Annotated in this window: 50 protein-coding genes, 3 tRNA genes and 3 pseudogenes (2 of these 56 running past the window's edge); 25 read left to right on the top strand and 31 right to left on the bottom strand. The window is 71.6% G+C overall.

From position 1 onward, the window contains the following. Positions 1-352: the 5' portion of a VOC family protein gene (locus GSY65_RS13740; protein ID WP_159767849.1), read on the bottom strand. The gene continues 41 nt to the left of window position 1, outside the view; the window shows 352 of its 393 coding nt (coding positions 1-352); it begins with the start codon at positions 350-352; its stop codon lies beyond the left edge, outside the window. Between the two features lie 180 nt (positions 353-532). On the opposite strand from GSY65_RS13740, the gene GSY65_RS13735 reads away from it, so the two are divergent. Further along, complete coding sequence (locus tag GSY65_RS13735) at positions 533-1,195, top strand: lysophospholipid acyltransferase family protein (protein WP_159767846.1); 663 nt, start codon at positions 533-535, stop codon at positions 1,193-1,195. Between the two features lie 21 nt (positions 1,196-1,216). Here GSY65_RS13735 and GSY65_RS13730 read toward each other — a convergent pair whose 3' ends face one another. The 4 genes from GSY65_RS13730 to GSY65_RS13715 form a co-directional block, all read right to left on the bottom strand. Beyond that, the gene (locus GSY65_RS13730; RefSeq protein ID WP_159767843.1) at positions 1,217-1,762 is read right to left on the bottom strand and encodes a class IV adenylate cyclase; all 546 of its coding nucleotides are present in this window, start codon (positions 1,760-1,762) and stop codon (positions 1,217-1,219) included. A 9-nt stretch (positions 1,763-1,771) separates the two neighbouring features. Next, entirely contained in the window at positions 1,772-2,014 is a 243-nt protein-coding gene (locus GSY65_RS13725) for a hypothetical protein (protein WP_201452532.1), read from the bottom strand. Between the two features lie 132 nt (positions 2,015-2,146). Then, entirely contained in the window at positions 2,147-2,341 is a 195-nt protein-coding gene (locus GSY65_RS13720) for a DUF397 domain-containing protein (protein ID WP_159767840.1), read from the bottom strand. Further along, complete coding sequence (locus tag GSY65_RS13715; RefSeq protein ID WP_159767837.1) at positions 2,341-3,186, bottom strand: helix-turn-helix domain-containing protein; 846 nt, start codon at positions 3,184-3,186, stop codon at positions 2,341-2,343. Before GSY65_RS13715 ends, GSY65_RS13720 begins: the two co-directional genes overlap by 1 nt. 203 nt (positions 3,187-3,389) lie before the next feature. On the opposite strand from GSY65_RS13715, the gene GSY65_RS13710 reads away from it, so the two are divergent. Beyond that, positions 3,390-4,046, top strand: a complete 657-nt coding sequence (locus tag GSY65_RS13710; RefSeq protein WP_159767834.1) for an ATP-binding protein — start codon at positions 3,390-3,392, stop codon at positions 4,044-4,046. A gap of 84 nt (positions 4,047-4,130) precedes the next feature. Here the strand turns inward: GSY65_RS13710 and GSY65_RS13705 are convergent, their stop codons facing one another. From GSY65_RS13705 to GSY65_RS13695, 3 genes are all read right to left on the bottom strand, one after another. After that, positions 4,131-7,211 (bottom strand): DUF3427 domain-containing protein, encoded by a 3,081-nt coding sequence (locus tag GSY65_RS13705; RefSeq protein ID WP_201452789.1) that lies wholly within the window; start codon positions 7,209-7,211, stop codon positions 4,131-4,133. Between the two features lie 290 nt (positions 7,212-7,501). Continuing rightward, positions 7,502-8,518 carry an SEC-C domain-containing protein gene (locus GSY65_RS13700; RefSeq protein WP_159767831.1) on the bottom strand — a complete coding sequence of 339 codons (1,017 nt, stop codon included), beginning with the start codon at positions 8,516-8,518 and terminating at the stop codon, positions 7,502-7,504. Between the two features lie 131 nt (positions 8,519-8,649). After that, a complete protein-coding gene (locus GSY65_RS13695; protein ID WP_159775918.1) occupies positions 8,650-10,125 on the bottom strand; it encodes a beta-1,6-galactanase in 1,476 nt (491 codons plus the stop codon). Between the two features lie 400 nt (positions 10,126-10,525). Here GSY65_RS13695 and GSY65_RS13690 point away from each other — a divergent pair, with 400 nt between their 5' ends. The 4 genes from GSY65_RS13690 to GSY65_RS13675 all read left to right on the top strand — a co-directional run bounded on the left by GSY65_RS13690 (position 10,526) and on the right by GSY65_RS13675 (position 13,709). Further along, entirely contained in the window at positions 10,526-11,314 is a 789-nt protein-coding gene (locus GSY65_RS13690; protein ID WP_159767828.1) for a class E sortase, read from the top strand. A 109-nt stretch (positions 11,315-11,423) separates the two neighbouring features. Further along, the gene (locus GSY65_RS13685) at positions 11,424-11,735 is read left to right on the top strand and encodes a DUF6412 domain-containing protein (RefSeq protein WP_159767825.1); all 312 of its coding nucleotides are present in this window, start codon (positions 11,424-11,426) and stop codon (positions 11,733-11,735) included. Positions 11,736-11,873: 138 nt separating this feature from the next. Further along, positions 11,874-12,638, top strand: coding sequence for a YidC/Oxa1 family membrane protein insertase (locus GSY65_RS13680; RefSeq protein WP_159767822.1), 765 nt, complete (start codon positions 11,874-11,876; stop codon positions 12,636-12,638). 213 nt (positions 12,639-12,851) lie between these two features. Beyond that, positions 12,852-13,709 carry a fumarylacetoacetate hydrolase family protein gene (locus tag GSY65_RS13675; protein ID WP_159767819.1) on the top strand — a complete coding sequence of 286 codons (858 nt, stop codon included), beginning with the start codon at positions 12,852-12,854 and terminating at the stop codon, positions 13,707-13,709. A 79-nt stretch (positions 13,710-13,788) separates the two neighbouring features. Here GSY65_RS13675 and GSY65_RS13670 read toward each other — a convergent pair whose 3' ends face one another. Further along, positions 13,789-14,934, bottom strand: coding sequence for a Gfo/Idh/MocA family protein (locus tag GSY65_RS13670; RefSeq protein WP_236579780.1), 1,146 nt, complete (start codon positions 14,932-14,934; stop codon positions 13,789-13,791). A gap of 55 nt (positions 14,935-14,989) precedes the next feature. Between GSY65_RS13670 and GSY65_RS13665 the strand changes: the two genes are divergently transcribed. From GSY65_RS13665 to GSY65_RS13640, 6 genes are all read left to right on the top strand, one after another. Next, positions 14,990-16,120: an ROK family transcriptional regulator gene (locus GSY65_RS13665; protein WP_236579779.1), complete on the top strand. Its 1,131-nt coding sequence runs from the start codon at positions 14,990-14,992 to the stop codon at positions 16,118-16,120. A gap of 226 nt (positions 16,121-16,346) precedes the next feature. Continuing rightward, positions 16,347-17,279: a cell wall protein gene (locus tag GSY65_RS13660; RefSeq protein WP_159767816.1), complete on the top strand. Its 933-nt coding sequence runs from the start codon at positions 16,347-16,349 to the stop codon at positions 17,277-17,279. 99 nt (positions 17,280-17,378) lie between these two features. Beyond that, positions 17,379-18,158: an HAD-IIA family hydrolase gene (locus tag GSY65_RS13655; RefSeq protein WP_099964759.1), complete on the top strand. Its 780-nt coding sequence runs from the start codon at positions 17,379-17,381 to the stop codon at positions 18,156-18,158. A gap of 132 nt (positions 18,159-18,290) precedes the next feature. After that, positions 18,291-18,974 carry a hypothetical protein gene (locus tag GSY65_RS13650; RefSeq protein WP_159767813.1) on the top strand — a complete coding sequence of 228 codons (684 nt, stop codon included), beginning with the start codon at positions 18,291-18,293 and terminating at the stop codon, positions 18,972-18,974. 10 nt (positions 18,975-18,984) lie between these two features. After that, complete coding sequence (locus tag GSY65_RS13645) at positions 18,985-19,674, top strand: class F sortase (RefSeq protein WP_159767810.1); 690 nt, start codon at positions 18,985-18,987, stop codon at positions 19,672-19,674. A gap of 193 nt (positions 19,675-19,867) precedes the next feature. Continuing rightward, entirely contained in the window at positions 19,868-20,887 is a 1,020-nt protein-coding gene (locus GSY65_RS13640; RefSeq protein WP_201452531.1) for a glycoside hydrolase family 6 protein, read from the top strand. 245 nt (positions 20,888-21,132) lie between these two features. On the opposite strand, the gene GSY65_RS13635 is transcribed toward GSY65_RS13640, so the two are convergent. The 3 genes from GSY65_RS13635 to GSY65_RS13625 form a co-directional block, all read right to left on the bottom strand. Further along, entirely contained in the window at positions 21,133-23,070 is a 1,938-nt protein-coding gene (locus GSY65_RS13635; RefSeq protein ID WP_159767807.1) for a kelch motif-containing protein, read from the bottom strand. Then, the gene (locus GSY65_RS13630) at positions 23,067-25,046 is read right to left on the bottom strand and encodes a glycosyltransferase family 2 protein (protein ID WP_159767804.1); all 1,980 of its coding nucleotides are present in this window, start codon (positions 25,044-25,046) and stop codon (positions 23,067-23,069) included. Before GSY65_RS13630 ends, GSY65_RS13635 begins: the two co-directional genes overlap by 4 nt. Positions 25,047-25,499: 453 nt before the next feature. Continuing rightward, a tRNA-Lys gene (locus GSY65_RS13625) sits at positions 25,500-25,576 on the bottom strand. A 388-nt stretch (positions 25,577-25,964) separates the two neighbouring features. Between GSY65_RS13625 and GSY65_RS13620 the strand changes: the two genes are divergently transcribed. The 6 genes and pseudogenes from GSY65_RS13620 to GSY65_RS34705 form a co-directional block, all read left to right on the top strand. After that, a complete protein-coding gene (locus tag GSY65_RS13620; protein ID WP_159767801.1) occupies positions 25,965-27,434 on the top strand; it encodes a peptidoglycan-binding protein in 1,470 nt (489 codons plus the stop codon). Positions 27,435-27,715: 281 nt separating this feature from the next. Continuing rightward, positions 27,716-28,858 carry an SPFH domain-containing protein gene (locus tag GSY65_RS13615; RefSeq protein ID WP_159767798.1) on the top strand — a complete coding sequence of 381 codons (1,143 nt, stop codon included), beginning with the start codon at positions 27,716-27,718 and terminating at the stop codon, positions 28,856-28,858. 112 nt (positions 28,859-28,970) lie between these two features. Next, positions 28,971-29,594 (top strand): lytic polysaccharide monooxygenase auxiliary activity family 9 protein, encoded by a 624-nt coding sequence (locus GSY65_RS13610; protein ID WP_159767795.1) that lies wholly within the window; start codon positions 28,971-28,973, stop codon positions 29,592-29,594. Between the two features lie 119 nt (positions 29,595-29,713). Beyond that, positions 29,714-30,181, top strand: a complete 468-nt coding sequence (locus tag GSY65_RS13605) for a DUF3592 domain-containing protein (RefSeq protein WP_159767792.1) — start codon at positions 29,714-29,716, stop codon at positions 30,179-30,181. A 49-nt stretch (positions 30,182-30,230) separates the two neighbouring features. Further along, positions 30,231-31,237 (top strand): annotated as a pseudogene (locus GSY65_RS13600) (AMP-binding protein); the annotation flags it as partial. After that, positions 31,227-31,427, top strand: a pseudogene (locus GSY65_RS34705) (sensor histidine kinase); the annotation flags it as partial. The pseudogenes GSY65_RS13600 and GSY65_RS34705, both read left to right, overlap by 11 nt. A 134-nt stretch (positions 31,428-31,561) precedes the next feature. Here the strand turns inward: GSY65_RS34705 and GSY65_RS13590 are convergent. The 8 genes and pseudogenes from GSY65_RS13590 to GSY65_RS33750 form a co-directional block, all read right to left on the bottom strand. Then, a tRNA-Lys gene (locus GSY65_RS13590) sits at positions 31,562-31,638 on the bottom strand. Positions 31,639-31,751: 113 nt separating this feature from the next. Beyond that, the gene (locus tag GSY65_RS13585) at positions 31,752-32,510 is read right to left on the bottom strand and encodes an IclR family transcriptional regulator (RefSeq protein WP_159767789.1); all 759 of its coding nucleotides are present in this window, start codon (positions 32,508-32,510) and stop codon (positions 31,752-31,754) included. 214 nt (positions 32,511-32,724) lie between these two features. Continuing rightward, positions 32,725-33,528 (bottom strand): ectoine/hydroxyectoine ABC transporter ATP-binding protein EhuA, encoded by an 804-nt coding sequence (ehuA, locus tag GSY65_RS13580; RefSeq protein WP_443043218.1) that lies wholly within the window; start codon positions 33,526-33,528, stop codon positions 32,725-32,727. After that, on the bottom strand, positions 33,518-34,168 hold the full coding sequence (gene ehuD / locus GSY65_RS13575) for an ectoine/hydroxyectoine ABC transporter permease subunit EhuD (RefSeq protein WP_159767786.1): 651 nt from the start codon (positions 34,166-34,168) through the stop codon (positions 33,518-33,520). The genes ehuA and ehuD overlap by 11 nt, the downstream gene beginning before the upstream one ends. Next, on the bottom strand, positions 34,168-34,881 hold the full coding sequence (gene ehuC / locus GSY65_RS13570; RefSeq protein ID WP_159767783.1) for an ectoine/hydroxyectoine ABC transporter permease subunit EhuC: 714 nt from the start codon (positions 34,879-34,881) through the stop codon (positions 34,168-34,170). Before ehuC ends, ehuD begins: the two co-directional genes overlap by 1 nt. Next, positions 34,878-35,801 (bottom strand): ectoine/hydroxyectoine ABC transporter substrate-binding protein EhuB, encoded by a 924-nt coding sequence (gene ehuB, locus GSY65_RS13565; protein ID WP_236579777.1) that lies wholly within the window; start codon positions 35,799-35,801, stop codon positions 34,878-34,880. The genes ehuC and ehuB overlap by 4 nt, the downstream gene beginning before the upstream one ends. Positions 35,802-35,937: 136 nt before the next feature. After that, positions 35,938-36,669, bottom strand: coding sequence for a maleate cis-trans isomerase family protein (locus tag GSY65_RS13560; RefSeq protein WP_159767777.1), 732 nt, complete (start codon positions 36,667-36,669; stop codon positions 35,938-35,940). After that, a pseudogene (locus GSY65_RS33750) lies at positions 36,666-36,839 on the bottom strand (decarboxylase); the annotation flags it as partial. The gene GSY65_RS13560 and the pseudogene GSY65_RS33750, both read right to left, overlap by 4 nt. A 224-nt stretch (positions 36,840-37,063) precedes the next feature. On the opposite strand from GSY65_RS33750, the gene GSY65_RS13550 reads away from it, so the two are divergent. Beyond that, complete coding sequence (locus GSY65_RS13550) at positions 37,064-38,149, top strand: LLM class flavin-dependent oxidoreductase (protein ID WP_201452788.1); 1,086 nt, start codon at positions 37,064-37,066, stop codon at positions 38,147-38,149. Between the two features lie 6 nt (positions 38,150-38,155). Here GSY65_RS13550 and GSY65_RS13545 read toward each other — a convergent pair whose 3' ends face one another. Then, complete coding sequence (locus GSY65_RS13545) at positions 38,156-39,874, bottom strand: putative bifunctional diguanylate cyclase/phosphodiesterase (RefSeq protein ID WP_443043290.1); 1,719 nt, start codon at positions 39,872-39,874, stop codon at positions 38,156-38,158. Positions 39,875-40,420: 546 nt separating this feature from the next. Between GSY65_RS13545 and GSY65_RS13540 the strand changes: the two genes are divergently transcribed. After that, the gene (locus GSY65_RS13540) at positions 40,421-41,893 is read left to right on the top strand and encodes a M6 family metalloprotease domain-containing protein (protein ID WP_443043217.1); all 1,473 of its coding nucleotides are present in this window, start codon (positions 40,421-40,423) and stop codon (positions 41,891-41,893) included. 68 nt (positions 41,894-41,961) lie between these two features. Here the strand turns inward: GSY65_RS13540 and GSY65_RS13535 are convergent. The 3 genes from GSY65_RS13535 to GSY65_RS13525 form a co-directional block, all read right to left on the bottom strand. Beyond that, a tRNA-Lys gene (locus tag GSY65_RS13535) sits at positions 41,962-42,035 on the bottom strand. Continuing rightward, the gene (locus tag GSY65_RS13530; RefSeq protein ID WP_159767768.1) at positions 42,026-42,793 is read right to left on the bottom strand and encodes a hypothetical protein; all 768 of its coding nucleotides are present in this window, start codon (positions 42,791-42,793) and stop codon (positions 42,026-42,028) included. The genes GSY65_RS13535 and GSY65_RS13530 overlap by 10 nt, the downstream gene beginning before the upstream one ends. Positions 42,794-42,938: 145 nt before the next feature. Continuing rightward, positions 42,939-43,301 (bottom strand): hypothetical protein, encoded by a 363-nt coding sequence (locus GSY65_RS13525; RefSeq protein ID WP_159767765.1) that lies wholly within the window; start codon positions 43,299-43,301, stop codon positions 42,939-42,941. Between the two features lie 366 nt (positions 43,302-43,667). On the opposite strand from GSY65_RS13525, the gene GSY65_RS13520 reads away from it, so the two are divergent. Then, positions 43,668-44,192: a universal stress protein gene (locus GSY65_RS13520; RefSeq protein WP_236579776.1), complete on the top strand. Its 525-nt coding sequence runs from the start codon at positions 43,668-43,670 to the stop codon at positions 44,190-44,192. Between the two features lie 38 nt (positions 44,193-44,230). On the opposite strand, the gene heR is transcribed toward GSY65_RS13520, so the two are convergent. Together heR and GSY65_RS13510 are read right to left on the bottom strand one after the other, a co-directional pair. Beyond that, positions 44,231-45,013 (bottom strand): heliorhodopsin HeR, encoded by a 783-nt coding sequence (heR, locus tag GSY65_RS13515; RefSeq protein WP_236579775.1) that lies wholly within the window; start codon positions 45,011-45,013, stop codon positions 44,231-44,233. A gap of 150 nt (positions 45,014-45,163) precedes the next feature. Further along, on the bottom strand, positions 45,164-45,502 hold the full coding sequence (locus tag GSY65_RS13510) for a helix-turn-helix transcriptional regulator (protein WP_159767762.1): 339 nt from the start codon (positions 45,500-45,502) through the stop codon (positions 45,164-45,166). A gap of 161 nt (positions 45,503-45,663) precedes the next feature. On the opposite strand from GSY65_RS13510, the gene GSY65_RS13505 reads away from it, so the two are divergent. After that, the gene (locus tag GSY65_RS13505; RefSeq protein ID WP_159767759.1) at positions 45,664-46,713 is read left to right on the top strand and encodes a TerC family protein; all 1,050 of its coding nucleotides are present in this window, start codon (positions 45,664-45,666) and stop codon (positions 46,711-46,713) included. Positions 46,714-47,029: 316 nt separating this feature from the next. Here the strand turns inward: GSY65_RS13505 and GSY65_RS13500 are convergent, their stop codons facing one another. From GSY65_RS13500 to GSY65_RS13485, 4 genes are read right to left on the bottom strand one after another with little or no spacing between them, the layout of a single operon-like run. Beyond that, the gene (locus GSY65_RS13500) at positions 47,030-48,373 is read right to left on the bottom strand and encodes an AAA domain-containing protein (RefSeq protein ID WP_159767756.1); all 1,344 of its coding nucleotides are present in this window, start codon (positions 48,371-48,373) and stop codon (positions 47,030-47,032) included. After that, positions 48,370-49,986 carry a hypothetical protein gene (locus GSY65_RS13495; RefSeq protein WP_159767753.1) on the bottom strand — a complete coding sequence of 539 codons (1,617 nt, stop codon included), beginning with the start codon at positions 49,984-49,986 and terminating at the stop codon, positions 48,370-48,372. Before GSY65_RS13495 ends, GSY65_RS13500 begins: the two co-directional genes overlap by 4 nt. Further along, entirely contained in the window at positions 49,977-51,128 is a 1,152-nt protein-coding gene (locus GSY65_RS13490; RefSeq protein ID WP_159775903.1) for a hypothetical protein, read from the bottom strand. The genes GSY65_RS13495 and GSY65_RS13490 overlap by 10 nt, the downstream gene beginning before the upstream one ends. After that, positions 51,079-52,152: a phosphatase PAP2 family protein gene (locus GSY65_RS13485; protein WP_159767750.1), complete on the bottom strand. Its 1,074-nt coding sequence runs from the start codon at positions 52,150-52,152 to the stop codon at positions 51,079-51,081. The genes GSY65_RS13490 and GSY65_RS13485 overlap by 50 nt, the downstream gene beginning before the upstream one ends. Before the next feature lie 190 nt (positions 52,153-52,342). Between GSY65_RS13485 and GSY65_RS13480 the strand changes: the two genes are divergently transcribed. Beyond that, positions 52,343-52,945: a histidine phosphatase family protein gene (locus tag GSY65_RS13480; RefSeq protein WP_159767747.1), complete on the top strand. Its 603-nt coding sequence runs from the start codon at positions 52,343-52,345 to the stop codon at positions 52,943-52,945. Between the two features lie 43 nt (positions 52,946-52,988). Here GSY65_RS13480 and GSY65_RS13475 read toward each other — a convergent pair whose 3' ends face one another. After that, on the bottom strand, positions 52,989-54,500 hold the full coding sequence (locus GSY65_RS13475; RefSeq protein WP_159767744.1) for a hypothetical protein: 1,512 nt from the start codon (positions 54,498-54,500) through the stop codon (positions 52,989-52,991). 317 nt (positions 54,501-54,817) lie between these two features. Here GSY65_RS13475 and GSY65_RS13470 point away from each other — a divergent pair, with 317 nt between their 5' ends. Both GSY65_RS13470 and GSY65_RS13465 read left to right on the top strand, forming a co-directional pair. Next, positions 54,818-55,267, top strand: a complete 450-nt coding sequence (locus tag GSY65_RS13470) for a hypothetical protein (RefSeq protein WP_236579774.1) — start codon at positions 54,818-54,820, stop codon at positions 55,265-55,267. A 112-nt stretch (positions 55,268-55,379) separates the two neighbouring features. Beyond that, positions 55,380-56,071 carry the 5' portion of a spermidine synthase gene (locus GSY65_RS13465; RefSeq protein WP_159767741.1) on the top strand. 172 nt of this gene lie beyond the right edge of the window, so only the first 692 of its 864 coding nucleotides appear in the window; its start codon is at positions 55,380-55,382; its stop codon lies off the right edge, out of view.

Here is a 56,071-nt window from a genome sequence, read left to right as displayed (position 1 = left end):
TGCGAAGGACGCAGAACTCATTGCCCTCGGGGTCCGCGAGGACCGCCCAGCCGGCACCGTCCGGCTTCCGGTGATCGGCGACGAACGTCGCTCCGAGACCCAGCAGCCGCTCGACCTCCGCCTCGCGCGACGTCGTCGGGCGCAGGCAGAGATGGAGCCGGTTCTTGACGGTCTTGGGCTCCGGCACCTGGTTGAAGTACAGGACCGGGCCCTCCGACAGCATCACCATCGTCTCGTGGTCACCCGGCCGCACTTCGGGATGGACGGGGCAACCCGTCACCGCGCTCCAGAACCGAGCCAACTCGTAGGCGTCCGCACAGTCGATCGCCACGTTCTCCAGTACCGAGGTCATGCCGGTGAGCCTGGCGCAGCCCGGACGAGGCACGCCACTCGATTCAGGTGGGCCCCGCCGCGGTCGACCGGATGGGTACCGCACCCCCGCCGACTGAGTAGGAACACTCAGGCCCGCGGACGGTGACCGCAGCGAAGATGAGGATCACCTTTCATCGCAGCGCAAGTCCGGGAGACCCGCATGCTCAGCCGCCTCGCCGACGTCCTCGTGCCGACCGTAGGACGTCTGACGGTCACCGCCGACGCCGACGCCGTGCTCGCACCGGGCAGCATCATCGCCGCGAACCACACGTCGCTCGCGGACCCGGCCATCGTCCTGGCCGCGCTGCACCGCCTGGGCGTGCACCCGGTGGTGATGGCGGCGGCGGGCCTGTGGCGCATCCCGGTGCTGGGCCGCGCCCTGGCCCGCGAGGGCCACATCCCCGTCCACCGCAACGACCCCCGCGCCGCCCAGGCCCTGGACGCGGCGGTAGCCGCGCTGCGGGAGGGCCGCCTGATCCTCATCTACGCCGAGGGCGGCATCCCCACCCGCAAGGACGCGGCCGAAGCGCCCCCGGCCCCGTTCCGCACGGGCTTGTCCCGCCTGGCCCGGCGCACCGGCGCCCCGGTCATCCCGGTGGGCCAGGCAGGCGCCCGCCGCGTCACCTCGGGCAACCCGGCCAAGCAACTGGCCGGCCTCGCCACGGCCCCACTCCGCCGCCCGAACCTCCACGTCCACGTGGGCGCCCCACTGACGCTGACCGGCGAACACGCCACGAACACGAAGCAGGCACACGGCGCGGTCACGGCTGCCTGGCGGACAGCAGCGGGGCAGCTGGGGGAGGCGGCGGCGCCTGTGGCATAGCTTCGCCGGACCCGCCCGCCGTCACGAGAAGAGGAGGGTCGGCTCAGCGAGGATGTCACGCCCCAGTTCGCTCCTGTAGATCAGATCGATGCTGCCGAAGCGGGCGTGGGCGTAGTGCAGGCCAAGGGCTGCCACCGCGTCCCGCACTGCAGCCTCGGAAGAGCTCTCGATCTCCAGGAAGGTGTCCAGCTCCGGCCAGGTGTCGAAGTCGTAGGTGACCCCGTTCAGCCTCCACTCTTCGCGGTAGTTCTGCTGGTAGCGGACCTGCCGCAGACCGAGCGCCGTGAGCAGCTCCGCTGTCTTGGCCAGGTCGTCGACCTCGATCTCGATCTCGGTGGTCCCGTTGATGTGTGTGGAGTCGGTGACCTGCTTCAAGGTGAGCGTGGTCTTGCCGCCCTCGTCCCGCAGCCGCAGCCACTGTTCGCCTTTCACGGCGTCGTTCTCGAAGATCAGGCGGGTGAACATGGTCTTGGGGAAGACCTGTTCGGCCCCGGCGGTTCGCAGCGCGCCGACAGCGGCCTGCACGTCGATCTTCAGGAACTTTGCCTCGTACTCGTTCTCCGCCACGCTTCTCCTTCACAAATGACGACCTCTACGCGTCAGGATGTGGAACTCCTGCTCACGCACCTTGTTGATCTCGCCGCACACGGCGCTCTCCAGGAACTGGTCCAAGGGCAGACACAGGTCCGTGCGCTGAATGCAGACACCCACGTGGAAGGTCCCCTTGGGGTCGCGGTAGAGGCGGACCCCGTAGTAGCCCTTCTGGCAGTCGGTCGCGTTGTTGAAGCGGCAACTCGCACAGGTCTTCGGCAGGCGCACCTGCCGAATGTGCTTGGCCTTACCTCGGACCGTACGCGCGCCCACGGCTCGAACCGGCGCAGCGCATGGCCGAGCAGGTCGTCAAGGAGCTTCAGGCGGGCTGACGGCGCGAGTGGTCTCGAAGGAGCACCTTCAGAACCCGGCATCCCGCACGGCCCCCACGAAGTCGGCCCAGGCCTCGGAGCTGAAGGATAGTCGCGGGCCAGAGAGGTCCTTGCTGTCTCGTACGGCGCACCCGTCCCGCACGAAGGCGGCCTCCACACACTCGGTCCCGCTGCCCCCGCTATATGAGGACTTGAACCACTGGTGCTCGGACCGTATCGGCATTACGACTCCTTGCTAAGGCGGTGGATCAGTTGGGCTGAGGACTCGAGGTCGAGGGCCTGGGCTTTGAGGTACTGGAACGCCAACCTATATCGCTCCAGTTCCTGAGGCTTTTCCATGAAGAGGCCACCGCCGATGAGGTCTACGTACACGACATCGAGGTCGGGTTTCTGACCGGCCAGGATGAGGAAGCTGCCAACGGCCGCTGCGTGAGCGCCCGTTGTAAACGGGAGCACTTGGACCGTGATGTGGGGGAGCTTCGCCATGGTCAACAGGTGGCGGAGTTGAGAGGCCATGACCTTGGGTCCACCGACGGTTCGTCGGATGGCGGCCTCGTCGATGACGCACCAGACGTGCGGCGGGTCTTTCCGTTGAAGGAGTTCCTGCCGCTTCATGCGGATGTCTACCATGTGCTGCACTTCCCGCTCAGGGCACTGTCTTTCGGAAGACCGGTGGACGGCCTCGGCGTAGTCGCGGGTCTGGAGCAGGCCTGGAATGAACATGCAGGCGTAGTGGTCCTCCCGTACCACCTCGTCCTCCAGCGTGAGCATGAGGTTCATGGAGTCGGGGATGGGGTCGGCGAGCGATCGCCACCAGCCTTGGATCTTGGCGGCTTTGGCGAGTTCGACAAGGGCCAGCCGTTCCTCTTCCGGCGCGTCGTACTCGCGGCACAGCGCATCCACGGTGGGCCACTTGACCGAGCCCTCTTTCGTCTCGTAGCGGCTCAAGGTCGCTTTGGAGACGCCGACCCGGGCGCCCGCTTCTTCGAGGGTGAGCCCTTTGAGCTCACGGAGGCGGCGTAAATCGGCGCCCAACTGGCGCCTGCGGGTGGTGGGGCCTACTGCCATGCTTCGGGCCTTTCAAGTCGAACCGTCAGATCCTGGGGCTTCCTCGACTGCGCTCGCAACGTGGTGTGCGCCGGGGGCGTGCGTGCCAGGAGCGTGCTCCCGCCCGTCATAGATGAGAGTTCCATTTTGAGAGTTCCAGTGCAACTCTCTGTGTGCAATCAAGCGCGGATCGCAACAGTAGTTGCGGACAGAGGAGTTGGGCGATGGACTGCATCGCGGGCGTGCCGAGGAAACCCTGGAACGTGCCCTTCGTGGCCGAGCCGGAGGGGGTGGCGTCCCTCCGGCGGATCATGCGCCTTCATTTGGGTCTGTGGGGCCTCCATGAGGTCATCGACGCCGCCCAGCTCTGTGTCAGCGAGCTCGTCTCCAACGTCATCAACCACGTAGGAGTCGGAACCCCCACCACACTTGCCGTCTCCATGAACGGCACCTGTCTACGGATCGAGGTGCACGATCCTGACCCTCGATCCATGCCGACCCTCATCGAGGCCTCGGACCTCGAAACTGAGAGTGAGTCCGGCAGAGGGATGGCACTGATCGGCGCCGTCGCCGACCGTTGGGGCGTCCAGCCCCACGCCGATCACAAAGTGACGTGGTGCGAACTCGCGACGGGGCTGACGTCCGACAGTGGTCACGCCGGTGGAGTGCCCGTTGCCCGAGCTGAGGCGATCCTCGCTTTGTACGGGACCGCGAGGCTCCCGCAGGCGGCGAGGCCCACGGCACTCACCAGGGCTATTGCCGAGGAAGCGGTGAGCGCTCTGATCACCGACCTGTTGCACTGGGTGAGAGCCCATGGACGGGACGCCGGCGACATCCTCGATCGGGCCCAGAGCCGCTTCGAGGCGGAGGCGTCCGCATAGGACGCTCCGCCTTCGGTGGTAAGTCTGCTGAGCAGGCTCACCGTGTGCCCGGGGCTTGTAGGCGATCACTGGTGGGCAGCGGCGCTATCCGCTGGTGATCGCCGAGTACGTCCAGACATCGGCCGGAAGCCTGTGCTTCAGGCGCCAGGTGATCGCCATCGGCTTGCTGCCGGTGTGCTCCACGTACGTCGCGGGACCGAGGAGCATCCAGGGGTGCGCCTTGCCGATGTCGGTGTCCTTGTATCGACGCATGAACAGTAGAACGTGACTACCTTCCTGCGCATGTCGCTGATACCGCAGGCCCGTGGGGGAGTTCTCGGCGGTGGCGTTCTGGGATTCCCAATGGAAGAGCGTGGGGCTCAAGGCATAGTCCTTGTAGCGGACCGTAGGGGAGAAGTCCTTTTCGTTCTTCTCCATGGTGATCAGCAAGGCGTCGGTCTTGATGTCCTCCACCCACTGCACGCCTTGCGCGAAGGTTCTGGGCATCTGGCCGCCGAAGCGAGCCACCCCAAGCGCAGCCAGTATCTCGGAACGGTTGTAGGCGCTGTGAACCTTCAGCGGGATGTTGCTGTGTGGGCCTGAGAGGGGAATCGGGAAATGGCCGTACTGTTCCATGACGTACGACAGCACTTGGCGTAGTTCGTCGCGGAACACCGGCTGGGAACGCAGGGATTCAAGCCCCTGCTGGAAACTGGTGAAGCCGCCTGCGTTGTCCCAGAGATTGAAGAACAGCATGCGGGCATACGCTTGATCAGTCGGCGGCAGCTTCTCGTACGTGGGGGCGTCATCGGAAAGGAGGCGAAGATAGGCCTGCGCGCGTTCGTGGTCGTCTACGTGCAGAAAGGCGTGGACGCGTTTGAGGAGTGCCGCTTCCCCAGATGGTGCCGGTTCAGTGATCTCGCCGGTCTTCCGGAGAACGGTGGTCCAAGAGTTGTCGCTCTTGTAGAGCTCCTTGATTTCTCGGCGACTCTCACGGAGATAGTCCGCGAGGCGCGGAGTCCGGTAGTCCTTGACCTCCTTCACCAACGTCTTGACGGTTGCGCCGATCTGAGAGCGGATGTTGTCGAGCACCAGATTCTTGGACTTACCTTCCAAGATGATCTGGCAGCCCGAGGGAAGCTGTGGGAAGTCGAGCTCGATGTGGTCGACGAGCCGGTTCCGGGACAGGTTCGTCACGGCTCGGAACTGCTCTTCGAAGCGGAACTCCGCCCGGTGCTGGCCGATGAAGTCGAGGACGGTGAGGACGGGTTTCGTCTCCGTGCGCCGCAAGCCTCGCCCCAACTGCTGGAGGAAGACCGTCGCGCTGCTGGTGGGGCGGAGGAGCAGCAAGGTGTCGACATCGGGGATGTCGAGGCCCTCGTTGAACAAGTCGACCGAGAAGATCACCTGAAGCTTGCCGTCCCGTAGGTCGGCCAGAGCCTGCGCCCGATCCGCGGCGCTTGAGTCGCTGTCGAGTGCTACGGCTCGGAAGCCGGCCTGCCGGAAGAAGTCCGCCATGAAGTGCGCATGGCGCTTGGTCACACAGAAGCCAAGAGCCCGCATGGCTCCCGGATTGGAAACTTTGTCGCGGATCTGCTTGATGACGATGCGGGCGCGGGCGTGGTTGCCCGTATAGATGTTTTCGAGGTCGCGATCAGTGTACGAGCCCTTCTGCCAACTGAGGTTGGTCAGGTCGGTCCCATCAGGAATCCCGAAGTAGTGGAAGGGACACAGGAGATCGTTCTCCAGCGCCTCCCACAGTCGCATCTCGGCTGCGATACGACCGTCGAAGAACTCGTCTTGCACATTGCGCCCGTCCATCCGCTCAGGCGTCGCGGTGAGGCCCAGGAGCTCCTTCGGCTTGAAGTACTCAATGACTCGGCGGTACGTGCTTGCCGTAGCGTGATGGAACTCGTCGATCACGATGACATCGAAGTGATCGGCAGCGAGTTGCTCAAGCCGCTGGAGGTTGAGCGACTGGACGCTGGCGAAGATGTGATTCCACTCGCGCGGATCCTGGCCGCTGTAGAGGAGCTCGCCGAATGAGGCGTCGTCGAGCACCTCGCGGTACGTACGCAAGGACTGCTTGAGGATCTCCTTGCGGTGGGCTACGAACAGCAACCTCGGATTCCGGTTTCCCAGAGTCTTTCTCAGGTTTCGGTAGTCCAGGGCTGCCATGACCGTCTTGCCGGTCCCGGTTGCTGCAACCAGGAGATTGTGGTTCCGGCCGCGGATTTCCCGCTCAACACGGAGGCGTTCCAGCATGTCCTGCTGATGCGGGAAGGGGCGGACTTCAAGCCCTGACAGGCTGATCTTGAGATCGGTCGTGGGGCCTGACCCGCTGGCCTGAGACAGTGCCCGGTCGAGGCGCTCACCGTCAGCGTCTGGGTCATACAGTTCGAAGGCGCTGTCGTTCCAGTACGCGTCGAAGGTTGCCTCGAACTTGTTGAGCACTGCCGGGGTGGCAACCGATGACAGGCGTACGTTCCACTCCAACCCGTCGAGCAGGGCCGCCTTCGAGAGGTTGGAGCTACCGACGTACGCCGTGTCGAATCCGCTGTTGCGTCGGAACAGCCATGCCTTCGCATGCAACCGCGTGGAACGAATCTCGTAGTTGACCTTCACCTCCGCGCCGAAATCACGGACGAGACGGTCGAGCGCGTGGCGGTCGGTGGCGCCGATGTAGGTGGTCGTGATGACACGGATAGGGACGCCACGTTCCTTTGCCGCGCGGAGCGAATCTTCGAGTACGCGCAGGCCGTACCACTTCACGAAGGCGCAGAGCAGATCGATCCGGTCTGCTGTGGCCAGTTCGGCACGCAACTCACTGCCGAGACTGGGGTCCTCAGGGGAGTTGGTGATGAGTGCGGTCTCGGAGAGTGGAGTGAGGGGGCGGATCGCGTAGACGCCGGGAGCCTCTTGCTCGGCCAGCGCCAAGAGCTGGCGAGGGCCGTCGGCGATGAGCTCGACAGCGTCACCGGCGTCTTGCTCAGGTGCGTCGGATGCAAGCGACCCGATGATCTGGTTGGCCAGCGCAACACGCTTGTTGTGTGGCAGCTGGCTGAGCTTGCGCCCTATTGCCTGGCCGATGTGCCGGGCAAGCACATGCGGGGACGATTCTTCACTGACGTCAGCGTCGATGGCCTTCCAACCGGCCGAGCCCAACTGCTCCATCTGCGCCTGCATGCGCCGCGTGACGAGCTCCTCGTACACACCCGCGACGGGCTGTGACAGATCCCCCGGCTGAGCCACGCTGACTCCCTCGATCGCTCGTTTAGCAACGGCACTGTTGTAACAGCTGCCACGGACAAGCGGTGGAGAAGCGGCGTTAGCCGATCGGTGATCGGCCAGCGGGCCACCCTTGACGCGGGCCGCTCCGGCGCGGAGGAGAAGCGAGCGGGCGGCTTGGGAGGTTGGGTGGCCCGATCGGGGCGAGGGGGAAGTTGGCGGGGTGGCGTGTCAGGGTGCCCGTCGGGTCAGTTCGGGGCGCCGTGACACGACTCGTACGCCTGCCCCGACCCGCACCAGCACGCGCTCCCCCTCTGCGGGGGCCACTCCGCCGCCAGGCCGCGGGCTGCCAGGGTTGTCGCGTACTGGGGGAGGAGGGTCGCGTCGTCCGGGGACGAGCCCTCCGATGCCGCGAACGCCTCGTAGGAGGGGACCGTGCCCGTCACGATGCCCAGGTTCGGGGTGCCGGACGACGCCAGTTCGCGCAGGGAGGACTCTATGGTCGCCAGGTGGTCGTCGTGCGACGGGTACTCCGCGAGGAGGCCCGGGTACGCCCCCACCAGTTCCGTCAGCTCGGCCGCCGGCCAGTGGAGCACCGCCACCGGGAACGGGCGCGACAGGGCCTCCCGGTGCGCGCCCAACTCCGCGCGCAGGCGGGAGATCTCCGCCTGGAGTTCCGCCGGGTTGTCCGAGCCGAGGGACCAGACCCGTTTCGGGTCGTGCAGCTCGTCCAGGGAGACCGACGACGAGTGGAGGGTGTCCGCCAGGGCGTCCCAGTCGTCGTGCGGGGCGCCCAGCATGCGGCGCACCCGGTGGCGGCCGAAGAGGAGCGGGCGGGTCGCGTACGGGGGCTCCGCCACGTCCGTCAGCAGGAGCCGCGCGGCCGTCGTGAACGTGTCCTCTGCCGCCCCCAGCTCGTCGTGGGCCTCCAGCGCCTCCGCCACGATCACCCAGGGTGCCGGGTCCCGGGGAGCGGCCGCCCGGATGCCGTCGATGATCGCCCTCGCCTCGGCCTCGTGGCCGTACTCCCAGAGGTTCGACGCCTTCAGGGCGCGGACGAGGTGGGGGTTCTCCAGGGGGGTGGCGGAGGCGAGCAGGCGGTCGTAGAGGGCGGTCGCCGTGGGGCGGTCGCCGGCGAGTTCGCGGTGGGCGGCGGCCTGGATGAGGAGGTGTTCCGCGTCCTCCGGGTAGAGGTCCGCGGTCCGCTCCAGGCGGGCCGCCTCGGCGGGGTGGTCGACGTTCTCGGCAGGCGTGTCGGGGCGCATGGACGACACCGTACTGCCCAGGGAAGGCCCACGGGGGTGTGGTGCGCGGTGCTTGTGACCGGTTGTGGGTGGGGTGCGTGCCGGGGTGTGGATCTCGCGGTTCGTGCCCCGGCCCGCAACGCCCCACTCCGCTAGATCGTCACCCCGTCGATCTGCAGTGTCTGTACCGCGCCCGCCGCGAACGGGACCGCCACCGACTTGCCGTTCAGACGGGTGTCGGAGTAGGCGCGGTAGCGGTCGGTGCCGCCCGAGGTGTGGGTGTTCCAGCGGGGGACCAGGCCGTTCGTGCCGCCCGTCACCGTCGTGAAGCGGGAGAGGTCGAACGTGAGGGTCTGGGCGGACGTGGCGGTGTTGATCGCGACGATCACCAGGCGGCGGGCTGCCGCGTCGTACGCCGCCGCCGTGTAGCTGGAGCCCGCGTCCAGGATCGTCATCCCCGGGCGGATGTGGCGGCTGAACTGCGCCATCACGTAGTACTTCGTCTCGATCGCGCCTGGCTGGAGTGTGTTCGCGTCGTACTTGATCATGCCCCAGCCCGCCGTCGGGTCCATCACCTGCCAGTAGACCCAGGCCGTCGGGTGCAGCCAGCGGAAGTCGTAGCAGAGGTTGCGGGCGAGGGTCCAGCCCGTGCCGTCGCTGTCGCCCGTCTCCGAGTTCCACAGCTTCTTGCCCGCGGTCGTCACGACGTCCGTGTAGAGGAGGTCGCGGCGGCCGTTGGCGCCCTGGTAGCCGTGCACGTTCACCTGGCTGACCAGGCCCTTCGTCGTGGCGTTGAAGGAGTTCCAGGTCGAGCGGGCCGTGTCGTAGTTCGTCTCGTCGGACGCGGAGACACGGACCGACTGCAGGCCCCGCTTGTCCAACTCGCTGCGCATGTACGGCAGTACGGCGGCCTGGACGGCCGGGTCCATGTGGCAGCCCTCCTGGGTGCCGGTGGCCGTCCACCACGTCGACGCCGGCTCGTTGAAGGGGTCGACCGTCGCGAAGTTCACGCCCCAGTTGTTCTTCGCGCGCAGGGCGACCGCCGCCAGGTGGGAGACGTGCTGGCGGTAGTTCCACGTCTGGAGGTTGTTGCCGCCGCCCGAGGCGCCCGACGGGTTGTGGTTGCTGCACATCCACCACATCGGCGAGTTCGCGAACAGCTCGGTGGTCGCGCCGCGGGCGACCGCCTTGGTGAGCGCCGCCCGCTGGTTCGCGTCCGCCGTCCAGTCCCAGGCCGAGGACGCCGGGTCCTCGTTGTTCCAGTCCTGCCAGTAGCCCTCGATCTGCTTGAACGCGGGGATGTTCGGCGATACGACCATCGACTCGCCGTTCACCGAGTTCCAGCTGCACGCGCCCAGGTTGTAACGGGCGATGTTCATGCCGAGGCCCGGCAGCGCCGTCCCGTTGTACGTCGTCGTCCTCGTCGTGAACCACAGGTCGGCGAAGTCGTCCCGCGCGCCGAACACGTTCGCCCACCAGGCGAGCGAGGTGCCCCAGCCCTCCCAGGTGCCGTACTTCGTCGCCGGGTCGATCGCGACGGTCGCGTCCGCGTGGGCGGTGCCGGTGGCGAGGGCGGTGCCCACGACCGCCCCGCCGGCCGCGGCCAGCAGGGCTCTGCGGCCCAGCACCGGGGAGGCGGAGGTGCGTGGCTCGGGGCGCTGGGCGTTCCTGGGGTTCTGCGGTGCCGGTGAGGAAGCGTTCATGTCAACTCCGGGGTTGCGGGGTGCCGGGGTGGGGAGACCCCGGGGGAGGTGGAGAGACGCAGGAGGGCCATCGGAAGAGTCAGGGGTGGACCCTGAGGTTGTCGAGACTTCTGACAGCGCTTTCTGCGATTTCTTTCAACGGTTGTGAGAAGGGCAGATAAAAGCCCTGCCGTCTGTGACCGTCCGTGGCCGTTCGGTTGCGCGGTTGCGTGGACGCGCGACCGCGAAGTGGGAGCCCGCCTCGGTGCGGGGCCTGGCGTGGATCGTTCCGTTCGCGCGGCGGCTCCCCTGTTCACTTCGTGGGAGCCGCCTTATCGTTCCCGCCGTGAGGACACCCCGGGTCGTCCACCACCGCGGCCGGCGCCGACGGGCCGCGTACGCCCGCGCGCTCTGGACCGCCGCCGAACTCGCCGTCACCCTCGGCCTGGTCCTCCTCCTCTTCGTCGTCCACCAGCTGTGGTGGACCAACCGGGAGGCCCAGGAGGCCGCGCGGCGCGAGGTCGCCGCGTTGGAGAGGGAGTGGGCCGCCGGGGCCGCGGACGGGTCGGCGCCGCTCACCGGCCCCACGGCGCCGGGGCTCGACACGGCACCCGCACGCCCCTCCGCCCCTTCCCCGCCCTCCGCTCCCGAGGGCGGCGCCCCGGACCCCGCCCGGCCCCGCCCCGCCCAGGTCTACGCCGTCCTCGCCGTACCCCGCCTCGGGCTCCGCCTACCCGTCGCCGAGGGGACCGGGCGCGCCGACGTCCTCGACCGCGGCTACGTCGGCCACTACCCGCGGACCGCCCAGCCCGGACGGCCCGGGAACGTCGCGCTCGCCGGGCACCGCAACACCCACGGCGAGCCCTTCCGCCACCTCGACCGGCTGGACCGCGGCGACGCGGTACGGATCGAGACCCGCGACGCCGTCTACACGTACGTCGTCGACCGGACGCTCCCCCGCACCACGCCCGGCGACGGGGGCGTCCTGCGCCCCGTGCCGCGCAGCGGTGTGCTGCCGGCGTACGGGTACGACGCACCCGGCCACTACCTCACGCTCACCACCTGCACGCCCGCGTACACCTCCACGTACCGGCTCGTGGTCTGGGGCAAGCTCCGGTCCGTCCGCCTCCGGTGAAGGGGGGGCGGAGGCGGAGGGGGCGGAGGCGGAGAGCTCCGGGGCGGCCGGTGGGGGCGTCCTGTATAAACGGGAGGAAGTCCGCGTGGTGTCGAGGAAGGGGTGAGCCGTGTTCCGTGCGCTGGCCCCTCTGCGTCCCGTCGCCGCCCTGCTCCTCGTGCTCTTCGAGCTGTCCGTGCTGGACGCCGGCACCCTCTCCGCCGCCGTGGCCTTCGCCGCCACCGCCGCGGCCGGGTCCGCCTTCGCCGCCTGCTCGGTCATCGCCTCGCGCTGCGCCCCCGTCGTCCCGCGTACGCGCGTACGGACGGCGATCCGGGACCGGGAACGCCGTACGGCGTTCCTCGCCCAACGCGATCCCGACGCCCGCGGCCGTACGCGACCCCGGGCGCCCGGACGTGCCCTCCTGACGGTCACCGCGTAGGGCACACCACCCCCTCCTCGCACCACCCGTGCCCCTCACGCGGGCCGTCGCGCCGAGATCCCCGTCACCGGACACCCCGCTCACCGGGCTGTTCCGGACCACTCCTGGCACGACGAGACCCCTGGAGGGCTCCCACCCATGTCCGTATTCGCCGACGTCGTCGCGCGTCTCGCCGATCTGCTCGACCCGCTGTTCCACGCCTCCGCCACGGCCGTCGCGATCGTCCTGTTCACCGCGCTCGTACGGCTGCTCGTGCACCCCCTGTCCCGGGCGGCGGCACGCGGGCAGCGAGCCCGGGTCGCGTTGCAGCCGAAGATCGCCGAGCTGCGGAAGAAGCACGCGAAGAACCCGGAGAAGCTGCAGAAGGCGGTGCTGGAACTGCACGCCGCCGAGAAGGTGTCACCGCTGAGCGGGTGCCTGCCCAGCCTCTGCCAGCTCCCCGCGTTCTTCCTGCTCTACCACCTGTTCTCCAACAAGGAGATCGGCGGCCAGGCCAACGAACTCCTCACCCACCGGCTGTTCGCGGCGCCGCTCGGCGACCGCTTCGCCGACGCGCTGGGCGCGGGCGGCCTCCTCGGGCCGCAGGGCCTCGTCTACGTGGGACTGTTCCTGGTCGTCACCGGGGTCGCGGCCTTCAACTTCCGCCGCACGAAGCGGATGATGGCGGCGGGCACGGCCGGGATGCCGGCCGCCGGCGACGAGCAGGTGCCCGGGCTGGCGGCGAGCATGGGCGCCGTCGGCAAGATCATGCCGTTCATGTCGTTCTTCACCCTCCTCACCGTGGCGGTGGTCCCGCTGGCGGCCGCGCTGTACGTGGTGACCAGTACGACGTGGAGCGCGATCGAGCGGGCGGCGCTCTACCCCGCGACCCCCGCGGCCACCCCGGCACCCGCCGCCGCGTAGCGGAACCGACCTTCGCGTAGCGGCACCGAGCCTCGCGCGGCGGGACCGAGCCTCGCGCAGCGGGACCGAGCCTCGCCCACGGGCTACCGGCGAGTAGTGGTCCAGTCCGTGAACCGGGTCTTGCGGAGTGCACAGTGACCTTGGACGATCGACCAGTCCTCCGATGGCTGCACCCATCGGTCGGGCGGCCGGCGTTCGAGGGAGAGGGTGACCATGAAGCTGCTGCGGGTCGGTACGGCGGGCGCGGAGCGACCCGCGCTGCTCGACGCCGAGGGTGTCCTGCGGGACCTCTCGGCGCTCGTGCCGGACGTCGACGGCGGGCTGCTCGCGGACGAGGCGGCGCTCGGCCGGATCCGGGAGGCGGCCGAGGCGGGCGACCTTCCGGAGCTGGACGCGACCGGACTGCGGATCGGACCGCCGCTCGCCCGGATCGGCAAAATCGTCTGCATCGGGCTCAACTACCACGACCACGCCCGCGAGACGGGGGCCGAGCCGCCCGCCGAGCCGGTGATCTTCTTCAAGGCCGCGGACACCGTCGTCGGTCCGCACGACACGGTGCTCGTCCCGCGCGGGTCGGCCAAGACGGACTGGGAGGTCGAGCTCGCGGTCGTCATCGGCCGTACGGCGCGCTACGTCGAGTCCCGCGAGGACGCGCTCACACACGTCGCCGGGTACGCCGTCTCGCACGACGTGTCCGAGCGGGAGTTCCAGCTGGAGCGCGGCGGGACCTGGGACAAGGGCAAGAACTGCGAGACGTTCAACCCGCTGGGGCCGTGGCTGGTCACGCCGGACGAGGTGCCGGACCCGCAGAAGCTGGGGCTCCGGCTGTGGGTCAACGGGGAGCTGAAGCAGGACGGCACGACCGCCGAGCAGATCTTCTCGGTGGGTGAGGTCGTGCGGTACGTCAGCCACTTCATGACGCTCTACCCCGGGGACGTCATCAACACGGGGACGCCCGCCGGGGTGGCCCTGGGCGAGCCCGACCCCAAGCCGTTCCTGAAGGCCGGGGACGTGGTGGAGCTGGAGATCGACGGGCTCGGGCGGCAACGGCAGGAGTTCGCCCAGGCGTAGGCGTAGGCGTAGGCGCAGGCGCCCGGCGTCTCGCCGCTCGGCGTCCCGGTCCTCGGCGTCCCGCTGCTCGGGGCGTTCGTCATGCGAGCCTCACTGCCACTCCCTCGGCCGCCGACTTCCCCGCCGCCTCCAGGACGTCCAGCGCGGCGGCCGCCTCGTACGCCGTGACCGGGTTCTCGCCGGTGCCGTGCAGGGCGGCGGCCACGGCCGCGTAGTACGCGGGGTAGTCGCCGGGGACGGTCGGGACCGGGCTGCCGCCGCCGGTGACGGGGGACTCGCCGGCGCCGATACGGCCCCACAGGTCCTCGGGCTCCACGCCCCAGGGGGCGCCCGGCGCGGGGCGCGCGCCGGCGCGGAGGTCGGCCTCCTGCGGGTCGAGACCGTACTTCACATAGCCGGCCTCGGAGCCCAGCACCCGGAAGCGGGGCCCGAGCTGGGGGGTGACGGCGGAGACGTGGAGGTGGGAGCGGACGCCGCTCGCGTGGGTGACCGCGATGAACGTGTCGTCGTCCGCCTCGGCACCGGGGCGGCGCAGATCGGACTCGGCGTAGACGAGGGTGGCGGGACCGAAGAGTGTGAGGGCCTGGTCGACCACGTGACTGCCCAGGTCGTACAGGAGACCTCCGATCTCTGCCGGGTCGCCGGACTCGCGCCAGCCGCCCTTGAGCTGGGGCCGCCAGCGTTCGAAGCGGGACTCGAAGCGGCGGACCTCGCCCAGGTCGCCGTCGGCGAGGAGCGCGCGGAGGGTCAGGAAGTCGTTGTCCCAGCGGCGGTTCTGGAAGACCGACAGGAGCAGACCGCGGGCGTCGGCGAGGGCGGCCAGCCCGCGGGCCTCGGCCGCCGTGCCGGCGATCGGCTTGTCGACGACGACCGCGAGGCCCGCCTCCAGCGCGGCGGTCGCCAGCGGGACGTGCGTCTTGTTGGGGGAGGCGACGACGACCAGGTCCAGTGCGTCCGCCCGGTCCCACAGCTCGTCCGCGGAGGCCGCGAGCCGTACGCCGGGGAACTCGGCGCGGGCCTGCGCCTGCCGCTCGGGGTTCGAGGTGACGACCGTGTCGAGGGCGAGGCCCTCCGTCGCGGCGATCAGCGGGGCGTGGAAGACGGAGCCGGCGAGGCCGTAGCCGACCAGCGCCACGCGCAGGGGAGCGGCGGGGGCCGCACCGCGCGCGCCCGGTGCGGAGGGGGCCGTAGCGGGGGAGTCCGTGCCGTTCGTGGTGCCTGTCATACGTCCACTTAAGCAACGCTGTTGCCAAAGTGCAAGCGCGAGGGACAATGGGAGAGTGAACGGCAATGGGAACGGCACCGGCAACCAGAACGGGCGCGCGGCGGGAGCGTCGGGCGTGAACCTCCTGGCGCTGCGCAGCCACAACGGGGCGCTCCTGCTGGACCTGCTGCGGACGGCGGGGGCGGCCGGGATAAGCCGCCTCGAACTGGCGGACCGGACGGGGCTCACCCCGCAGGCCGTCAGCAAGATCATCGCCCGGCTCCGGGCCGACGGGCTCGTGACGGAGGCGGGCTACCGCGCCTCCACCGGGGGCAAACCGCGCACCGTCCTGCGGCTCGTCCCCGACGCCGGCCACGCCGTCGGGCTCCATCTGGACCGCGACGCGCTGACCGCCGTGGTCTGCGACCTCACCGGCACGGTGGTCGGCGAGCGGCACGCCCCGCTGCACCTGGGCGCCGGGGCGGACGCCGTGATCGAGAACGCGGCCCGCGCGGTGGAGGAGCTGCTCGCCGACGAGGAGGCCCCCCTCCTCGGGGTCGGCGTCGCCCTGCCCGGCCCCCTCGACCATCTGCACGGCGTGCTCCACCGGGTCACCGGGTTCCCGGAGTGGGAGGGGTTCCCGTTGCGGGCCGCCCTCGCCCGGCGGCTGCGGACCCCGGTGATCGTCGACAAGGACACCAACGCCGCGGCGCTGCGGCTGGCCGTCGCCCTCGGGGCGCACGGCTCCTTCGCGTACATCCACCTCGGTACGGGTCTCGGCGCCGGGCTCGTGTTCGGCGGGTCCGTCCACCGGGGCACGCGGACCCGCGCGGGGGAGTTCGGGCACCAGATCATCCAGCTGGACGGGCCCTTGTGCAGCTGCGGCAACCGCGGGTGCATCGAGGCGCTGTGCCTCGCGGCCGTCGCGCGGGGCGACGTGGACGAGGCCGCGCGCGTCCTGGGGACCGGGGCCGCGAACCTCGTCGCCCTGCTCGACATCGAGCTGGTGCTGCTCGGCGGGCGCACGGTCGAGGAGCGGCCCGACGTCTTCGTCCGAGGGGTCGGCGCCGTCCTGGACGAGTGGGCCCGCCGCCAGGGGGAGGAGCCGTACGTGCCGGTGCGGGTCGCCTCCGGCGGCGAGCTGGGCGTCGCGGAGGGGGCGGCCCAGCTGATGCTCGCACCGCTGTTCGGGCGGGCTGACGGATAGACCCGCCACCGCCGCCGAAACCACTCGGTGCCGGTGGTGACGGTGGTGACGGTGGTGGCGGTGACGGGGCGGGCGTGAGGGTGGCGGTTCGCCGGAGAGCGCTGGGCGGGGCGGCGCCGCACCGGCGCCGCCCCCTCCGCTGATCGAGGGGACTTCCGCGGTCTCCCCGGCGGCCCCGGGCGTGGCTCCCCGCCCGCCGCGGAGGCGCTGGCATGGTCATGTGTTCATGCGACTGTGTACTTGTCTGACCTTGGTATTAACCGTCGGAGCCGGCCTCGGTGGTGGTCCGGGCGTGGCGGTCGCGGCGGTGGGTGAGGCCGTCGGCTGCGCGGGAGCCGACAGCGAGGAGTTCCCGATCCGGACCCGTATCGACGGGGGGCCGTCCTCGTATGTCGCCGGCGGCGGCTTCCGGACCTGGGCGGTGGAACTCGTGAACACCACCGACCGGACCTGCGCGGACGTCCATCCGGTGATCGTGCTGGTCGACGACGGGCGGGCCCTGAAGCGGTCGCAGCCGCAGCTGGAGTACTTCGAGGACGCGAAGGGCACCACCGCCCGGCCGGTCACCTTCGAGGAGACCGACTCGGACGAACTGGTCGGGGTGTTGGACGAGGACGGCGACGGCTTCACCGTGCCCGCCGGCCGCACCCTCACCGTCAGGGTCCGTCTCGCCGTCACCTCCGACGCGGCCGTGCCCAACGACGTCGTGGCCAACGCGGCCGTCGTCCAGCGGCGCGGCGACGACAGCGAATGGGTGGGGGAGTCGAACGACTACCGGTTCCGGATCACCGACGAACACGAAGACGAACACGAAGACGGGCGCGAGGACGAGAACGAGGCCGAGGCCGAGCGCGAGGGCCAGGACGAGGGCGCAGGGGCGCGCAAGGAGCGGGACCAGGGCGCGGACGGGCGGCGCGAGAGCAGCGAGTCCCCGCGGGCCGGCAAGAGCGAGCGGCCCGCCGGCGACCGGGTGAGCGCGAAGCCGGCCCCGGACGCGGAACCGGACGCGGAACCGGATCCGGCTCCGGACGCTGGACCGTACCCCGGGGAACTGGCCGAGAGCGGCTCCGGACCCGTCCTCCTGCCGTACGCCGCGGGGGTGTTGGCCCTCGCCGTCGGCGGGGTGCTGGCGGCCGGGGTCCGCAGACGCCGGCGCTGAGCGGGCGGGACGGTCTCAGCGGCCAAGATCGCCCTCCTCATTTCAGCCACGTCTCACTAGGGTTGGGAGCCGATCCGCACGTACGGCAGGAGATCCCACATGGCAGAGCGCAAGCCCATCGAGTCATGGCTCACCGACATGGACGGGGTGCTCATCCACGAGGGTGTGCCGATCCCCGGCGCCGACGCCTTCATCAAGAAGCTGCGGGAGTCCGGCCGGCCCTTCCTGGTGCTCACCAACAACTCGATCTACACCCCCCGCGATCTGCACGCCCGGCTCTCCCGCATGGGCCTGGACGTCCCCGTCGACCACATCTGGACCTCGGCCCTGGCCACCGCCCAGTTCCTGGACGACCAGCGGCCCGGCGGCACGGCGTACGTCATCGGCGAGGCCGGTCTGACCACCGCCCTGCACGACATCGGGTACGTCCTCACCGACCACGACCCCGACTACGTGGTCCTCGGCGAGACCCGCACCTACTCCTTCGAGGCCATGACCAAGGCGGTACGGCTGATCAACGCCGGCGCCCGCTTCATCGCCACCAACCCGGACGAGACCGGCCCCTCCACCGAGGGCCCGCTGCCCGCGACCGGCGCCGTGGCCGCGCTGATCACCAAGGCGACCGGGCAGCGCCCGTACTTCGCCGGCAAGCCCAACCCGCTGATGATGCGCACCGGCCTCAACGCGATCGGCGCCCACTCCGAGACCAGCGCCATGATCGGCGACCGCATGGACACCGACGTCCTCGCCGGGATGGAGGCCGGGATGCAGACCTTCCTGGTGCTCACCGGACTGACCACCCCCGACCAGGTGGAGAAGTTCCCCTACCGGCCGTCGAAGATCGTGGACTCGATCGCGGACCTCGTCGACCGCGTCTGACCCGCCCCTCCGTGCCCCCGTGCGGGCGGCACCCCGGGCGGTAAACCCCCGGGCACCCGGACGGAGCAGCACGGGCCCTCCCCGGATGCGGCCCCGGTCCCGGCGGGGGAGTCTCGGGTCTGGAGGTTCACCATGGGCTCACTGCGACTCACTCTCTGTACGGGGGCGGTGGCCGCCGCCGCGCTGACCGCGCCGGCGTTCGCCGTCGACGCGGCCGACGCGGGGAACGTCTCGGTGGTGCCGGCCACGCCGGCGCCCGGCACCGACATCCAGGTGCGGGCCAAGGGCTGCGAGGGCAGGTCGGGCACCGCCGCGTCCTCGGCGTTCGTCGCGGACGCGCAACTGACCGTGCTCGGCGGCGAACGGACCCGCATCCTCTCCGGCGAGACCCGCATCCGTTCCTCGCTGAAACCCGGGACGTACGGCGTACGGGTCTCCTGCGACGGCACCGAGGACAAGGTCAAGGGCACGATCGAGGTGGGCGACGGCAAACAGCCCCCCGCCCGGCCCTCCGCCAAGCCCTCCGCCAAGCCCTCCGTCCGGCCTTCCGCCTCAGCGCGGCCCAGCGGGCGGCCATCGGCGCCCGCCTCCCCGGTCGCCCCGGTCCGCGCGGGCGGCGGCGGAGCCGCCGCACTGCTCGCGGCGCGCCCGGTGGCCCCCGCGGACGCCGCCGCCTCGGCGGACGGCGCCCACTCCATGGACGCCCGCAACACCGGGCCCGGTGCCCGGCACGCGGTGATCGGCCTGGTCCTCGCCGGTGTCGCGGCCGCGGTCGTCGTGGTGCGCGGCGCCCGCCGGGGCCGAGGCACGAAGTAAGGGGTCGAACGTGTCCGGTCAGGACCACTCCGACACCGGGGAGAGCGGCGGCGGCACGAGCGCCGGCCGGTTCACCACCGGCGTCGCCTGGGCCGTACTGCTGCTCGGCCTGTGGCTCTGGGGCCGCGAGGTCACCGACGTACGGCATGGCACAGCGGCGCCGACCACCGGTGACGTGGCCGCCGTCGGCAGGCCGGCGCAGGCCGAACTGCCGCCCGCGGCACAGCCGTTGAGGGGAGCGCGCCCCCAGCGCCTCGACATCCCCGCCATGGGGGTGCAGGCCCCGGTCGTGGCACGCGGCCTCGACGTCGACGGGGCGATCGACCCGCCCTCGTACGACCAGCCGGGCGTCGTCGGCTGGTACGCCGCCGGAACCCGGCCCGGTGCCACCGGGACCGCGCTGTTCGTCGGTCACGTCGACACCGAGACCCGCCCCGCCGTCTTCTACAAGCTCAGCGCCCTCGGGCTGGGCGAGCAGATCCGCGTGGCCCGCGACGACGGCACGGTCGCCGAGTTCACCGTGGACGACGTGCGGGTCCTCGGCCGCGACGACTTCGACGCCGAACAGGCCTACGGCGTACGGCAGTCGGGCCGCGCCGAACTCCGCCTGGTCACCTGCGGCGGCACCTTCGACAAGAAGAGCCGCAGCTACACGGCGAACGTCGTCGTCTCCGCCTACCTCAGCGGCACCCGCCGCTGAACCAGCCGCACACGGTCCGGCCCCGGCGAGGCACACGGTCGTCCGGGCCGCCCGCGCCCCCGTTCGCAGGCGGTTTCCGTCCGACGCGGTCAGGAGACAACAGCTCTCGGTCAGGCGCTGGCATCCCCGGGGGCGAGGCGGGAAACATGCCAGGATTGGCCCTGACGACACGGTGCGCCCAAGGGGGAGTTGGATGTACGCCAACAGGGAGGCCCGGGTCCGGGCGTCCATGGCGGTGGCGGGGGCCACGCTGCTGCTCGCAGGCTGTTTCGGGGGAGACGGCGACGGCGAGGACGACAAGACCACGGGCTCCGGGGTCACCCAACAGCCGGACGGGACCGACCCGTTCTGGGTCAACCCGGACGGGAACGCGGCCGCGCAGGTCGCCGCCTACGAGAAGGCGGGCGAGGACGAGAACGCCGAACTGATCCGCAGGATCGCCGAACAGCCCACGGGCGAGTGGATCGGACCCGAGAACCCGGAGCAGGAGGCCAGGGGCTTCACCGAGGCGGCGGAGCAGGCCGACCGGGACGCCCTCCTCGTCCTCTACAACATCCCGCACCGCGACTGCGGCCAGTACTCGGGCGGCGGCGCGGCCGACGGCGACGCGTATCGGGCGTGGATCGACGGCGTGGCCCGCGGCATCGGGGACCGGCCGGCCACGGTCGTCCTCGAACCCGACGCGGTCCTCCACGTGGTGGACGGCTGCACCCCGGGCGAGTTCCACGGGGAGCGGTACGACCTGCTCAAGGGCGCGATCGAGAAGCTCGGCGCGCTGAAGAACACGAAGGTGTACCTGGACGCCGGGAACGCGGGGTGGAGCGAGGCCGACAAGATCGCCGAGCCGCTGAAGTGGGCCGGCGTCGACCAGGCCGACGGGTTCGCCGTCAACGTCTCGAACTTCTACACGACCGGGGACTCCGTCCGGTACGGCAAGCAGCTGTCCGCGAAGATCGGCGGCAAGCCGTTCGTCATCGACACCAGCCGCAACGGCAACGGCCCCTACACCGGCGGCGACAAGGACGAACAGTGGTGCAACCCGCCGGGGCGGGCGCTCGGCGAGACACCGACGACGAAGACGGCGGACCCCCTGGTGGACGCGTACCTGTGGGTCAAGCGGCCGGGGGAGTCGGACGGCGAGTGCAAGGGCGGGCCGAAGGCGGGGGAGTGGTGGCCGGAGTACGCACTGGCGTTGGCCAAGGCGTCTGACTGAATGCCGGACGCCTCGTAGCTCGGGGGTGCGCGGTCCGTCGGCGGGTGCGGGTGGTGTGTGGTTCCTCGCGCAGTTCCCCGCGCCCCTGAAGGGAGCGGGCCTGCGGCCCGCCCCTTCATGAAAGGCGCGGGGCGCAGCCCCGGTCGCTTTCGAGGGGCGCGGGGCGGTGACACATGCGGCTCCGCCGCGTGGGCGCGACCAGCCCCCACGCACCCGCACCCGACACACAACCCGCCGGCGGAGCCCTACCGCACCTTCACCCACCGCGCCTTGCTCGGTGTGCCCGCCGCGTCCGTCACGAACAGCATGTACCACCCGGACTGCACGAGGTTCCGGTTCTTCGGCACGGTCACCGTGATCTCGTCACCGGACGTCGTGAAGTCCACCGCGATGGACTTCTGGTCGACGTCGGTGACATGCGTCGACGCACTCGGCCGGATCAGCCGCGCCGCCCTGATGGACGCCGCGTGCCGCGTTTCGAACGTCGCCTTCCCGCCGCGCGCGACCGTCTTCGGTCCGCCCGACAGCGTCGGCCGTCCGTCCCGGTACAGATAGGGCGGCGTGTAGATCTCCACGCGCTGCTCGAACTCCCCCGGCTTGGTGTTGGCCTTGTCGGCGTACAGGGAGTCCGACCCGAAGAAGACGACCCGCCCGTCGGGCAGCAGGATCGACCCGGAGTGGTAGTTGCGGCCGACCAGCGGATCGGCGACCCGCCGCATCTCGCCGGTGCGCGCGTCGTAGATGCGTGACTGGAGGATGTTGGAGTCGCCGCGACCCCGGTAGTCCTGCGAACCGCCCGAGATGAGGACGGTGTCGTCGGGCAGGATCGAGGACTGCGGATACCGGGTGCCCTTGGCGAGACCGGGCCCGTCCACGAAGCGCGGGCTGTCGTCCAGCAGGTCGACGATCCGGGTCCGCCGGCTGGACTTCTCCGACTCACCGACCCCGCCGCCGCCGATCACCATGTACGTCTCCTTCTGCGCCGGCGGCAGCAGCACCGTCCCGGCGGTCTCCAGCAGCTTGCTGTCGCTCATGCCGGGGATCCTGGTGAACTCGTTCGTCCTCAGGTCCCACACGCCCGGCTGCCGGCCCACGTCGTCCGGGCCGTAGCCGGCGTTCGCGCCGGAGTAGAACAGCTTGCCGTTCTGCATCAGGGAGACCGCCGGATACGTCGGGAACTGCCGGACGCCCTTGGTGTACGTCCACTTCCGGGTGGCGGGGTCGTAGATCTCGTTCTTGCCGGGGACCAGTTGGCCGATCTCGTCCAGCCCGGACAGGCTGAGGACCGTCCCGTCGGAGAGCGTCGTCAGCGTCGGGTACCAGCGGGCCTCGTTCATCGGGTCGACCTTGATGTACCGCTCGGCGACCGGGTCGAACTCGTAGGCGTCCCTGATGCCCTGGAAGTCCTTCTTGTCGAGGGCGAGTTTCTGCGCGATGCCGTAGGTGTTGCGGGCGTCGGCGCCCGTCAGGCCCACGATCCGGTAGTTGTCCTCGGTGCCGGTCTCGTACCGCTTGCCGCTGCGCTCGGCCTCGACGTAGGCGCGCGCGATCCCCGGCTTGTTGCCGGTGAACCTCCCCGTGTCCGGGTCGAAGGTCTTGGTGGCCTTCTTGATCTCGACCTCGTCCTTCAGGACGAACGTCTTGCCGTTCTCCCTGCCGACGAACCTGGTGCCCGGCCTCAGCTCCACCTTCTTGTCGGGGTTCTCGTTGTGGATGATCATCAGGCCGCCGGCCTTGGTGACATCGCCCTTGAGCTTCTCGTAGCGCTTGGTGCCGCCCGCGATCAGCAGCCTGCCGTTGGACAGCTGGGTGTGCCCGGTGCAGAACAGGTCCGCCGGGGTCGGCACCCGCTTGATCGTCTGCTTGACCGGGTCCCAGACGCGGGTGTCGAACTTCCTGGCGTCGAAGTTGTCCTGGTCGTTGCCCGACCCCGCGATCAGCAGGACCTTGCCGGTGTGCAGGAGCGCGGCGTGGATCGTGTTCTGCCGGTACTTCTTCGGGAACTCCACGATCTGCCAGTGCCCGTTGGCGGCCTTGTACTCAGGTTGGTTGATCTTGTACTGGTGGTACTGCTCGGTGCCGAAGCGGTACAGCCACGGCCCGTTCATCCCGGCCAGCGCGAGGACCACCGCCCCGCCGACCGCGAGACGACGGGCGCGGCGGTGGCCTGCACGGTCCTTCATTCCTTACGTCCCCCCAGTCCGCCCAGGGCGATCTGCATGGTCTGGTCGCCACCTCCGCCGCCCGGTCCGGACGCGGCCCAGCTCGGCCCCCGCCGGGGAGCGTGCGGGGCGGGCGATGCGTGGGGCGGCGCCTGCGGTGTGGGGGCCGCCTCGGGCGGGGCCGCCATCGATCCCTGCAGTTCGGCAGCGGCGGCCTTCTTCCTGTCCTGGCGCAGCATGTGGCGCCAGACGAAGATCGGCAGCGCGGTGATCAGCAGGGCGAACGCGGCCCAGGTGATCATCGCCGGGTGGGCGTGCCCGAAGACGAGGCCGGCGGCGATCGAGCCACCGAAGATCGCGATGAAGTACCAGTGGTACCGGAAGGTGCCGAACCACCGGTCGGGGCTGGCCGAGTCGCCCTTGGGCGTGACCACGAACCTGCTCTTGCGGCGCAGCGCCGAGTCGATCAGCGCCTTCGCGTACAGCGGGGCGGACAGCGCGGACATCACCATGCCGGCCACACCGCCGGACCCCTCGGGCTCGTGCGGGGAGACGTTGTGCCTGCGGTTCCAGACGTACAGACCTATCTGGAGCGCCGAGGCGTTCCCGTAGAGCATCAGCCACACCGTCGGGTCGATGTTCACGCCCGACGCGCCGAGACCCAGGAAGAGGGCGCAACTCAGCGCGGCGAGGATCCAGTTGAGGGCGGACATCGGATAGAAGATGATCATCATGGTGTAGTTGAAGAGCTTGGTCGGCGGCAGCGAGTACCAGCCCTTCCAGTACTGCTTGAGGATCGTCTCGTACGTCCCGCGCGACCAGCGCATCTGCTGGGTGAAGAAGTCCGTCCAGGCGCTGGGCCCCTCGCCCACCGCGAGCACGTCCGGGGTGTAGACCGAGCGCCACTTGCGGCCCGTCACCGGGTTCTTGTGGCGGTGGATCTCGAAGCCGGTCGCCATGTCCTCGGTGATCGAGTCGTAGAGCCCGCCGATCTGCTTGAGGGCCTTGATGCGTACGGCGTTCGACGTCCCCACGAACATGGGGGCGCCGTAGCGGTTGCCGGCGCGCTGGATCAGCGCGTGGAAGAGGAACTGCTGCGACTCGGCGGCCTTGGTGACGAAGTTGTCGTAGTTGCCGTACACCTGGGGGCCGATGACGAAGCCGACGTCCGGGTCGCGGAAGAAGCCGAGCATCCGCTCCAGGTAGTTGGGCAGCGGGACGTGGTCGGTGTCGACGGAGGCGAAGTAGTCGTAGTCGTCACCGTGGGCGTCGAGCCAGGCGTTGTAGTTTCCGTGCTTGGTCTTGGCGCGGTGCGGGCCCTTGGGCTGGTTCCACTTCGCGATGCCCTTGCGGGAGAAGTGGTGCACACCGAGGCGCGCGCAGACCGCCTTCACCTCCGGGGCGTCGCCCTCGTCGAGGAGCCACACGTGCAGCAGCCCGCGGTGGCGGAGCCGGACGGCGGCCTCCAGGGTCTTCGTCACCATCTCCAGCGGTTCCTTGCCGGGCACGAAGGAGGTGAGGAAGGCGACCCTGGTGCCGACCTCGGGGACCACGGGGACCGGGTCCCGGGCGACCAGGGTGGCGTGCGCGTTGGACAGCACGTTCATGCAGCGGAAGAACTCGATCAGGCCGATCGAGACCAGCATGACCATGTCGAGGGCGGGCAGGAAGTCGTATGCGACGTAGTCGCGCCTGGTCCAGTGCTCCGGCTGGAGCAGCCAGGTGAGCAGGACCAGCGAGAGCAGCGGGGCGGCGGCCAGCATCAGGGCGACCCTCAGGCGGTGCGGCTCCTGGGAGATCAGGGAGCGGTACTGCACCGTGTAGGGCTTGCCCGGATCGGGCTGGGTGAGGGGTCCGGCGAGGCGGCTGTAGTGCTCGTAGTCGTATCTCGGAAGTGTCTTCCTCAGCTTTCGGAAGGTGCCGGTCCGATGCGACGGGACCTTCGGTCGTGTCGTTTCGGACGGATCGGAGTTATGCCGGGCGCCCGTCGGCGTCATGAGTCATTCCCCCCGCACACACGTTCGTGTGTGTTAGTCGGACTTACACCCGCTTCGGTCCCCCTCGACCGTTACAGGCGCATCGGTGGTGGATCGTCTCCACCACCATGTGATCTACACCATGGGGACACGGGGCGGCGAACCTTCCGGTCCCTTTGACGCCTCCCTGGGCATTCGTTCGAGAGTGTGCGCGTCGCGGCGTCGCCGAGCGGCTATGATCCCCACCCGCCGTCGAGCGCACCTCGCCCGTGGCCCCCCAACTGCCATGCGTCCGCAGTGCGTTGGCGCCCAGGGTTCTACGGCGCTCCTCTTGATCGCAAGACGGGAAAGCGGTGTTTGTCCGTCATGTGCGGTGTTTGGGGCGTCAGTGGCGTATCTGTGCAACCTGGGATGCTTTGGGTGGGTACGGAGATACGCGAAGAGGCCCCCCGCTGCTGCGAGGGGCCTCTTCCGTGGTGCGCCGCCAGGGACTCGAACCCCGGACCCGCTGATTAAGAGTCAGCTGCTCTAACCAACTGAGCTAGCGGCGCCTGTGGTGAAAGTTTACCGGAGGGACGGGGGTGCTTCCGACCACCGGGCCGGGCGTGCGGGCGGGGTCGCCGGCGGCCGTCCTGGACGGGCCACCTGTGGTTGCGTGCGCGGTTCCGCGCGCCCCCACAGGGCATCGAGCGCCCCCTGTCTTCCGGGGCGACGGGCACCGGTGGAGGTCCGAGCGGAGGGTGGCGCGGCGGGCGGTGCCGAGCCCCGCGCCGGGGCCCGCGGGGTTCCGAGGGGGTGACTCCCCGCTCATGGCCGCCGTCCGGCGTATGCCCCGCGTACATCATTTGGACCGTCAGCATGCGACATTACGCGTCACTTGGAAAACTTGACGTCGTGCAGAATCGTGGAATTCTCCGCCCCGCCCGCGAGGGGAAGCGCATGGACGCTCCGGCGTTCGAGGAAATCGATCCGGGGGTCGCCTGCGAATGCCCCGGCTGTGTCCACTGGCGGCGAGTGATGCCGTACTCGACCCTGAACGGCCACCCGGGTCACCCCGCCGCGGGAACGGTCGGGCGCGTTCTCGTCGTGGCCACGGCGGCCGGCGCCGCCCTCGGTGCCGGGCATGTCGCACCGGCGATCGCGGCGGCCCACGCCCCCGCCCTGCCCGGAGGTGTTCCCGCAGGTGACGGGCCCGACACCCCGCAGGGGAACAAGGCACCGCTGCACGGCCCGGCGGGGCGGCCGGCCGACGGGGAGAAGCCGTCCGAGGAGGTGAGGACGCCGCCGATCAGCCGGGCGGAGATCATCCGGCGGGCCAGGACCTGGGTCACCGCCGAGGTGCCGTACAGCATGACCGAGTACTGGTCGGACGGTTATCGGCAGGACTGTTCCGGGTTCGTCTCCATGGCCTGGCGCCTGCCCGGAAACGAGTGGACGGGAAGTCTGGACACATTCGCCGACCGTATTTCCAAGGATCTTCTGCAACCCGGCGACATGCTTCTCTTCCACAATCCGAGCGACCCGCACAAGGGCTCGCACGTGGTGATCTTCGGCGGCTGGGCGGACTCCACGCACAGCTCCTACATCGCCTACGAGTCCACCCGCCCCCATGCGCGCCGCCAGGTCACCCCGTACGGCTACTGGTCCGACCCGACCCGCTATGTGCCGTACCGCTACAAGGGCGTGGTCGACGACGGCACGGCGGTGCCGGACGAGGAGACGGACGGCTCCACCGACGCCACGGACTCCTCCGGGAGCGGCGGTACGAAGGGGTCGGCGAGTCCGTCGAGCGGCAGCCGGTACCCGGGCGCCGCCTATTTCGGGCCCGGCGCCAACAACCAGTACGTCACCCGGCTCGGGCAGATGCTGGTGGAGCGCGGCGGCGCCCGCTTCTACACCTCCGGGCCGGGTCCGCGCTGGTCGGAGGCGGACCGCAGGGCCACCCAGGCGTTCCAGCGGGCGCAGGGCTGGACCGGGGCGGACGCGGACGGGCTGCCGGGCCCGTCGACCTGGTCGTACCTGGTGACCGGGAAGGGCCGGGACATTCCCCCGGCGGGCGGTACGGGCCCGCGCGGCAGGCCGCCGGTGGCGTCCCGTCCGCCGGTGACGACCAAGCCGTCGCTGACGCCCCGGCCGCCCGGTGGAGCCGGGACGCCCGCCTCGCACGGCGTGCCCGGGTATCCGGGGCGGGGCGCGTTCCGGCCGGGCGCGCACAACGCGCACGTCACCCTGCTCGGGAAGCGGCTGGTCGAGCTGGGGTTCGGCAAGTACTACACCTCGGGCCCGGGGCCGCGCTGGAGCGAGGCGGACCGGCGGAACGTGGAGGCGTTCCAGCGGGCCCAGGGCTGGCGTGGCGGCGCCGCCGACGGCTACCCGGGCCCGGAGACCTGGCGCCGCCTGTTCTCCTGACCCCGACGCCCCCCACCCCGCCCCGCCCCGCCCCGGTCACGGCGTCGGCGTCCCGCCCGGCACCCGCATCGCACCCCGGCCACCCGCATCGCACCCCGGCCACCGCACCCCGCCACCGGATCGGCGCCCGGCCCACACCCCCGGCCGCCGCCGCTCGCCCGGCCCGGCCCTCTCGATCGCCACCGTTCTCGCCCCCCTTGCTCGACCCCTCTCGCTCACCCCCTCTTCACCCTCACCAGCTCACACCACGGTTCTTCCTGCGCAAAGGCATGGAGGCACGTATGAGTACGACCACCTCACCCACACCGGAGCCGGAAGGGGTCGCGCGGCCCGCGCGGCTCATCCAGAACGAGACCACCACCGAGATCCCCGTCCACCTGCTGTTCCGGGACGACCCCGCCCCCGTGTCCGTGCCGGTCACCCCCGCCGTCGTGGGCCGCCGGCGCGGAACCGGGGAACAGCCGCGGGTGCGGCGGGGCCCCGCCTCGGTGAAGCCGCGGCCCGCCGTCGAGGTCGACCCCGACCTGGTCGAGCGACCCGCCCGGGTGCTGCCCGGCATGGTGGGTGTGCTGGGCGGGACCTGCGGCCTGGCCGGATGCGTCCTGACCTCATGGTGGGCCGGCGTGCTGCCGGAGCTGGTCGTCAGGGCGCTCGGCCTGCCGACCGGGTACGCGGGGGGACTCGGTCCGGCGCAGTGGGCGGCGTACGCGGCTGCCGGGGCCCTGACGCTGTTCGGGTTCGGCGGGCTCGCGCGCGGGCGGACCGGGCGGGCCTGGGTGCTGAACCTGTTCGGCCGCTACCGGGGCACCGTCCGCCGCGCCGGGCTGCTGTGGGTGAACCCGCTCGTGCTGCGCCGCCGCGTCGACGTACGGCTGCGGCACTGGCGGAGCGAACCGATGCCCGCCGTCGACGCGAACGGGGTCGCGCTGCGGGCCGTCGTCCTGGTCGCCTGGCGGATGAAGGACACCGCGCGGGCCGTGCTCGGGATCGAGGACCACGAGCGGTACCTGCGCGAGTGCGTCGAGGCGGCGCTCTCCCGCGTGCTCTCCCAACTGCCCGCCGACGTACCGCCGAACGCCCTGGTCCGGGACTCGACCCTGCGCAACACGGAGGCGGTCGGCGAGGCGCTGACCCGGCTGCTCGTCGCGGACACGGCACCGGTCGGCCTGGAGGTGTTCTCCGTGCAGCCGATCCGGATCGAGTACGCGCCCGAGGTCGCCGCCGTGATGCAGCGCCGGCGGATCGCGGCGCTCGACGCCCAGCACCGCGACACCGTGCTCACCTCGGTCGTGGACTCCGTCGAGGACACGGTGACCAGGCTGACGATGCGCGGTCTGGTCGAACTCGACGACTACGAACGCAAGGCGCTGGTGAAGGACCTGACGGTGGCGTTCTACACCGGACGGCGCGAGGTGTCGCCGTGAACACGGCGCCCGGCGGGGCCATGTCGGTGATATGGACACAGCCAACCGCCGCTCCTACTCTGATGCTTGGTCTAGACCTGGAACATCCCCACGTACTCCAGGGAGCGGCAGCATGCGTCCAAGGACCTTCACCCGAAAACGCGCCAAGTGGTACGCCGCCGGCGTCGGTCTCGCCACCATGGGAGCCCTCGTCCTCTCCAGCGGCGGCGCCTCCGGCCACGGCTACACCGATCTCCCCGTCAGCCGGCAGAAGCTCTGTCAGAACGGCACCGTCACGAACTGCGGCGACATCCAGTGGGAGCCGCAGAGCGTGGAGGGCCCGAAGGGCTTCCCGGGCTCAGGGCCGGCTGACGGCCAGATCTGTTCCGCCGGGCACAGCCAGTTCGGGCAGCTCGACTCGCCCACCCGGCCGGGCGGCGGCGCCTGGCCCACGACCACCGTGACGGGCGGCCAGAACTACACGTTCCGCTGGCAGTTCACCGCCCGGCACGCCACCACCGACTTCACGTACTACGTCACCAGGCCGGGCTGGAACCAGAACCACGCACTGGCCCGCTCCGACCTCGACCTCACCCCGTTCCTCACCGTCCCCTACAACGGTCAGCGACCGCCGTCCACGCTCTCCCACACCGGCCGCCTGCCGTCCGGTCTGAGCGGCCACCACGTGATCCTCGCGGTGTGGACGATCGCCGACACCGGCAACGCGTTCTACGCCTGCTCGGACGTCAGGTTCTGACCGACAGCGCACCGGGCCCCGCCAGTTCTGAGCATCCCTTGAGCTGCGCGGGGCCCTCGCGCGGGTAGTTTCCCCACGCGCCGCCGACCAGGGCGGCCGACCAACCCGGGGGAACCACCATGGACGTCTTCTTCTATCTCATTCCCGCGGTCATGATGGCCTTCATCGCCTTCATGGGATACCGCGTGCTGAGCCGTTGGCTTCGGATCAGAAAGGCCTGGGGCAGCGGGCTGACCGCCGAGGCGCGCTGCCTGAAGACGTTCACGACGGTCAGCGGGAACGGCCACCACCACCGCGTGCGCACGACGATCCACCATGTGTACGAGTTCAAGACCCACGACGGCCGGCCGATCCGCTTCGAGGAGGAGGACGGGCCGACGACGACGGTCGAGGGCGACTTCGTGACCGTGCACTACACCGACGGTCCGAACGTGGTCGCCACGGCCCACGCGCCGGGCCGGCGGGGCAAGGAGGCCGCGGCCGGTCTCGGCCTCCTCGCCTTCCTCGGAGTGGCTTTCGCGTTCTGCGTGTTCTTCATGGTCACGTACCACCGGCTGTCCACGGACCCCTCGTTCCCCACCCCGTGACCGACATGCGCCTCTTCATCTGACGGTCCGTCAACTATGGTGCGCCCTGATGGAGTCCACGAGGCGTACGGTCGCACAGCTCGTCGCCGACCGTGGGGCGACCACCGGCCGGGGCTGTGGTTCGCGGACGAGGCGCTCACCCATCACGAGGTCGCCGCCGGTGCCGCCGCCCGCGCGGCACTCCTCGCCGACCTGCTGCCACCCGGCGCCGAGCCGCACCTCGGCGTCCTCCTCGACAACACCCCCGAGTACCCCCTGTGGCTGAGCGCCGCCGCCCTCGCGGGTGCCGCCGTCGCCGGGATCAACCCCACCCGCCGGGGCCCCGAACTGGCCCGCGACATCCTCCACACCGAGTGCCGGATCCTCGTCACGGAACGCGCCCACCTGCCGCTGCTCGACGGCCTGCGCCTGCCCGGCGTGCGGATCCTCGTGACCGACACCGAGGAGTACGCCGCCCTCGTCGCCCCCTACGCCGGCGCCGAGCCCGACCCCTCCGGGACCACCCCGTCCCACCGGCTCCTGCTCTCCTTCACCTCCGGCTCCACCGGCGCCCCGAAGACCGCGATCTGCTCGCAGGGGCGGCTCGCCGCGGCCGGCCGGGCCCTGGCCGACCGCTTCGGCGTGGCGCGGGACGACGTGCACAACGTCTGCATGCCGATGTTCCACGGCAACGCCGTCATCGCCGACTGGGCGCCCGCCCTGGTCGCCGGGGCGGGCGTCGCACTGCGCCGCCGGTTCTCCGCCTCCCGCTTCCTGGACGACGTACGGGCGTACGGCGCCACGTACTTCACCTACGCCGGCCGGGCCGTGAGCTACGTCCTCGCCACCGAACCCCGGCCCGACGACCACGACAACCCCTTGCGCACCGGCTTCGGCACGGAGGCGGGAGCCGTGGACGCGGCGGCCTTCGAGCGGCGCTTCGGGGTGCGGCTCGTCGAGGGGTACGGCTCCTCCGAGGGCGGGGCCGCGATCCAGCGGACACCGGGGACCCCGCCGGGCGCGATCGGGCGGGCGGCCCCCGGCGACGACCTCGCCGTGGTTCGGCCGGCACAGCGGTGCCGGACGCGCCTGGATCACCGGCCGGTACACGGGCGGGCGGCTGCGCGTGGAGGTCCGCGACGACGGGCGCGGCGGCGCCGACCCCGCCGGCGGCACCGGCCTCACGGGGCTCGTCGACCGGCTCGCCGTTCTCGATGGGACGCTGACCGTCCACAGCCCGGCGGGCGGCCCGACCGTTACTGGCGTACCTGCGGAGCTGAGTCCCGCACGGCGGCAGGGGGGTGGGGGGGCGAAGCCCCCGACACGCGCGGCGAAGCCGCGCGAGTACGACGATGGCGAGGCATGTTTCGCGCTTTCCGCGAAGATGCCTCGCCATCGTGATGGTGCGCCGCCAGGGACTCGAACCCCGGACCCGCTGATTAAGAGTCAGCTGCTCTAACCAACTGAGCTAGCGGCGCAGACTCTGTCGCTTCTCGCTTTCGCGGCGGCGACAGAGAAAATACTACCCGGTCCTGGGGAGTGCCCCGGACCACGTAAACGTGACGTGGATCTCCCGCCCCGCGGGCGACCGTCAGATCGCCAGCGAGAGCAGGACCGGGGCCGCGCCCCTGTTCAGGGTGTGTGCCGCCCGCCGGAGCCGGTGCGCGTGCTCCAGCGGCAGGGACAGGGCCAGGCAGCCGACGGAGGAACCCGCGGTGATGGGGACGGCCGCGCAGACCGTGCCCGGCGCGTACTCCTGAAGGTCGAGGACCGGGACCGTCGGCGACTGGGCGTCGAGTCTGCTCAGCAGCAGCCTCTCGTTGGTGATCGTGCGGGACGTGAGCCGGGCCGGCCGGTGCCGGGACAGGTGGTCCCGCCGGGCGTTGAGGTCGAGCTGGCCCAGCAGGCTCTTGCCCATGGCGGTGGCGTGGGCCGCGGAACGGAAGTCGACCCACTGGTGCACGGCGGGTGTGCCCGGCCCCTCGGCGCAGCCGGTGACCTTGATCTCCCCGTCCTCGTAGCGGCTGATGTAGACGGCGGCGCCCACCGAGTCGCGCAGCCGGTCCAGGGTGCGCTGGAGCTGCTCGCCCAGGGCCTGGTCGTGACCCTGGGCTGAGCCCAGCCTGGCGAGTGCGACTCCGGTGACATAGGCGCCGTCGGTGGTCTGCTCGACGTATCCCTCGCGGCGCAGCATCAGCAGGAGCGCGGTCAACCGCTCGCTGCCGACGCCGGTCCGGCGGGCGATCTCGGCGTCGGTGACGCCACCTGCGTGCCGCGCCACTGTCTCCAGGACGCGCAGGGCGTCCTGGGCCGAGTGGTTCGGCGCGGTCGGCTCGTGCTTGAGCGCCACGGTTTCCCCCTGCGCTTCTCGGGCCGTTTTTCGGACAGCTTGCCGTGTCCCACGATACGGCCCAAGAGGCTTGGGCGGAGGGGTTGTTCGGCAGATAATCCGCGTGCCTCCGAGCCTCTCAACTGGTGGATCAGCACTCTGGCATATGCCTGAGTCATGGACCGGCGGTCTCACCTCGGACATTCCGCCGTGTTCGAGCGCTCACGGCACGTGATCAGAGGATCGCGCCGAGGAATTCCCGTGTGCGTTCGTGCTCGGGTGCGCCGAAGATCTTCTCGGGGCTGCCCGACTCGATGACCTGGCCGGAATCGAACATCAGAACTTGATCCGAGATGTCACGGGCGAAGTTCATCTCGTGGGTCACGCAGAGCATCGTGATGTCGGTGGTGCGGGCGATGTCCCGGAGGAGATCGAGGACACCCGCGACCAGTTCGGGGTCGAGCGCGGACGTCACCTCGTCGAGGAGCAGCACCTGCGGGCGCATCGCCAGGGCGCGGGCGATGGCCACCCGCTGCTGCTGCCCGCCGGAGAGCTGGGTGGGGTAGGAGTCGCACTTGTCGGCGAGCCCGACCATGTCCAGCAGCTCCCGGGCACGCGCCTCCGCCTCGTCCCTGGACAGGCCGAGGACGGTCACCGGCGCCTCGGTGATGTTCCGCAGCACCTTCATGTTGGGGAACAGGTTGAACTGCTGGAACACCATGCCGATGTTCTTGCGGACCTCGCGGCACTGCTTGTCGCTCGCCGGGAACAGCCGCTGCCCGCCGACGGTGATCGTGCCCTCGTCGGGCTTGGTCAGGGTCATCAGCAGCCGCAGGATCGTCGTCTTCCCGGAGCCGGACGGGCCGATCAGCGTGACGTGCTTGCCCGCGTCGACGGAGAAGTCGAGCCGGTCCAGCACCGTGTTGCTGCCGAACCGTTTGGTCACGTTCTCGAAGCGGATCAGCTCGGCGTGGTCCGCGGCACGGTCGGCGCGGGAGCCGGCTTCGGCTTCCTTCATCAGCGGGGTGTCAGCGGGCAAGACGACGCTCCAGGGTTCGCAGGAGGACGGAGGCGAGAGAGGAGACGACGATGAACGCCACTCCGATGACGGTCAGGGGCTCGGTGAAGCGGAAGGTCTCCTGGGCGTAGAGCCGTGCCTCGCCGAGCATCTCCGGGACGGTGATCACCATGAGGATCGGGGTGTCCTTGAGCATCGAGATCACGTAGTTGCCCAGCGCGGGCACCACCCGGCGGACCGCCTGCGGCAGGATCACCACCGTCCAGGTGCGCCGGGGCGGCAGGTTCAGCGCCGTGGCAGCCTCCCACTGACCCGCGGGCACCGCCTCGATACCGGCGCGGTAGACCTGCATCGTGTACGTCGAGTAGTGCAGCCCGATCGCGACGACACCCGTGGTCAGCGCCGAGAACGTCAGGCCCCACTCGGGCAGCACGTAGAAGAGGAAGAACAGCTGCACCAGCAGCGGGGTGTTCCGCACGAACTCCGTGAACACACCCACCGGCCAGCTCACCCACCGGGTCGGCGTCCGCACCAGCAGCGCCCACACCAGACCGAGCGCGAACGACACCACCGAGCCCAGCGCCAGTGCCTGCAGGGTGACGATCAGGCCGTCCCGGAAGTGCGGGAGGAAGTCGACGACCGCGTTCCAGTCCCAGTTCATCACGCACCACCTCCCGCGCCCGCCGTCTCGGGCACGCGCGTCCGCGCCCCGCCCGTCTTCACCGGGCCCCGGCCGACCCCGGCCTTCAGCCGCCGCTCCAGGGCCCGCATGGCGCGGGTGAGCAGGAAGGCGATCACGAAGTAGATGAGCAGGACGTACGTGTAGATCTCCACGCTCTCCTGGAGCGCCAGCCGCACCAGGCTGCCGCTGAAGGCGAGGTCGCCCATGCCCATGATCGACACCAGTGCCGTGCCCTTGAGCAGCTCGACCAGCAGGTTGGCGAAGGGCGGGATCATCTCCGGAACCGCCTGCGGCAGCAGGATCAGCCGCATCCGCTGCCACGGGGAGAAGCTCAGCGCGATGCCGCCCTCGCGCTGCGCCGCGTCCACGGAGTTCAGGGCGCCGCGCACGATCTCGGCGCCGTACGCCCCGTACGTCAGGCCGAGGGCGAGGACGGCCGCCCACATCGGCACGAGCTGCCAGCCGAAGGCCAGCGGCAGCACGAAGTACACCCAGAAGATCATGATCAGCGCGGAGGTGCCGCGGAACACCTCGGTGTAGAAGCCCGCGAGGAAGCGGACGATCCACCGGCGGTCGACCCGCGCGATCCCCACGACGAAGGAGACGGCCGTGGCCAGCAGCCCGCCGAACACGAGCAGTTGGACGGTGACCCAGACACCGCGCAGGACGAGTTCCCAGAGGCCCGAGGTCATGCGCGACAGAGCTCCCGCATCGTGAGGTCGGTCATCTCGACCTTCGTGAACCCGAACGGCCGCAGGACCCTGAGCAGTTCGCCGCTCTCCTTCATCTTCCGCAGCTCGGCGTCGAAGGCGTCCCGCAGCCTGGTCTCGGTGCGCCGGAACGCGAAGCCCGCGCCGTCCACCCGCGGCTTGCCGTCGACGCGCGCGGCGAACGGCTCGGTGGCCTCCGTCCTGCGGGACTTCTTCACGACCTCGCGGGTGGTCAGGGACGTCCCCGCGAACACGTCGACGCGGCCCGCCTCGACGGCGTTCATGCCCGCGACCTGGTCGGGGACGATCACGATGTCGCTCTCCGGGTAACCCGCCTCGACCGCGTGCGCGATCTGCGCGTACCCGGAGCCCGTGGCGAACCTGGCCTTGGCGCGGATCACGTCCGCGTAGTCGCTCAGGCCCTTGGGGTTGCCCTTGCGCACCACGAACGCGTCGAGCATCTGGTGGTCCGGCTCGGAGAAGATGACCTGCCCGCACCGCTCGGGGTTGATGTACATCCCGGCCGACACCACGTCGAACTGCTGGGAGTTCAGGCCGGGGATGAGCGAGCCGAACTCGGTGGGCACGGGCTGGACGCGTTCCACGCCCAGCCGCCGGAAGATGATCCTGGCCACTTCCGGTCCCTCGCCGGTCAGTTCGCCGTCCGTGTCGATGTAGCCGAACGGGATCTCCCCGGCGATACCGAGCCGCGCCACGCCCTGCGCCCGCAGCCGGTCCAGCAGATCACCCCCCTCCGCACCGGACGCGGAGGCGACCCGGCTGCACCCGGCGGCGCCCAGCGCACCCGCCGTGGCGAGCGCGGACGCGCCGGCGAGCAGCGCCCGCCGACTGGGATCACATGGGCTGCCGGTTCTTCCGGAAGTCTTCGTTGCTGGAGCCATGGCGGCGCGGCTACCCGACCCCATGCGATGTATTCGGGCCGTCTGCGGCCCCTTCACGACCCCCGCACACACCGCGCCGCGGGCCCCGCCGCGCCGGCCCGCGGCCGCGAGGTCCGCCCGTACGGCTCCCGGCGGCTCACGCCTGCACGATCGGCTCCCTGGTGAACAGGGCGCCCAGCTCCGGGGCGTTGACCCTGCGGTCGGCCAGGCGCAGGGCCTCCCAGACGCTGACCTGGGTGGCGGTGAGGACCGGCTTGCCCAGCTCCTTCTCCAGGGCGGGGACGTGGGAGACCGTGCGCAGGGCCGTGTCGGGCAGCAGCAGCGCCTGCGCCTCGGGACGGTCCGCGTTCCGGGCGAGGGCGAGGATGTCGTCGACGGTCCAGGCGGCCACCTGCGCCGCCGTGGTGACGTCTGCTCGCTGCGCGGAGACGACCTCCAGCCCGCCCGCCGTCAGGAAGTCGACGACGAGGCGGGTCACGTCGTCCGGATACGTCGAGGCGACGGCCACCCGGGCCGCGTGCACCTCACGCGCCGCGTGGACGAACGCGAAGGCCGTGGACGACGCGGGCAGGCCCGCCGTGCGGGCCAGGGCGCGGATCTGTTCGTGGGCGCCCTCGTGACCGAGGACGAAGCTGCCGCCGGCGCACGCCCAGACGACCGCCTCGGCGCCCGACAGCCGCAGGGCCTCGCAGCCCGCCGCCAGCCGCTCGGGCGCGCCCAGCTCCCGCAGCGCGTCCACCCGGTGCGCGTCCTCACCGATGTCGATGCGCGCGAGGTCGACACGGATGTCGCTGCCCAGGAGCTGCTCCATGCGCGGATAGTCGTCCTCGGCGGAGTGGCCCGGGTGGAGGAGTCCGAGAGCGGTCATGCCCAACCTTCCTGTTCTTCCGGCGGCACCGGCGGTGACCTGGCGGCCCCGCACCGGACGCCTGCCTGGCCGACTCGTCGAGCAGAGCCTGGTACGGACCCACCGACCGGGTACCCAGGTGACGCACCGCCGCCCCTCATCGTCACCTGGTTGGCCGAGAGAACGCGGATCCCCGGTCCCGCACCGGACCGGCGACGCCCGCGTGGCCGGGGAGGTGAAGAGGCGATACGTACGGGAAACCGCCCACGAACCGGCACCCCCGAGCCATGCGGCGCCCGTCCTCCCTCCCCCCCTCCCGGAATAAACGGAGCCACCCTCCTGTTACCTCGGCGTACCCCCAGAACCGCCCCGAACCGCAGGAGGCCCCGCCGTGACCGCAGACGAGATCCGAGGCATGACCCACGGCACCGCCCCGGTCCCGCTCTCCGTCCTCGACCTCGTCACCGTCGGCGCCGGCCGCACCGCCACCGACGCCCTGCGCACGAGCGTCGCCCTCGCCCGCCAGGCGGAGGACCGCGGCTACCACCGCTACTGGGTCGCGGAACACCACTCCATGCCGGGCGTTGCCTCCTCCTCCCCGGCCGTGATCCTCGCCCATCTCGCGGCCCACACCACCCGCGTCCGCCTCGGCTCGGGCGGCGTGATGCTCCCGAACCACGCCCCCCTGGTCATCGCGGAACAGTTCGGCACGCTGGAAGCCATGGCCCCCGGCCGTGTCGACCTCGGCCTCGGCCGCGCCCCCGGCACGGACGGCGCGACCGCCGCCGCCCTGCGCCGTTCGGCCCGCCTCCACGAGGGCGCCGACGACTTCCCCGAGCAGCTCGCGGAGCTGACCCGCTTCCTGGACGACGACTTTCCCGACGGCCACCCCTACCGGCGTATCCACGCGGTACCCGGCCCGGTCCAGGGCACGTCGCCCGGCGGGGTGCAGTCCCCGCACCGCCCCCCGATCTGGCTGCTGGGCTCCTCCGGGTTCAGTGCCCGCCTGGCCGGCGAACTCGGCCTGCCGTTCGCCTTCGCGCACCACTTCTCCGCGCGCAACACGATCCCGGCCCTCGACCTGTACCGCGAGACGTTCCGCCCCTCCGCGGTGCTCGACGCCCCCTACGCGCTGATCGGTGTCTCCGCCCTCGCCGCCGACGAGGAGAAGGACGCCCGCCGTCAGGTCCGGGCCGCCGCCCTGAACATGGTGCGGCTGCGCACCGGCCGCCCCGGCCTCGTCCCGACCCCGGAGGAGGCGGAGGCGTACCGGTTCAGCGCGGTCGAACAGGACTTCGTCGACTCCTGGAACGCCGATGTCGTCCACGGCACCGTCGACGAGGTCCGCACCCGTCTCGACGACCTCCACAAGCGCACCGGCGCCGACGAGCTGATGCTCACCACCCACGCACACAGCCCCGAACTGCGCCTGCGCTCCTACGAGCTGATCGCGGACGCCTACGACCTGCCGCGCCTCCCCCGCACCGGGGGCACCCGGTAGGGGCCTTCAGATCTGGGGGCAGGCCGCGGTGCCCAGCAGCTCGCCGATCTGTTCGGGCGACACCGCGCGGGAGTACAGCCAGCCCTGCCCGGTGTCGCAGCCGAGTCTGCGCAGCCGGGAGGCTTGGGCGTCGGTCTCCACGCCCTCCGCGGTGACGGTCAGCCCGAGGCGGTGGGCGAGCTGGACGAGGGCCTCGACGATGATCTCGTCGGCGGGGTTGGGCACCCCGTCGTCCCCGGTCCCGCCCTCCTGCGGCGTCTCGTACTGGAAGCCCCGGACGAAGGCCCCGTCCAGCTTCAGCACCGACACCGGCAGCCGGCTCAGGTAGGCGAGGTTGGAGTAGCCCGTGCCGAAGTCGTCGATGGCGATGCGGACCCCCATGTCGCTGAGGGCCTGGAGGGCCTGCAACGGCCGGCCGGCGGAGCCCATCAGCGCGGACTCGGTGAGTTCGAGCTGGAGCAGGTGCGGGGCGAGGCCCGTCTCGGAGAGGATCTCGGCGACGTCGGCGACGAGGTCGGAGTCCCAGACCTGGCGCACGGCGACGTTGACGCTGACGAAGATCGGCGCCCGGCCGGGGTGGTCGAGCTGCCAGCGGCGGGCCTGCCGGCACGCGGTCGCGAGGATCCAGCGGCCGAGCTGGACGATCGAACCGTCCTCCTCCGCCAGTGAGATGAACCGATTCGGCGTCAACAGGCCGAACTGCGGGTGGTGCCAGCGCACCAGAGCCTCCACCCCGCGCACCTCGCCCTGCGCCATTCCCACCAGCGGCTGGTACTCCAGGACGAACTCGCCTCGCCCGATGGCCGCCCGCAGGGTGGACGACAGCGCCTGACGGGTCATCCGGTGGGCGTTGCGCTCCGGATCGAACAGCGTCCAGCGGGACTTGCCGTCGGCCTTGGCCCAGTACAGCGTCGTGTCGGCGGCCTGCATCAGTCCGGTGGCCGTGGTACTCGCCGACTGCCGTTCCACGACGCCGATCGACGCCGACACGGACAGCCGCTGCCCCGCGAGGTCGAAGGGCGCCTGCAGGGTTCTGAGCACGGACTCGGCCAGGTCCGCGAGTTGTTCGGTGCCGGTGGAGTCCTCGACGAGTACGGCGAACTCGTCGCCGCCCAGCCGGGCCACCAGCGGGGCCGTGGCCGGCGCACCCGCCGAACGGCCGTACGCCGCCGCCTCCGCGCACCGGGTGAGGCGTTCGGCGACGGCGGAGAGCAGCCGGTCGCCGACCCGGTGGCCGAGGGTGTCGTTGACCGCCTTGAACCCGTCGAGGTCCAGATAGACCAGGCCGATCCGGCCCGTTCCGGACTCCTCGTAGGCGTCCCGCTCCAGGGCTGCGGCCAGCCGCTCGAAGAACAGGGTGCGGTTGGGCAGCCGGGTCACCGGATCGTGCAGCTGCAAGTGCTGGAGTCTGGCCTGAAGTTGACGGTTGGCGCTGATGTCGGTCACCGAGAGGAGGACCGCGCCCTCCTCCTCGGGCAGCGGCGCCACCGACACCTGTACCCACAGGGAGGTCCCGTCGGGTCGCTTGAGCCGGCGCGTGCAGCGCAGCCGGGCCTGCCGGCCGCGCAGCACCTCGCGATACGCGTGCCAGGTACGGGTGTCCGCGGCCAGGTCGACCAACTCGGCCGCGACGCGCCCCGCGAGCGGCCCCACGCCGTTCCCCAGCAGCGTCTCCATCGCCGCGTTCGCGGTGACGACCCGCCCCTCGCGGTCGACGACGGCCATGGCCAGCGGCGCCGCGGAGAAGGCGGAGGGAGTGCTCTCGACCACCGCCCGCGTCGAGGCGTCCGCCGCGCCCGACACCGTTGACGTATCTGACGCCTTGGCGTGACGCTCCGTAGTCGCTGACCGGACGAGGTCTGCCGCGGGCGCCGGCCCTTGAGACGTTCCGCTCACCGTTCGCTCCCGCAGTGCACTCGTTTTTCGTACGGATCTCGATTGTGTCGTCGGAGCGGCCGAACTAAGTACGAAGGGCGCTCTGGCCGTGTCCGTGCAGGAAAGTGTGCCGATCATAGAGGTTGCCCTCAGAGCCTTGTAGCCACTCTCCAGTCTCCCTGAACAACGACCAGATCTGACAGATCGTTTCTGCCCCGAGCTGAACGGCTTCCCGGAATGGTCGACCGCTTGTGACGGTCCGTGAGTGCACGGGGTGTCGCCCCGCGGGGACTGTACGACCGCCCCTCACTCGTCTGGTGCAGACAAACAGGGCAAAGTACTACTAACTCGGAAAATCTGGACGCGGTGTCCCAAGACTCGCGTTCGGAGGTTCCCGTGCAGCGTCCGCACCCCTGGAGGGGCCCTCTCCGGCTGGGACTCCTCGACGGCCGTGTGCCCACGTTGCGCGGCACGGCGGCCATGCTGACCTCGCTGACCGCCCTCGCCGCGACCTCCCTGATCGCGGCCCCGTCGGTCGCCGTCCCGCTGTCCGAGGCGTGCGCCCTGCGCAGGACCGAGGCGCATCACTCGGAGGGGCTGGACACCTGGAACGCCGCCTATCCGCGCCCCACGCGCGACCTCGACGCCGTCCTGGTGTTCCTCTCCTTTCCGGACTCCGCCCCCGTCACGACCCCGGCGCAGCTGACCGCCGATCACTTTCCGGACACCAGTCGGTTCTTCGAACGCGCCTCCTACGGCAAGTTCGCGCTCCGTCCGCATCCGCACCGCCAATGGCTGCAGATGCCACGCCCCTCGACGGCGTACGCCATACGGCGGGACTGGAACGCGCCGCACCGCGCCGCCTACCTGAAGGACGCCCTCGCGACGGCCGACCCGCACATCGACTTCTCCCGCTACGACATCGTGTACTTCGTCGCCGACCCGCACGCGCCCGGCGTCGACTCGGACGCGACGAAGGTGGTGAACCTGGAGTCGCCCCTGGAGGTCGACGGGACGGGTCTGCGCCGCGTCGTCACGGTGTTCGAGAAGCATCCGCCGGACCGCCTCGTCCTCGCCCACGAGACCGGCCATGTCTTCGACCTGCCCGACCTCTACCACCGGCCCGTCGACGGCAAGGGCGACTGGGACACCCATGTCGGTGACTGGGACCTCATGGGCAGCCAGTTCGCCCTCGCGCCCGACTTCTTCGCCTGGCACAAGTGGAAGCTGGGCTGGCTGGAACAGCACCAGGTGGCGTGCGTGCGCGGGGCCGGCGTCACCCGTCTGTCGCTGGAGGCGGTCGGGGCGGGACCGGCGGACACGGCGCAGGACGCCGTGCAGGCCGGGGACGAGGGAGCGGAGCGCGTCTCCGGTGGTGACGGCGAGAGGCACGCCGCCGAGGCCGGGGGTACGGCTCCCGGTGACGGCGGTGCCATCGACGGTGGGGTCACCGACGGCGGTGCCACGGGGGGTGGCAGGGTCTCCGGGGGCGTCGGGTCGGCCGGTGCGCAGGCGGCGTTCGGGGCCGGCCGGGGCACGAAGCTGGCGGTCGTCCCCACGGGCCCGGACAGCGCCCTCGGCGTCGAGGTGCGGGGGGCGGTCGGCAACGACTCCTCCGTCTGTTCGGAGGGCGTCCTCGTCTACCGCGTCCGCAGCGGCGCCGAGTCCGGCAGCGGTCCCATCGAGGTGCTCGACGCCCATCCGCTCACCGGGGCCTGCTGGGACGAGTCGGTCTACCCGCCCCTCGCGGACGCGCCGGTGCGGGTGGGGGAGAGCTTCACGGTGCCCGGGGAGGGTGTGCGGGTCGAGGTGGAGGGCCGGACGCCGTCCGGGGAGTGGACGGTGAAGATCACGACGACGGGTGTGTAGGTGGCACGGGGGAGGGCCGGGCGGCAACGGAGAAGCCCCTCGCTTTCGCGAGGGGCTTCTCCGTGTCGTGCGCCGCCAGGGACTCGAACCCCGGACCCGCTGATTAAGAGTCAGCTGCTCTAACCAACTGAGCTAGCGGCGCCTGCTGACGTCGTAGACCTTAGCACCCTGATCGGCGGGAGGAAAAATCGATATCCGCACGGTCGCGGAGGCGCTCGTGCGGGCCGCCCGCACGGCCGCCCAGAGCAGGACCTCGGGCCCCGGAAGCCATGGCCGGCGCGTGTCCGGAGCGACGACCCAGCGGGATCCGGGCCGGGCGACGGGAAGGATGCCGCCGCTGTGGCTGTGGCTGTGGCTGTCGGGGCCGGGGCCGGGGCCGGGGCTGGGGGTGGGGCCGGCGGTGGGCTCGTCGGCGCCGGGGCCTCGGCCGGTGTGGGAGGCCGGGGTCCGGGGGGCCGGGGTGTGGAGGGCCGGGGTGTGGAGGGCCGGGACGGTGACCGTGTCGCCGGTGCCGTGGCAGAGGAGGGGCGGGACGGCGCCCGTGCGGCCGGGCGAGCCCCACTCCTCCCACTCCAGCAGGGTGGGCAGACGGTGGGCGGTGCCGGGGGAGGCGAACAGCAGCATCCGCCCGCGGTGCACGGCCACGGGGCCGGACCCCGGTCCCTCGCTCCACAGCCGGTCGAGCATCCGCCGCCCGAACAATGCCGGGGCGCTGACCACGTCGAACACCGTCCCGCACGGCAGTACCAGCGGCGCGACCGGCCGCCCGTCCCGCCGGGTCGCGGAGGTGCGCCGCGGATACGTTCCTGCCGAGGCCAGCCACGCGGCTCCCTCCGCCGTCACCCCCGTGACGTCGACCCGGTCCTGTGGATACCTGCCCCCATCGGCCCCAGCGCTCATGCTCCCTGTCTACCGGCCGTCACCACCCGATTCCCCAGGGTCGCGGGAAACCGGTACGTGGGCGGGGCGAGTGGGGTATCTTGCCTGCCCGGAACATGCCGGAACGTGTGTCGTGTCCGACGGCCGGACAGCGGGGCGGGGTGGTTCAGAGGGTGTCCGGGCCGCTCACGTCGCGCCCCCGCAGCAGATCCCGTCCGAAGTCGACCATCTTCTTCGCGTAGTCCTCCGTCCACTCGGCCCGTTCCGCGATGTCCGCCGCGGTCAGCCGGTCGAACCGCCGGGGATCGGCCAGTTGGGCCGCCGCGATCGCCTGGAACTCCACGGCGCGGTCCGCCGCCGCCCGGAACGCCTGTGCCAGCTCCGTCGAGCGCGCCAGCAGCGCCCGCGGGTCGTCGATCGACTCGAGGTCGAAGAAGTGCTCGGGGTCGCCGGCGGCCTCCGCCGGCTCGAAGAGCAGGGGCGCGGGGCGTAGCCGCGGTTCGTGCCGACGCGGCGTGGGCTCCGCCATGTCTTCTCCTCCTCGTACGACGGTGCGTGGGGCCCGCACTCCGGGGAAGTCCCGCGGTGGGCCACCGTCCATTGTCGCTTGGCCGCGCAAGTGGGCATCGGGCCGAACCGGAACGGGCTGCGCGCCCCGAGTCGAACGATGCCCGCCCTCTGCGGCCGCCATGCCGCCGATCTCCTGCGACCGCCTGCCGCCTGCCGCCTGCCGCCTGCCGCCTGCCGCCTGCCGCCTGCCGCCTACCGCCCGGCCGTGCTGCGCATGCCCGATCCGCGTTACGCGAAAAATCTTTCGCGTAACTGTTGACGTACTTCAGGGATGGCGGAGATGCTGGATATGTCCCTTCTGCGCCCTCCTGGAAAGTCCATGGTCATGAGCTGCCTCCACCTGACCTCCCCGCCCACGACGGATGCCGGTTCCGTGCAGCGCCGTTCGCGTCCGCGAACCGTGGTGGCCGCCGTGGTGGCCGACCGCCTCGACGACTGCCCTGTCGTGGATCTCGCCATCCGGCTCGCCGCCGCCCGCGGAGCGCCGCTGCTGCTGATCGCCGTACTGCCGCCGCCGCAGCCGCATGCCGCGCCGCCCCGTCCGGACGGGGCGGCGGTCCGGGCCGTGCTGGGGCGGGTGATGCCGCGCGTGGTCCGTGCCGGGATCGCCCACCGGCCGGCCGTCTTCGTCCGCCCCGCCGGGCGCGGCGGACGGCTGGGTGCGGCCAAGGGCCTGCTGGACGTGGCGGTCGGTCACGGCTGCTCGTCGTTGGTGGTCTCACGCAGCGGGCCGGCGGAGCTCGACGCGGGTGCGGTGATGGAGGCGGCAGCCATCCGCGGCGGCCCGCTCGTCCACGCCGCCCCGACGGCGCGCTGGGTGCCCCTGGTCCCGGCCTCCGTCGCCACCTGACCCGCCCCGGGCGGGGGCGCGATCCACCGGGCGGCGGCTCATCCGGCCAGGGAGCCGCCGAAGATCTGCCAGGCCAGGAGCGACTTCGCCACCAGGCTGAGGACCAGGTAGGCCTTCTCGCCGTACGCGTAGTCGGACCACCGGCCCACTGCGCGGTACTGGAGCCACTGGTTGAGGCCGAAGCTGAAGAAGAGGCAGGCCTGGACGAGGACGATCCCGTACACGAAACCCGGAACGGTGTCGGCGGCGATGACGTTGTACGCGATCGAGAACCACGGGGTCACCCCGACCAGCGTCCCGAACCAGAACGGGAGCATCGTGGTCGTCGCCCGCCCCGGCGGGTTCATCACCTCCTCGACCCAGCCGAAGAGAATCATCCCGACGTTGGCGCCGACGACGGCGATCACGGCGTTGACACCGGTGATGCCCGAGTAGAAGCCGATCAGGAGCACCATCAGGGTCGCGCTCAGCGCGTACTCCAGCCAGCGGAAACGGTTGATGCCGCGCCTGAGGTCGCGCTCGTAGACGCCGCGGCAGACCGTGGCCGTCAGCAGGTGGTCCAGGGCCGCGAGGGTGAGGAAGACGGCGACCGCCCAGCCGATCGGCACGTCGAACAGGGCCTCGGGGGCGGGCGCCTTCGTGCCGGGTGGCCCCTCGGGGACGGACGAGGTGACGGTGATCGAGAAGCTGCCGGCCAGGAGGACGATCGCCACCGCCTGGGCCAGGTGCAGCAGGGTGAGCCCCAGGTTCCAGGACCGGAGTCCGGCGAGGCGCTCCGCGGTGACGCCGGTGGCCACCGGCGTGCCGTCGTCTCTTCTCACGGTTCCTCCCCGGCCTCGGTTTCGCGGTGTATCCGCATGGTCGTACCGGAGGGGGTGGGAAGTGCGGCGGTCGCGTCGGCGCCCCGCCGGAAGTCCCCCGAGTGGCGCTCGGAAAGAGCTCACACGCCGCCGCGGGCCGTCCGGCGGGCGTTACGAGGCCGAGGTTCCGGCGCCGTCGGCGGGGGTGTCCTCACGGTGCAGGAAGGTGGCGAGCAGGTCCCCGACGGGGTGGTCGGCCTCCGCGGGGTGGCGCAGGGCCACGGTGAGGTCGATGGTGTAGTGGTTGCGGCGGCCGACGCGGGTGCGGGTGAGGTACCCGGACGCTTCGAGGTCGGCGACGATCAGCTGTACCGCGCGCTCGGTGATGCCGATCCGGTCGGCGACGTCGCGTCCGCGGGCTTCCGGGTCCTGGGCGAGAGCGATCAGGACGCGTGCGTGATTGGTCAGGAATGTCCACTGGTCGCCGCGCGGGGCAGAAGGCCGACTCATGGCCCTCATCATACGAAGCCGACGGCTCGAAGCGCAGCCTCCTTTCGCGAAAACGAATTGGCGAAAAAAGTTTCGCGTAAAACTTGATGTGAATCGCTCGTCGTGTGACGCTGGACGTGCGCCCGCCTCTCCTTCCCCGAGCCAGAGGAAGCCGATCCGCCATGAATGATCTGTCGTTCACCGTCCCGCTATGGGTGTGGGCCGCGGTCACACTCGTCATCGCCGTCATGCTCGCCGTCGACCTGATCGCCCACCGGGACAACCACGTGATCGGCTTCAAGGAAGCCGCTGTCTGGTCCGGGATCTGGATCGCGATCGGTCTCGCCTTCGGCCTGGTCCTGCTCGCCTGGCAGGGCGGGGACGTCGCCTCCACCTACTACGCCGGCTACCTGATCGAGAAGGCGCTGTCCATCGACAACGTCTTCGTGTTCGCGCTGGTGTTCTCCTTCTTCGCCGTCCCCGACGTCTACCAGCACAAAGTCCTGTTCTGGGGCGTCATCAGCGCCCTGGTGTTCCGGTTGGTGTTCATCTTCGTCGGCGCCGAACTGCTGCAGCTGTTCTTCTGGACCGCCTACCTCTTCGGCGCGTTCCTGATCTGGACCGGCTACAAGATGGCCGTCTCCAAGGACGAGCAGGTCCACCCCGACCGCAACATCGTGGTCCGCCTCGTCAAGAAGATCGTGCCCACCGACGCCCGCTACCACGGCGGCCTGTTCTTCACGAAGGTCGACGGACGCCGGGTGGCCACCCTGCTGTTCGTGGCGCTGGTCGCCATCGAGGCCACCGACCTGATCTTCGCCGTCGACTCCGTCGCCGCGATCCTGGCGATCACCACCAACACCTTCCTGGTGTGGACCGCCAACGCCTTCGCCGTCCTCGGCCTGCGCAGCCTGTACTTCTGCCTCGCCGGACTGCTGCGCCGCTTCGCCTACCTCCACTACGGCCTCGCGGTCCTGCTCGCCTTCGCCGGAGTCAAGCTCATCCTGTCCGAGACCCCCGTCGGCAAGCTGCCCATCCCGCTCACCCTGGGCGTCATCGTCGTCACCATCACGGTCTCCATCGGCTGGTCGCTGATCGCCACCCGGGGCAGCGGCGACGACCCCGACGGCGGCCCCGACGACGCGACCACGACCGGGAACGACCACCCCGCGGGGGCCGCTCCCGCCGTGGCCGACACCACCGGCCCCCACCACGGGGACGGACCGTCCTGACCACACCCCGGTTGCTCCGGTCGGCACCACCCGCCGCTCACCGCACCCCCACCGGCGCGGTGCCGACCGCCCGCCGGAACCCCCGGGGAGGTGGGCCCCGCCTGCCCGGCCCGGGAGTGGTCAGGGGCGCCAGACCACTCGGTGTTCTCCCAGCTCGGCCAGGACCGCGTGGTTCGCCTCCCAGCCGTCCGGGCTGTTGCGTTCGGCCGCCTGTCGGCGGCGTGCCGGACTCTGTCCGGCGGTTCGGGTGGTGGTGGGGTGGTGCTCGGCCGGGCGGGTGGTCGGTGTCGTCGTCGGTCCCGTTCCGTCGTGCGGCTTACGGTTGCCAGACGACTCGGTGTTCTCCCAGCTCGGCCAGGACCGCGTGGTTCGCCTCCCAGCCGTCCGGGAACTTGACGGTCACGCCCAGCTGCACCGGCTCGGTGGACGGATGGTCGTCCAGGAGGTCGGTCACCCCCGCGCGGCAGACGACGATGCAGGCGTGCCGGTGGCGCGAGGCGAGCACGCACAGGCGTCCGGTCTCCAGGTGGAAGGCCGTCGCGTCGGGGCGGCCGGAGAGCGGGTGCAGGACGACGGTCACGTCGTACTCCCGGCCCTGGAGCCGGTTGGCGGTGTCGACCACCACGTCGGACACCCCCAGCTCGGCCAGCGCGGAGCGCACCGCGGCGGCCTGGTCCCGGTGGGCCGTGCCGACGGCGATCCGGTCGGCCGTCAGCGGCGCCGGCTCCTCCGCCCGCTCCGACGTCGCCGCCCCGCCCCGGTCCAGCAGCCGCCGAACGACCAGCGCGACCGCCCGTACCGCCTCGGGGTCGGTCCGGGGCGTGTGGCGGGCCGGCAGCTCCAGCAGCCCCCATCCCGACTCGGCGGCCTCGTCGATGACCCGGTCCGGGCCGGAGCCGTCGGACGGCACCGCGAAGGCGAGCCGCCGGTCCCCGTGCCCCGTCCCGCTGCGGAACGGCGTGAACGGGTAGAACGCGTCGGAGACGAGCGGCGCGGCCGACGCCGGGAGCCGCCACGACACCGGCAGCCGGTGCTGCGGCAGCTCGGGGTTGTGCGCCAGCAGCGTCGTCACCGCCGAGGCCGACGGGTCGTACGACAGTCCCGCCCACTGCTCGCCGCCCACGATCGAGAACGGGTCCAGCTGCCCGGGGTCGCCCACGAACAGCGCCCGCTCGAACAGCCCCGCCACGGCCAGCAGCGCGTCCGACCGCATCTGGTACGCCTCGTCGACGATCGCGTGCCGCCACGGCTCGACACCCTTGACGTGGGCCCACTTCGCGGCCGTGGAGATCACGACGTCGAGGCCCGCCAGCTCGGCCGCCTTCGTCGACTTCCTCACGTTCGGCAGGGCGTCGAGCGCCTTGTCGTACGGGTCGGAGTCACTGCTGTGCAGCCGGCCCACCGGCAGCTCGGGGTCCTTCTCCGAGAGCCGGATCACCAGGTCGTCGACCTGCGCGTTGGTCTGCGCGATGACCATCAGCGGGCGTCCGGCGGCGGCCAGCTCCCGCGCGGCGCGCACGACGAGCGTGGACTTGCCGGCGCCGGGCGGCGAGTCGACCACCACCCCGCGGTGCGTGCCGTGCAGGGTGTCGCGCAGGATCGCCTCGGTGGCCCGGCCGGCCGCCGCCCCGGGATCGAGCACAGCCTCGGCGCTGGTCACAGGACGTCCTCCTCGGTCACCGGGTCCGGCAGCGGTACGGCGTCGGGCTCGCCCGGCGGCCCGCCGTGCGTCCACGGGGTGTCCTCGGGGTCGGGCAGCTTCGCCCCGCCCCGCTGATCGTGCTCGAACAGCGTGAAGCAGACCCGGTCGCCCTTCTCGGGGACCGAACCGACCTCCGGCTCCTTGCCCCGCCCCATCTTGTCCATGATCCGCAGCACGAGGAGCACCTCGCCGCCGTCGGTGTCCCCGCCCTGGTCCTCGGCGGCCACGAACTCGGCGGTCTGCGGCTTCCCGCCCAGCGAGCGGTACACCTTCACCCGCTCCCCGAGATGCGGCCGGTCCCGCGTCCGTACGGTGACCAGCGGCCGGGGGCTCGGCCGCTTCCCCTCGCCGTACGCCATCACGACATCGGTGACCTCACCGGCGAACGCCTCCCCGGACAGCCGCCGCCCCGCCATGACCAGCGGGTCGTCGAGGGCCTCCTGGGCGTCGAGCCGGGCCTGCTCCCGCTCCCGCGCGGCCAGTTTGTTCGCGGCGGTGACCGCGTCGTCGATGCGGGGCTGCGGGGGCTCCCCGGCGGTGATCCGGTCCCGGTGGGCGGTGAAGGACCAGCGGTCGCGGGTCCACCGGTCGGCCGCGTGGGCGCCCTCCGGCAGGGCGCGCAGCAGGTCGAGGCCGTGCCAGACGGCGTCCCACGTGGGCCGGGTGCGGCTCTCGACGAGGGCGCGGATCTCGCGCTCGGCGGCGGTCAGCGCGCCCAGCCGCGCGTCGGCCTCCAGACCGTCCTCGGCGGCGGCCAGCGCCAGCCGCGCCCGGTCGTACCGCTCGATGGCCGGGGCCAGCAGCTTGTTGTCGAACGCCGGGTCCGTCGCCGGACCGGCGGGCGGGCACAGCAGCTGGCCCTCGGCGTCCCGCGCCAGCTCCGCCCGCCGCGCCGCCGCCTCACCGGACTCGCCCTCGGGCGGGTCGATCCAGGCGAGCAGCGACGCGAGGTGCTGGTCCTCGACGCCGGACTGCCCGGTCGCCCAGTGCCGTGACAGCAGATCGGTCAGGGCGAGCAGCAGCGAGGAGCCGGGCACCCGCGCCCGCTCCCCGAAGTGGGTGAGCCACCGCCCGAGCAGCGGCACCCGCGGCGGCGCCGGGTGGGGGGCCTCCGGGTCCTGCTCGGCGGTCCGCCGGAACCGCATGGAGCGCCCGAGGAGCCGGACGAAGTCGATGCCGGTGCGGCTCGGCACGATCAGCTGCGGGGCGTCCGCGCACAGCTCGACCTCGACCTTGACCCGCTTGCCGGTCTCCGGGTCGGTCTCGGTGCGCTCGGCCGCCTCCACGACGTCGGCGTACGCGTCCACGTACGGCAGGACGACGTCCGCCAGCTCGGCCAGGAACGCGAAGCGCAGGTCGCGGTCGCGGGGCTGGGGGACGACCAGCAGCCGGGGCGCGTCCCGGTCGGTGCCGACGAGCGCCCCGAGCGGGGCCCCGGCCTCACCGGCGGTGGTGAGCGGCACGAACACGAGCGGGGTCGCCGTCAGATGCCGGTGCAGGACGGTGGCGGCGGGCTGGGCGCGGCCCGAGCTGATGGCTTCGAGCCGGGCGAGGGTGGCGATCAGTGACACATGGCCCCCTCGGTGGCCGGGACGGGGGCACCGGCCGCCGCGAGGGCCTCCGCGCGCAGTTCCGCCGCCCGGCGCAGCGCCGCCACCGTCGGGTCGTCGGGATCGCCCGCCCTGCCGTGGGCCGCCGCCAGGACGTCCTCGACGGTGGTGAGTCCCCCCAGCTCGGCCCGCGCGGCGCGTCCCAGGGAGGTGACGGCGCCGTCCGCGCGGGAGCGGGCCCGGCAGTGGAAGGCCAGCTCGCAGGCGGAAAGGCACTCGGGGGCGTAGGTGGCGGAGAGCGCCTCGACGGCGGTCGTCAGCTCCGCACGGGGGAGGTCGGGGGCGAAGCAGGTGCCCTCGGGGAGGGACCGGGCGATGTCCTCGATCCGGGTGAGCCGGGTCAGCTGGCGCCGGGTGACCGCGCGCTGCTTGCGGATGTCCACCGCGGCGGCCGTGGGGAGGTTGGTGAAGTCCTTGGGGCACACGAGCAGCACCCGGTGGTGGACGGCGGGCGCGGGGTCGAGCCGGGCGGCCACCTCCTCCAGCGCCAGGACGTACACGGCGGACTGGCGGGCGGCGGCGCCCACCTTCGCCGGGTCCGCCGAACCGTCCAGCATCGGGAAGGACTTGATCTCGACGACCGTCCAGGTGCCGTCGGGGTGGACGACCACAGCGTCCGGCTCCAGGAAGGCGGGGGAGCCCGCGACGTCCAGCGCCAGCATGGGGTGGTCGAGCAGCGCCCAGCCGCCCGCGTCGGTGGCCTCCTTCAGGGCCAGTGCCGTACGGGCGGCGCGGCCCTCGGGGCCGACGGCGGCGAGGTCGGGGACGGACGCGCCGGCCGGCGGCTCGGCGCCCGGGTCCAGCGTCTCGTGGACGAGTCTCAGCAGCTCCGCCCCGCCGTCCGCCTTCACCCGGGCCTCGAAGGCGTTGCCCCGCATGAAGGCGAACTGGGACTGTCCGAAGGCGGAGGGCGAACCGAGCGCGTCCGCCAGCACCGCCTTGTTCACCCCGGCGCCGTCCAGCAGCGCGCGGCGCTCGCAGCCCGGGTTGGCCGCGAGCGCGGCGAGGGCCCGCGCGTCCAGCGCCTTCGGGGGGACCTCGGGTCCGCGCAGCTCAGCGAGCTGCCGCCGGAGCGCCGTCTCCTGCTTCCGAGGGGACGGCACCCGGCTCGGGTTCGGTGATCCGCTGCCGTGGAATTCGCTCACCCGGCGAAGTCTGGCATCCGGCACTGACAATCGGGGACAGGGCGGCGGGGGAGGCCCCCGGGACGGGGGTGGCGGCGTCGTCCGCGCGCTCCTCCCGGCGCGGCCCGCCGTCGCCCTCGCTGCGGACCGCCGGGCCGCCGTCGGCGCGGTCGGCGCCGGCCGTCATGAGCCCGAGCGCGGCCCGGCACCGGTCGGCGGTCCGCAGCACCAGTGGCGCCAGCAGCAGACCGGCGCCCATCACGGCGGCGCCGGCCGCCGCGTCGAGGAAGTAGTGGTTCGCGGTGCCCATCACCACGATCGTGGTGATCACGGGGTACGCGACGGCCGCGACCCGGACCGCGCGGGAGCCGCCGCCGAAGCGCCACAGGATCACCCCGCACCACAGCGCCCAGCCGACGTGCAGGCTCGGCATCGCCGCGTACTGGTTCGTCATGCCCCCCAGGCCGCGGGGCGCGCTGGCCTCACCGCCCCACCAGCCCCAGGAGCTGTAGTGGGCCATGGTGTCGACGAAGCCGTGCGCCGGGTCGAGCAGCCGGGGCGGGCAGGTCGGGAGCAGGGTGAAGCCGATCAGGCCGATGAACGTGGAGGTCATCAGCCAGGTGCGGGCCGCGCGGTAGCGCACGGCGTGGGTCCGGAAGAGCCACACCAGGAGCGCGGGCGTGACCAGGTAGTGCAGGGAGGCGTACCAGAAGTCGGCGGGTATGCCTATCCAGGGTTCCCGCGTGAACAGCCGGTTCAGCGGATGCTCGGCGTTGAGCCCCAGCGCCTTCTCGAAGCGCAGGATCGCCAGGCCGTGCTCGACGGCGCTCGACGTGTCGCCCCGGGCGAGCAGCCGACCCGCGGAGTACGCCCCGTACACCAGCAGGATCAGGGGCAACTCGGTCCACCAGCGGAGCCGCGTGTGCGTGCCTGGCACTGCCTCGGTGACCGGTGCGCCGGCCCTCTCGGTGACCGGTGCTACGGCCGCCTCGGTCTGCGGCATCCGATCGCCCTCCCCCATCTGCGTCCACTGTGTTCATCTGTACGTCGTGCGCGGGACGTCCTCCCGTGTGCAGGACGTTGTCCAAGACGCCGGGACCGCCCCCCGGGTTGCCCCCGGCGGTGTGAGCGATGATGGACGCACCCGCCTCTGCATTCTCCCTTCTCCCAGAGGCCACCCGGAAAGGTTTTTCATGGCACCGCGCATCCTGCTGGCCCGGCACGGACAGACGGAATGGTCCCGGCTCGGCAGGCACACCGGCAGGACGGACGTCCCCCTCCTCGAAGAGGGCCGACGCGGTGCCAAGCTGCTCGGCGAGCGCCTGCACCGGCCGCCCCTGGACGGGCTTCCCGGGGTCGAGGTCCGTACGAGTCCCCTCGCACGCGCGCGTGAGACCTGCGAACTGGCCGGGTTCGGTGAGCGGGCCACCCCGTGGGACACGCTGATGGAGGTCGACTACGGAGCGTACGAGGGGCTCACCCCGGCCGACATCCACGCCGTACGGCCCGGCTGGCTCATGTGGCGCGACGGTGTTCCCGAGGGGGAGACCCTGCGACAGCTCACCGCGCGGGCGGACGAGGTGGTGGAGTGGGCCCGGAGCGAGGAACGCGACGTGCTGGTCTTCGCCCACGGCCACATCCTGCGGTCCATAGCCGCCCGCTGGCTCGGCCAGGGCATCGACTTCGCCGCCCGCGTCCGCCTCAGCCCGACGTCGCTGTCGGTCCTCGGCTGGGCCTACGGCGACCCGGCGATCGAGTCGTGGAACGACACGGGGCACCTGTCCGGCTGGGCATGAGCGCCGGTGCCGGCGCTGGTGCCGGTGTCGCGGGAGCGGTGCCTCAGGCGGTGCGCGCGAGCCCTGCGTGGCGTTCCAGGAACGCCGACACGCCCGCGGCCCGGCGGTGCGGCAGCAGGACGCGGGCCGTGCCCGCGAGCATCTGCTGGATCCGTGAGGACTGGACCTCGTCCAGCAGGTCGAGGACCCGCATCCCGGCCGCCGCGGCCTCGTCGGGGCGGCCCCCGCGCGCGAGGTCGTCGGCAAGCTCGGCGGTGTAGAGCGCGATGTTGCGGGTGAAGTGCGGCTTCTGGAGCCGCGCGGCCCGCCGCGCGTGCCGGGCCGCGCGGGGCCAGTCACCGAGCGTGGACCAGCACTGCGCCTCCAGCGCCTCCAGTTCGGCCTCGCCGTAGAAGGTCATCCACTCCGGGTCGGCGTCGGACGTCCCCCGCCCGAACAGGGCGTGCGCCCGGGCCAGCGCCTGCTCGCACCCGGTGCGGTCGGCGAGGCCCGCCCAGCCGCCCGCCTCCCGCAGCGCCAGCAGGGACATCAGCCGCGGTGAACCCAGGGGGCGCGCCACCCGCTGCGCGGCCTGGGCGGCCCGCACCGCCTCCCGCGGCCGGCCCGCGTCCCGCGCGAGGAACGCCGTGTTGCAGAACGCGTGCGCCTCCAGGGCCGGGTCGCCCGACATCCGGGCCGTGGCGAGCGCCTCCGCGTAGTGCGAGCGCGCGTCGTCGAAACGTCCCGAGTCGTGGGCCAGCCAGCCCACCGAGATGGCGAGTTCACCGGCGCCCGCGTACAGCCGGTCGGCGCTGGCCTGCCGGGTGGTTCCCGCGTCGAGCAGTGCGTACGCCGCCCGCAGCGGCGCCGAGGCCCTGCGGTACAGCCCGTCGGCCCCGTGCCGGTCGTCGAGCAGCCGGATCTTGCGCACGGCCGCTTCGAGGGCCCCCACCTCCGACGCACCCGCGCGGTGCGCGGAGCGGCCCGCGGCCGAGGCCGTGCCGCCGAGGGCGAAGGGGCCGAAGGAGGCGGCCGCCATGGCGGCGGTACCCCCGGTCATGAACGCGCGACGTTGCACGTCGCTCTCCTCGTGGTCCTGGTACGTGCCGTGCGTGTCCCGCCGGCCGCGCACACGCTCCGCGCCGCCCAGCGGGTCCTGCATGTCGTACGTCTCTTGCGTGTCATACGGCTCGTACGCCCCTCCCGTCCCACCCCTCGCGTCGAGCGAGGAGCACGAAAGGCTCCCGGTATGAGAAGGGGGCGCCTCCTCGGCGGAACGCGCCCCCCGGCCGCGCACCTCCGCGCGGGGCGTGAACCCCAGGTCGGTCAGGGTCCGGCCCGGGAACATGTGCAGGAACACCCGCTCGTACGCGTAGTTCGGGCAGCGGATCTCTCCGGACTCGACCCGCCCGACGTAGCGCGCGTCACAGCTCACCCGCTCACCTATCTCCCGCGCGGCACGGCGCACCGCCGCCGCGAACTCGCCCGGTGAGCGCTGCCCGCGCAGCTGCCGGAAGACGAGGTTCGGCCGCTGTGGCCGGGGGGACTGGGATGAGGTCACCGATGACGACGCCATGGTCGGGCCCTCTCTCGCGAACCGTCGAACCGTGCCGGAATCAGAGGAGTTGTCCGTGCCGAGTTGTCCGTGTCCTGGACGGTTGGTTCTTCTGTGTCCGGCGGGGCAAGAACGTACCCGCCCTGCGGATGCCACGGTGCGAGGTTTGGCTACAAACCGGATATCTCCTCCTTGATTCGCCATGAACTGCCATCCTTTGCGGCACGGTTCCGCCGTAGCCGTTGACAGGCCCGCGCGTTGGGCAGCCTGAACCGGGAGCGCCCGAACTCCCGATGCCGTCTGCCGGAGACAGGGGGTTGTACGCCTTGGAGGCCCGGATGAAGAACGTCGAACCCCGCACGCCGACGTCCGACGTGCCCCCCGCGGAGCCCTGGCCGACCTGCGAACACCCTGCCCTGCCCGCCCAGTCGGCCTCCGAGTGCGACCTCGTGACCGTCCCCGCGAGGCAGGGCCTGGAGGCCGTCGACATCCTCCGGCGCGGCGCCCTCGACGTGGTCGGGCCCGTCATGACCGTCGGCCCCGTCCTCCTCGACGACGCCTGCGACACCCTCGGGTTCCTCGTCCCGCCGGGCACGGCCGACGCGTGGGACGTGCCGGGCAGCACATGCACCCAGAGCCACGGGCGGGGCGTCGTGCCGGCCCCCGCGGAGGGTGCCGACTGGCTGGTGCCGCCGGGTGAGGCGGACCTGGCGACGGACCCGGCGGTGCTCCGGGCGGCGCTGGGCGAGGCGGCGCGGCTGATCGAGGCCGCCGACAACTGCCGCTGAACGGCGCGAACCGCCAGGCCGCCCCAGGGAGCCCACCGGGACGGGGCGCCCACGGTCGGCCGGGGAGCACACCGGCGTGGAGCAGCTGCCCGGCACGGTCGATAATGGCCGTATGGGCAGGTCCAGGAAGGGGCGGGGACGGGGAGCCGACGTCGTCGTCGAAGCGGTCGACGGAGGGCTCGCCGAGCTGGTGCCCGACCCGGATCGCGCGCGGGCCTGGACGCTGCTTCTCGACGGGGCCCCGCAGTCGCACGTCGACCTCGACGACCCCGCGTATCTGTCGTTCGAGTACCAGCGGCGCCTCGGCCACGTCATCGACCTCGTCGCCCCGGCCGGGCGGCCCGTGCACGCCGTGCACCTCGGCGGGGGTGCCTTCACGCTCGCCCGGTACGTCGCCGCCACCCGGCCCCGGTCCACCCAGCAGATCGTCGAGCGTGACGCGGCGCTCGTCCGACTCGTGCGGCGTGAGCTGCCGTTGGACCCGAACGCCCGGGTACGGGTGCGGTCGACGGACGCGCGCGCGGGCCTGGCCAAGATGCCGGACGGCTGGGCGGACCTGGTGATCGCGGACGTGTTCAGCGGGGCCCGCACCCCGGCCCATCTGACGTCGACGGAGTTCCTCACGGAGGTACGGCGGGTGCTGAAGCCGGGCGGGTGCTACGCCGCCAACGTCGCCGACGGCCCCCCGCTCGCCCATCTGCGCGGCCAGATCGCGACCGCCGCCGCCGTCCTCCCCGAACTCGCGCTGGTCGCCGACCCGGCCGTCCTGCGGGGCCGACGGTTCGGCAACGCGGTCCTCGTCGC

This window comes from Streptomyces sp. HM190, assembly GCF_009857135.1.
In the GTDB taxonomy this organism is placed as follows: domain Bacteria; phylum Actinomycetota; class Actinomycetes; order Streptomycetales; family Streptomycetaceae; genus Streptomyces; species Streptomyces heilongjiangensis.
The sequence above is the reverse complement of the archived record's forward strand: the minus strand, read 5'-3'. Positions and strand labels throughout refer to the sequence as shown.

Coding starts and splice junctions, on each gene's coding strand:
- GSY65_RS13655 (WP_099964759.1), top strand. CDS start 17,379: ATGGCAGAGCGCAAGCCCATCGAGTCATGGCTCACCGACATGGACGGG.
- GSY65_RS13635 (WP_159767807.1), bottom strand. CDS start 23,070: ATGAAGGACCGTGCAGGCCACCGCCGCGCCCGTCGTCTCGCGGTCGGC.
- GSY65_RS13505 (WP_159767759.1), top strand. CDS start 45,664: ATGAATGATCTGTCGTTCACCGTCCCGCTATGGGTGTGGGCCGCGGTC.
- GSY65_RS13675 (WP_159767819.1), top strand. CDS start 12,852: ATGAAGCTGCTGCGGGTCGGTACGGCGGGCGCGGAGCGACCCGCGCTG.
- GSY65_RS13630 (WP_159767804.1), bottom strand. CDS start 25,046: ATGACGCCGACGGGCGCCCGGCATAACTCCGATCCGTCCGAAACGACA.
- GSY65_RS13545 (WP_443043290.1), bottom strand. CDS start 39,874: ATGGCCGTCGTCGACCGCGAGGGGCGGGTCGTCACCGCGAACGCGGCG.
- GSY65_RS13530 (WP_159767768.1), bottom strand. CDS start 42,793: ATGAGCGCTGGGGCCGATGGGGGCAGGTATCCACAGGACCGGGTCGAC.
- ehuB (WP_236579777.1), bottom strand. CDS start 35,801: ATGGCTCCAGCAACGAAGACTTCCGGAAGAACCGGCAGCCCATGTGAT.
- GSY65_RS13475 (WP_159767744.1), bottom strand. CDS start 54,500: ATGGCGTCGTCATCGGTGACCTCATCCCAGTCCCCCCGGCCACAGCGG.
- GSY65_RS13680 (WP_159767822.1), top strand. CDS start 11,874: ATGTCCGTATTCGCCGACGTCGTCGCGCGTCTCGCCGATCTGCTCGAC.
- GSY65_RS13615 (WP_159767798.1), top strand. CDS start 27,716: ATGAGTACGACCACCTCACCCACACCGGAGCCGGAAGGGGTCGCGCGG.
- GSY65_RS13610 (WP_159767795.1), top strand. CDS start 28,971: ATGCGTCCAAGGACCTTCACCCGAAAACGCGCCAAGTGGTACGCCGCC.
- GSY65_RS13485 (WP_159767750.1), bottom strand. CDS start 52,152: ATGCCGCAGACCGAGGCGGCCGTAGCACCGGTCACCGAGAGGGCCGGC.
- GSY65_RS13660 (WP_159767816.1), top strand. CDS start 16,347: ATGCGACTGTGTACTTGTCTGACCTTGGTATTAACCGTCGGAGCCGGC.
- GSY65_RS13520 (WP_236579776.1), top strand. CDS start 43,668: ATGAGCTGCCTCCACCTGACCTCCCCGCCCACGACGGATGCCGGTTCC.
- GSY65_RS13700 (WP_159767831.1), bottom strand. CDS start 8,518: ATGCGCCCCGACACGCCTGCCGAGAACGTCGACCACCCCGCCGAGGCG.
- GSY65_RS13525 (WP_159767765.1), bottom strand. CDS start 43,301: ATGGCGGAGCCCACGCCGCGTCGGCACGAACCGCGGCTACGCCCCGCG.
- GSY65_RS13670 (WP_236579780.1), bottom strand. CDS start 14,934: ATGACAGGCACCACGAACGGCACGGACTCCCCCGCTACGGCCCCCTCC.
- GSY65_RS13470 (WP_236579774.1), top strand. CDS start 54,818: ATGAAGAACGTCGAACCCCGCACGCCGACGTCCGACGTGCCCCCCGCG.
- ehuC (WP_159767783.1), bottom strand. CDS start 34,881: ATGACCTCGGGCCTCTGGGAACTCGTCCTGCGCGGTGTCTGGGTCACC.
- GSY65_RS13480 (WP_159767747.1), top strand. CDS start 52,343: ATGGCACCGCGCATCCTGCTGGCCCGGCACGGACAGACGGAATGGTCC.
- GSY65_RS13560 (WP_159767777.1), bottom strand. CDS start 36,669: ATGACCGCTCTCGGACTCCTCCACCCGGGCCACTCCGCCGAGGACGAC.
- GSY65_RS13650 (WP_159767813.1), top strand. CDS start 18,291: ATGGGCTCACTGCGACTCACTCTCTGTACGGGGGCGGTGGCCGCCGCC.
- GSY65_RS13620 (WP_159767801.1), top strand. CDS start 25,965: ATGGACGCTCCGGCGTTCGAGGAAATCGATCCGGGGGTCGCCTGCGAA.
- GSY65_RS13715 (WP_159767837.1), bottom strand. CDS start 3,186: ATGGCAGTAGGCCCCACCACCCGCAGGCGCCAGTTGGGCGCCGATTTA.
- GSY65_RS13605 (WP_159767792.1), top strand. CDS start 29,714: ATGGACGTCTTCTTCTATCTCATTCCCGCGGTCATGATGGCCTTCATC.
- GSY65_RS13705 (WP_201452789.1), bottom strand. CDS start 7,211: ATGCAGGCGCAGATGGAGCAGTTGGGCTCGGCCGGTTGGAAGGCCATC.
- GSY65_RS13735 (WP_159767846.1), top strand. CDS start 533: ATGCTCAGCCGCCTCGCCGACGTCCTCGTGCCGACCGTAGGACGTCTG.
- GSY65_RS13720 (WP_159767840.1), bottom strand. CDS start 2,341: ATGCCGATACGGTCCGAGCACCAGTGGTTCAAGTCCTCATATAGCGGG.
- GSY65_RS13640 (WP_201452531.1), top strand. CDS start 19,868: ATGTACGCCAACAGGGAGGCCCGGGTCCGGGCGTCCATGGCGGTGGCG.
- GSY65_RS13710 (WP_159767834.1), top strand. CDS start 3,390: ATGGACTGCATCGCGGGCGTGCCGAGGAAACCCTGGAACGTGCCCTTC.
- GSY65_RS13550 (WP_201452788.1), top strand. CDS start 37,064: ATGACCCACGGCACCGCCCCGGTCCCGCTCTCCGTCCTCGACCTCGTC.
- GSY65_RS13510 (WP_159767762.1), bottom strand. CDS start 45,502: ATGAGTCGGCCTTCTGCCCCGCGCGGCGACCAGTGGACATTCCTGACC.
- ehuD (WP_159767786.1), bottom strand. CDS start 34,168: ATGAACTGGGACTGGAACGCGGTCGTCGACTTCCTCCCGCACTTCCGG.